The sequence below is a fragment of the Streptomyces sp. NPDC041205 genome, assembly GCF_055591765.1.
Genome location: NZ_JBVIZH010000012.1, coordinates 1 through 56,022, shown reverse-complemented (window position 1 = coordinate 56,022; position 56,022 = coordinate 1). Strand labels below are relative to the sequence as shown.

Genomic DNA, 56,022 nt, shown 5'->3' with positions numbered 1-56,022 from the left:
ATGCGCTGCCGCCCGGTCGGTGAGATTCTCGGCGAACTGCAACACCGTCACCAACGCGAGCTGGCCTGGTGACCAGCCCGGCCGTCCTCTGACTCCGAAGGCCTCGGCGAACTCGGCGTCCGCGAACAGCTCGCCCAGCTCGTCACGGACCCGCATCGCCAACGGATACGGGCCCTTTGCCGCCACTGCCCGCGCCACCTGCGCCGTCAGCTCAGGCACCTTCGGCCACGGCTTCGGCTGCATCGACATTCCACACCCCACCCGCGACCGGGAACGCCAAGACGGCCGCTGCTGTCCCGACCAACGAGCCGTCAGCCCCGCTGGGCACGGAATAAGCCAGCAGGATCGGTGACAGCGTTCTTACCGGCACCCCTTGTCGCTGCCGGGTCGCTGGGGCATCGCGCCTGGTCAAGTGCGGTTGATCCGCTTGAACATCTCCTTGCCTGCTTCGCGGGCGGCGGTCAAGTCGTCCTCGGTCTCGGTGAGTTTGCGCTTGAGGTCGTCCCGTTCGGCGCGTATCTCGTCGCGTTCCAGGGTGAGCCGTTCCACGGCCGCCAGGAGCTCGTTGACCCGTCCGGTCAGCTCCTTGGTCCCGGCCTGTTCGATCTGGGCGCCCAGCTGGCGCTGGACGGCCTTCTTGAGGCGGTCCCGCTCTTCGCGCAGGGCCTTGTTCTCTTCCTTCAGCAGAGCCAGGTCGGTGGCCAGGCTCGCCGCGGATGCGCTCGTCCCGGCCCGGGCCGTGCGGCGCTGGGCCTTGGTCTGGCCCTTCATGGCGTCTTCGATGTGCTCGCGCACGCCCTCGGCGTACACGAGCCAGTTGGAGACGTGGGCGGCGCGGGCGACCGCGGCGAAGGTGACGGTCTCTCCTCGTTCCTTCATCGCATCCAGGGCGGCCAGCACCTGGGCGCGTTTGGTCTGGCTGTCCTTCTTGCGGGACTCGCGCAGCACGTCGCCGGGGGTGCGCTGGGCCTTGGTCATGCCGTGCTCCCCTCGCTCGTCTCGCGCGGGGCGGGGAAGGAGGGCATGCCCAGGGCGACCGCGGCGCCGCCCTGGGCGGCCCGCACCTTGCGCAGGACGGTGGCAGCCTGTTCGACCTCGTCGCGCTCTTCGACGCTCATGGCCTCCATCAGCTTCCGCATCGTGGCCGCGGTCCCCTTGAAGGCCGCGATCTGTTCATCCAGGTTGCGGGCGACGAACTCGTCCACCTCCATCATGGCGGCCATCTCCTTGTTGGCCTTTAGGGAGCGGATGTGATCTTCGATGGCGGGCAGGTAGGACGGATCGGGCCGGTAGGAGGGGCAGGCGGCGCACTGGAAACGGATCGGGCATGCCTTGCCCCCGGCCTTCACGTTGGACGGCTCGGTGCAGTTGCCGAACGGCACCGCCACCGCGCGGGCCTGGTAGGCCGTGGCCGAGGCCATCGGCGCCGCCCTGCCAGTGCGGTCCACGGTGTGCAGGCGCATGACGTTGACCGCCTGCCGCTTCCGCTTCTGGCTGATCTTGTAGTACCGATGGGTGGTTTGGATGGATTTGTGGTCCATCAGTTCACGCAGCACGTCGATGGGGACCCCGGCGTCCGCGTGCCGCTGGGCGTAGGAGTGACGGAAGGCGTAGGGAAAGATCAACGAGACGTCGAAGGGCACCCGTTCGCCGTCGCGGCCGATCTCCTCGCCGACCAGGGGCGGCAGGATCCTGGTCCACTCGCGGATGACGGTCGCGATCTGTCCGGAGTCCAGGTGCCGCACCATGCCGTCGTCCCCGGCGGGCGGGAAGAGATAGGGCTCGCTGCCCACGGGCAGGTCGAGGGTGTCGCGTACGGCCAGCCAGGCGCGGATGGTGTTGACGGTGTCGGTATCGACGGGCAGGCGCCGTCCGTTGCGGCGGGCCTTGCGGTTGTCCCAGACCAGCTCCCAGTCCCCGTCAGCGTATTCGAGGCAGTCCGTGCGCAGTTCGCCGATCTCATAGGGGCGCCGGCCGGTGTCCCGCAGCAGCTCGTAGACGGCGCGGGCCATCGCCTTGACCTGCTCGGCCGTCATGCGGCCATGGGTCAGTCCCTGGCCCAGCAGGTTGGTTTGCTGGTCGAGTTGGGCGGTGACGGTCTCGGGCAGGGCCCTGCCCGGCTCGTCCTCGGCCGTCTCTTCCTGCTTGATGACGTGGGTAGAGTGGCGGGCGAAGCGGCCGGACATGCCATCCAGATGCCCGGCGGCGCGGTTGTAGTCCAGGACCTTGAAGAAGAAGGTCAGCAGGGCGCCGCGCTGCCTGCTGGACATGGGGGTGCCGTCCAGCTTGGGCAGCTGGCGGAAGGTGTCGACCACGGCGTTCATGTCGGCGAAGCCGAGTGCGGCCGGGTCCTGGCCGCCGCCGGGGCGCACGTCCAGGGCGCGGGCGGCGGCCAGGCAGGCGCGGTGGGCCCGGCGGGCCTCGGTGGTCGTCGGCTTCGTCTCGTCGATCCAGGTGACCAGGATCTGCCGCAGCCACCCCTGGCGGATCTCGGTGACATCCAGGGTGATGGGCCGGTGGGTGGGGCCGCCGCGGACGCCGCGCACGCCGAGTTCGGCCAGGTCCAGCACGTCCCGGCTGGTCGGGTCGATGCCGTTGAAGCGGTCGAAGGCCGAGCGCAGGATGCGGTGGGTCTCGCGCAGCAGGGCGTCCACGTTCGCCTGCCGCGGTCCCTGTACCCGCTCAACATCGGCCGTGGCAATGCTCTCCACCCGGTCGGCGAGGTGGGACACGGCCTGCCGCACGGCGACCGGGTCGATCTTCTGCCCGCGCTCGTCGCGCTGCTGGAGTGCGTAGAGCACTTCCAGGCGAGCCACCGGGTCCAGCGGCGCCAGCGAGAACTGGTGGACGTTCAGGTGCGGCGCCTGATGCTCCAGCCACCCGGCATCCACCACCATAGGCTGCTGCCTGCGGGAGGCGGCGGCGTGCTTCTTCCAGCGACTCTGGTGCATGGGGCACAGCCCGAAGGTGGCCCGTGCGTCGTAACGGCAGCCGGCCACCCGGCAGGCCGGGGAGGGCGGATATGGGCTCTGCCTCGCGATCCAGGCGTCCAGGTCGGAGCCAGGGTCGCGCTGCAAGTACTTGTGCCGCAGCGAGCCGTGCGCGTTGCACAGCCCCCACAGCATCGCATCGCGCGGGCAGTCCCTGACCCGGCAGGAGACTCGCTGCCCGGAGATCACCCGGTTGCGTTCGGGCACGAAAACGGCCTTGAACTCCTTCAGGGCCAGGCCACTTGAGCGATGCGCCTTCTCGCAGGTGGCGCACAGGCCCCTCGTCTTGCACAGGCCCTCGCAGGCCGCCACGGCGCACCGGAAGACCACCGTGCGGCGGTTGTCCACATCCCCGGTGAACAGCCAGGCATCCGCGTCCCACTCGCCCGCCCGCCACCCGTCTGTGAGGTGGCCGCGAAGCCAGGCGGCCCACTCGGTCAGGACCTGAGGCACCACGTCCCCCGGCGCGGGCTCGGCGGCCGGGCGTGGCCCGTGCAGCAGTACGACCTTCCCCGTCGCCGTCACGCGCCAGCTTCCCTTCTCTTGGCGGCCACCATCTTCACGGCGTCGCGTTTGTCCTGGTCGGTGGCGTGGGTGTAGGGGTCCATGGACTGCGGCGCGGCGTGCCCGGCCATGTTCTGGGCGACATCGCGGGGCACCCCGGAGCGGACCCACCGTGTGATCGCGGAGTGGCGGAACATGTGCGGACGCGCCGCGAATCCGGCTCTCTTGGCGAGCCGCTTGAACAGCTCATAAGTGCTGGGGTACTTCATCGCCTCGCCCAGCGGGGCGTGGAAGAGGTTGACGAACACCATGTCGCAGCCCGCGGCCTCGGGCACCTCGTCGCGCTCGTAGCGGTAGTCGGCGTACAGGGCGACGGTGTCGGCCTCCACCGGAATCCAGCGTGACTGCGGCGACTTGGCGAAGGCGCCGTTGCTGTTCACCCGGCGCCGCACGTGGATGTGCGGGCCCTCTATCCGGCAGCCCAGCGCCGTGGAGTCGGGGAGAAAGTGCATGTCCTCCCGGCGCAGCCCCAGGGCCTCGCCGATGCGGACCCCGGTCACCGCCAGCAGCGAGACCAAAAACCGGTCCCGGGCGTGCGTGGTGCAGTCGATGACCTTCGTGATCTGCTCGTCCGACAGCCACTCATAACCCCGCACCGCGACCCGGTACTTGATCCGCCGGGCCTGCACCGTGCGGTGCTGTCCGTCCTCACCGGGGTCGAAGCCGGGCGGGGCGAAGTGCAGGAACTTCGGCTGGACCAGCTGGCTGACCACGCTCGCCGGGACCCAGCCCTGCAGTGCGGACCAGGCCAGGAACTCGCCGATCGTCCCCATGATCTTGTTCGCGGTGTCCTTGCTGCGGAACCGCGGCTCCACATCGGGCCTGCGACCCCGAGAGGGCAGCGGCTCATCCACCAACCACCGCATGATCGCCATCAGTTGGCCCAGGCTCGGTCGCGTCCAGTCCACGCCGAACTCGGCACAGTACGACAGGTACAAGGCGATCCGGCCCGCGTACGTCCGCTCAGTGTTGTACGCGCGGTCGGCACCCCGCAGCCCGGCCAGGTAGGCGCACGCTTCCACGTGTAGTTCGAAGGACTCGTTGACGACCACCCAGTACGTGGTCTGATCAGCGGCTCTGGCGCGCTCAGGGCGGAAGTGGCGGTGCAGAACGGCAGCGGTGACCAACGTGCCTAACATCCCTCGGATATCTGTGAGGCAAGTACGAGATCACCCTACTTGCCTCACATGTCTTAAGAAACTCAGGCACCCAAGATAACGATGATCCCCATCGCGTACTCGGAAGTCACCATTCCGGAATCCCGCGCGACACCCCGCATCCGCCCCAGCAGACGCACTGGCCTCACTGACCTCCTTTGCTTCGCTGACCTCATGGGACGCATCGGCCACTCCCTCCGCATCCACCGCGCCAGCCTGGCCACGTACAGCCGAGCCCGCGCACGCACCTTTTCCCACATTTCAACCCCCATGGAATCTCTGTCGGTTGTTCACAGCTGGTCGTTCACAGCTGGCTTTGCGAAAGCTGTTCTCTCGGAGCTGGTCGTTCGGTCTGCCCCGCCGCGATGTCCTGCCACCCGTACGACATTTCGCCCAGGCGGCCCGCGGCACCCCCGTCCGCGCACCCGGCCTCAGACCCCCTCACTGCCCGCTCATCAAGCCCCCCGCCAGCCCGATCACCACCGGCACCACACCGATCGCGATGAACGCGGGCAGGAAGCACAGGCCCACCGGCGCCGTCATCTGGACCGCGGCGCGCCGGGCCCGGGCTGTCGCCATGCGTCCCTGCTCGGTTCGGCAGTCCACGGCGAACCGGGCGACGGGGCCGGCGGCGGGCGAACCGGAGTCGGTGGTGCGCTCCAGGAGGCGGGCCAGCGCGTCGGCGCCCGGTATCTCACCGACCCGCCGCCACGCGTCGACCGGCGTGCCGCCGAGCCGTGCCTGCGCCGCGCCCCAGGCGAGCCGTTCCCCGACGGGTCCTCCCATGGACTCGCCCACGGCCTGCGCCGCCATCACGGGCCCGGCTCCGGCCGCCACACAGGCCGCCAACAGATCCGCCGCCAGAGGCAGTTGGCGAGCGGCTTGAGCGGCGTCGGCCTCATCCTTCCGGTCGGCGCCCGGCCGCAACCGCCACACGCAGCACCCCGCGACCACGCCCACCACACAGCCCGTGATCCCGCCGACCAGCGCCCATCCCGCGCCGACCACCCCGGCCACCGTCAGCCATCTCCGCGCCAGCGCCCGCCGCCCGGAATCCGCATCGCCCCACCGCCGGAGCCACGCGCGCCCGCCGGCACCTTCGTCCCCTTCGCCGCGCCCTCGACCCCATGTCCCCTGCGGACGTCCGCCGACCCCCAGGACGGCCAAGGCCCGGCGTCCCGCGGCCCGTTCCTGTCGTGCCGCCGCCAGGGTCAGCAGCAGCCACACCAGGGCCGCCACCGACCACACCGCCGCCCCCAGGCTGTGGAGAACTCCGGCGCCGACGATCAGCTCGTCCGTCATCGTCCCTCCGCCTTCCGCATGATCCGCAGCGCCCACCACGCGCCCGCGCCCTCGAACACTCCGCCCACGGCCAGGCAGCCGAGGCCCGCCCCGGTGTGCAACAGCACCCGCAGTGGCTCGGCGCCGAGCGCGGCGCCGAGGAGCAGGCCCAGGACGGGGAGTCCGGCGAGCATCAGGACCGTCGACCGGGCGCCCGCCAACTGCGCGCGCAGGTCGGACCGTTGGTCCCGCTCCGCGCGCAGCGCCCCTTCCAGGCGCTCCAGTCCGGCGGCGAGGCCCGCGCCCCGGTCCACGGCGACCCGCCAGCACGCCGCGAGTCCAAGGAGCCCTTCGGCGCCCGGCTCCCGGGCGGCCTCGCGCAGCGCGCCGGGCACATCCCCGCCGAACCGTGCCGCCGCGAGCACCCCGGCCCGCGCCCCACCGAGTCCCCGGCCGACGCTCCCGCCCGCCTCCGAGCAGGCCCGCGAGCCCGTCTCCGCGGCCGTCCGCAGCGCCTGCCCTGGCTGTCGTCCCGCCCGCACCTCTCCGGCGAGAGTCCCGCACAGGGCGATGACCGCGTCGGCCCTGCGGCCCCGCGCGCGGGCGGCCTCCCGGGCCCTCCGCAGCCGGCCCGCGAGGGGCATGGCGACCGCCCCCGCGACCAAGGGCAGCACGGACTCGCCGAGGAGCCCGACGGCCGCCCCGCCCACCAGGAGCCAGACCTCGTGCCCGAGCCGCCCGCGTACCCGCGTGATCCCCCGCCGCCACCGGGGCACCGCGGCCGGACCACCGGCCGGCAGGAGGGACCGCGCCCTCCGCAGCCCTCGGGCGGCCCGCACCCGCCCGCCGAGCAGCCACACCGACCCACCCGCACACAGAGCGGCGCCGCACGCCAGCGCCGCGCTCATGTCCCCGCGCCCCGCTCCGCGAACAGTGCGCTCAGTCGCGGCCAGCCGCGCTCCCGGACGAAGCCCCGGTCGCCCCAGCGCAGCGCGGGCACCGTGGCCACCAGGCCCGAGGGGCCGCGCTCCAGGACCTGCACCTCGGCGATCCGGCGCCGGCCCGCCCGGTCCCGTACGAGATGGAGGACCACCGACAGGGCCGCCGCCAACTGGCTGTGCAGAGCCGCCCGGTCGAGCCCGGCGGCCGTGCCCAGCGCCTCCAGGCGGGCCGGGACGTCGGCGGCGGCGTTGGCGTGCACCGTGCCGCAGCCGCCCTCATGGCCGGTGTTCAGCGCGGCCAGGAGGTGCACCACCTCGGCGCCCCGCACCTCGCCCACCACCAGCCGGTCGGGGCGCATCCGCAGGGCCTGGCGCACCAGGTCGTCCAGGCCGACGCGGCCCGCGCCTTCCTGGTTGGCGGGCCGGGACTCCAGGCGCACCACGTGCGGGTGGTCGGGGCGCAACTCCGCGGAGTCCTCGGCCAGGACGATCCGCTCGCCCGGTCCGACGAGGCCGAGCAGGGTGCTCAGGAGGGTCGTCTTGCCGCTGCCCGTGCCACCGCTGATGAGGTACGAGAGGCGGGCGTCGAGGAGGCGGCGCAGCACTCGCTCCCCGCCGGGCGGCACCGTGCCGGCCGCGACCAGTTCGGCGAGGGTGAAGGCGCGGGGCCGCACGACGCGCAGCGACAGACAGGCGGAACCGACGGCGACCGGGGGCAGCACCGCGTGCAGCCGGGTGCCGTCCGGCAGGCGGGCGTCCACCCAGGGCCGGGCGTCGTCCAGGCGCCGCCCGGCCACCGCCGCGAGCCGCTGGGCGAGTCGCCGCACAGCCGCCGGGTCCCGGAAGGAGACCCGCGTGAGCTCAAGGCCGCCGCCGCGGTCCACCCAGACGCGGTCCGGCGCGGACACCAGCACGTCGGTCACCGAGGGGTCGGCGAGCAGCGGTTCCAACGGGCCCGCGCCTACCAGCTCGGAGCGCAACTGCTCGGCCGCGCCGAGCACTTCGGCGTCGCCCAGGATCCGTCCCTGCGCCCGCAGGGCCTCGGCGACCCGGGCCGGGGTGGGCTCGGTGCCGTTCGCCGCGAGCCACTGCCGGACCCCGTCCAGCATCCGGGCGCCCACGACGGCGGTCATACGCCCCCTCCGGTGTGGGCCGGAAGCTGCTCCCAGAAGGCCGCGCAGAACCGGGCCAGGGGCCCGCGCGCCGCGCCGCCGGGCGGCTGTCCACCGCCGCGCGCGGCCCCGAGGCCGTGCTCCTGGGGCAGTTCGCCGACGAGAGGCAGGCCGAGCAGCCGGGCCACCTCGTCCGCGTCGAGGCCGTCGCCGCCGGACAGGCCGGGGGTGGTGACGAGCCGCAGGTCCCGCAGCACCATGCTCACGGCCGAAGCGACCCGCCGGGCCCCGGCCACCGCGCGCAGTTCCGCCGGCACCACGAGCAGGCCGAGGTCCAGCTGCGCCAGCGCCTCCGCCATCGCTTCGTCCACGCGGCGCGGCAGGTCGACGACCACGACGCCCCCGCGCCTGCGAGCCGCGGCCAGGACGGCACGCACGGCCTCCGGCGCGATGGTCAGTGTGTCCCCGCGGTCCCAGCTGAGGACGCGCAGGTCGTGCAGGGCGGGCAGCGACTCCTCCAGGGCGCCGCCCCCGATCCGGCCCCGCGACTGCGCGAAGGCGGGCCAGCGCAGTCCTTCGGCGGTCTCCCCGCCGAGCATCACGTCGAGTCCGCCGCCCAGGGGGTCGGCGTCGACCAGCATGGTGCGCCGTCCGGCGCGCGCCGCGGTGACGGCCAGGGCGCAGGCGAGCGTGGAGGCCCCCGCGCCGCCGCGGCCGCCGATGAGGCCGACGGTCAGCGCGGGTCGTCCGACGCCCTCGGCGACGTCGGCGATGCGGTCCACCAGCCACTGCTCGCCGTCGGGCAGGACGAGCACGTCGTCGGCGCCGATCTCCACGGCCCGCCGCCACACGCCCGAGTCGTCCTGGTCGCGCCCCACGAGCACGACCCCGCGGCGGCGCGCGGCGCCGCGCACGCGGTCGGCCGCGTCGTCCCCGACGAGGACGAGCGGGGCGGACTCCCATCCGCCGCCGCGCTCGGGCACGCCGTGGTGCACCTCGGGCCGTGCTCCCGCCGCGGCGCACAGCCGCAGCAGGTCGTCCAGCAGGTCCACGTCCTCCGTGACGATCAATGGTCCACCGGCGCGCCCCTCGGACGTCGGTGGTGTGTCGTACGCAATGACTCCAGCCACGATCTTCCGGCCCCCTCTCGCTGCAAGTCCTTCGAATGCGCGTGTGTGCGCATCCGGATGCGCGTCCGCGAAGACCGGCCAATGGAATCCGGCCAAGAACTTCACGAACGGAATCAAGCGTGCGGCGATCCCGGAAAACATGTGGATCTTGGTCAATAACTGTGGAGAAGACGTTGGCTGTGAATAACTCCTTCACCCATACCGGCGACACCCCCGGCGCCTTCCGCAGCGCAGCCCTACAGCTACACACAGTGACGGATCTTGGGCGCGCGGCATCGACGTCGATTCGGCACACACGGCGCCACGACGATCGGAAAAGATCAGGAATGGGGGTCAAAAACCCACCCGGACATGCGACGACCCCCGCCGGGGGGGAGAGCGGGGGTCGTCCCCTCGGTCCGACTCGGGGGGGGAGGAGCCAGACCGGGTTAGCACGGTCGCGAACGATCCGTGACTTCCATGGTGTACCCGAGAGCCTTCTCAGGCAAACCCACGCGCCTCAGCTTACGCCGAATGGTGGGCGCCTATGCTCAACCTCGTGGAAAACCACTCGTCGCCCCGCACAGCCGCGTTCTTTGACCTGGACAAGACGGTCATTGCGAAGTCGAGCACGCTCACCTTCAGCAAGTCGTTCTACCAAGGCGGGCTGATCAACCGCAGGGCGGTACTGCGGACCGCATATGCCCAGTTCGTGTTCCTCGCCGGCGGGGCCGACCACGACCAGATGGAACGGATGCGGGCATACCTGTCCTCGCTGTGCCGCGGCTGGAACGTGGAGCAGGTCAAGGAGATCGTCGCGGAGACGCTGCACGACCTGATCGACCCGATCATCTACGACGAGGCGGCCTCCCTCATCGAGGAGCACCACACCGCGGGCCGCGACGTCGTCATCGTCTCCACCTCGGGCGCCGAGGTGGTCGAGCCGATCGGTGAACTCCTGGGCGCGGACCGGGTGGTGGCCACGCGGATGGTGGTCGGCGACGACGGCTGCTTCACGGGCGAGGTGGAGTACTACGCGTACGGCCCCACCAAGGCGGAGGCCATCCGGGAACTCGCCGAGTCCGAGGGATACGACCTGGAGCGCTGCTTCGCCTACAGCGACTCGGCCACGGACGTGCCCATGCTCGAGTCCGTCGGCCATCCCTTCGCCGTCAACCCGGACCGGGCGCTGCGCCGTGAGGCCCTCGCGCGCGGGTGGCCGATTCTGGACTTCCACCGCCCGGTGCGGCTCAAGCAGCGACTGCCCGCACCCCGCCGTCCGGCGCTCGTCGCGGCGGCCGCGGTCGGTGCCGCGGCGGCCACCGCGGGCCTCGTGTGGTTCGCCAGCCGACGGCGCGCGGCAGCGAGCTGACCTCGCACTACGGGGGCGCGCTCCACGGCGCTCGGGTGCGCCCCTGGAGGCGGCCGGAACCCTGCGCCCGATTCACCCTTGTTTGAACCTAAAAGTAAAGAAGTGCGGTCAGGGCTTCCGCTTCCTCCAGGACAGGAGTACAAAGGAGTCAACGGCCCGCGAGACCAAGGACATCCGAGAGGATTACCTTTAACCGCATTGATTGGCCCCACGGACCGAAGCATGGCCACCGAGCACCCACGCGACGTCGACCCGTCGATTACGGGCCAGCCGCACCAGGTGACGGGCAAAGTTCCCGACCTGATGGGCAAACTTTCGAGGACGCTTGGTAACCCGGTGAACATGCCAGCGGCGGTACGAATTCTCGTACCGCCGCATCCCTGTTCCCGGAGTCCCGGCTACGCCGCTCCGCGCTGCAGCGCCTCACACACCGCCGTCGACTCCCTGACGCCCAGCTCAACCGCCTTGCCGCAGTGGGCGATCCAGGCGGCCACACCCTCCGGAGTGCCGGACACGTACGCCTCCAGAGCGCCCACGTAGGCAGCGCGTCCCAGCTCCGCGTGGCCCGCCTCGGCCGGGCAGATGGACTTCGGGTCGAGGCCGCTGCCCACCAGGACGATGCGCTCGGCCGCGCGCGCCACCAGGCCGTTGCAGGAGCCGAAGGGCCGCAGGGCCGCGAGTTCGCCGTGCACCACGGCCGCCGTCACCAGGGCCGGCGCCGAGCCGCCCGCGATGATCAACTGCGCAAGGCCTTCGAGCCGCCCCGCCACCTCGTCGGCGTCCGGCAACTCCAGCTCGATCAACGGCTCATCGACCGGTTCGCCCGCGAGCCGCGGACGGCCCGCGGCCTCGTCGGCGTCGGCCGCGGCGACCAGGTGCAGCCGCGCGAGCACCCGCATCGGCGACTGCCGCCAGATGGACAGGAGCTGCCCCGCCTCGGCGGTCAGCCGCAGCGCGGCGCCCATCACGCGCGCGTCGCCCTCGCCGCTGAAGTCGGTGCGCCTGCGGACCTCCTCCAGGGCCCACTCGGCGCCGGACAGCGCCGCGGACCCGCGCGCGCCCCGCAGCGCCGCCTCGGCGGTGACCTCATTGCTGCGACGCCGCATGATCCGGTGGCCGTACACCCGGTCCACGGCCTTGCGCACGGAGTCCACGGAGTCGGCGACACCGGGCAGCGCGCCCAGGGCCGCCAGCGGATCGGCTTTCGTACTCATGAGTACGACCCTACGCACCATGGGCCCGCCCGCCACGAAGGAGTGGTCTTCTTCACGCGATCCGGCCCCTCCCGACGCGAACAGGGCCCCGCGGCAGGGCGCGCGGCTACGCTACTTGAACATGAAGATCGCTTTCGTGGGGAAGGGCGGCAGCGGCAAGACCACGCTGTCCTCGCTCTTCATCCGACACCTCGCCGCCACCGGCGCGCCGGTCATCGCGGTGGACGCCGACATCAACCAGCACCTGGGCGCCGCCCTCGGCCTCGACGAGGAGCAGGCCGCCGGGCTGCCCGCGATGGGCGGACGACTGCCGCTGATCAAGGACTATCTGCGCGGCACCAATCCGCGCATCGCGAGCGCCGAGAAAATGATCAAGACGACCCCGCCCGGCGACGGCTCGCGGCTGCTGCGGGTCTGCGAGGACAACCCGGTGTACGAGGCGTGTGCGCGGGCCGTGGAACTCGACGGCGGCGCCGTGCGTTTGATGGTCACCGGGCAGTTCACCGAAGCCGACCTCGGTGTCGCCTGCTACCACTCCAAGACGGGAGCGGTCGAACTGCTCCTGAACCACCTGGTCGACGGCCGCGACGAGTACGCGGTGGTCGACATGACCGCGGGCTCCGACTCCTTCGCCTCCGGGATGTTCACCCGCTTCGACATGACGTTCCTCGTCGCCGAGCCGACCCGGAAGGGGGTCTCCGTCTATCGCCAGTACAAGGAGTACGCACACGACTTCGGCGTCGACCTCAAGGTCGTCGGCAACAAGGTCCAGAGTCAGGACGACATCGACTTCCTGCGCGAGCAGGTCGGCGACGACCTCCTGGTGACCGTCGGGCACTCCGACTGGGTGCGCTCCATGGAGAAGGGCCGTCCGCCCCGGTTCGAACTCCTGGAGGAGAGCAACCACTTGGCCCTGAAGACGCTCCAGGAAGCGGCCGACTCCGCCTACGACCGCCGCGACTGGGAGCGCTACACCCGCCAGATGGTCCACTTCCACCTGAAGAACGCCCAGAGCTGGGGCAACGAGCGGACCGGGGTCGACCTGGCCGCCCAGGTCGACCCCGACTTCGTCCTGCGGGAGCACGCGACGGCTACCGCCTGACCCCGGACGGGGCGGCGCCGACCCCGGACGGACCGCTGCCGACCCCGGACGGGCTGCCGCAGACCCCGGACGGGGCTACCGCTTGGCCGGCTCCGCGCCCGGAACGCCCTTCGGCGCCGGGGCGGGCCGGGCGGACAGGAAGGCGGGCCAACCCTCCTTCGGGGACTTGCCGACGCCGAGCCGGGTCAGCTTGGCGAGCACCTGCGGGTCCTGCGCGTCCAGCCAGTCGGCGAGCTGCCGGAAGGACACACAGCGCACCTCGCGCTTGGTGCAGACGCGCTCGATCGTCTCCTCGATGGCGCGCATGTACGTGCCGCCGTTCCAGGACTCGAAGTGGTTGCCGATGATCAAGGGGGCGCGGTTGCCGTGGTAGGCGCGGTCGAAGCCCTTGATCAGGCCGTCCCGCATCTGGTCGCCCCAGTACTCGTGCTTGTCCGGGTCACCGTGCGAGGTCGAACCTGACTGGTTCACCATGAAGTTGTAGTCCATGGTGAGCGTCTCGAAGCCGCGCCCGGGGACCGGGACGAGCTGCATCGACAGGTCCCACAGGCCCTCCTTCTTCTTGGGCCAGAGCTGGTTGTTCACGCCGCTGGTGTCGTAGCGGAAGCCGAGTTCGCGGGCCGCGCGCATGAAGTTGGTGCGGCCTTCGAGGCAGGGAGTGCGGGCGCCGATGAGTTCGCGGTCGTAGTCGAAGGGCAGCGGCTGCGCCTTCCCCATGCCCGTGTTGGTCTTCCAGCCCTTCACAAAGGACTTGGCCTGGTTGATCTCGCTCTTCCAGTCGGCGACGGACCACTCGCCGACGCCGCGGCCGGTGCCGCAGAAGTGGCCGTTGAAGTGGGTGCCGATCTCATTGCCCTCAAGCCAGGCGCCGCGGAGCTGGTCCACGGTGTCCTTGATTCCCGCGCGGTCGTTGAAACCGATGTCCGAGCTGCCGGCGAGGTGCTGCGGCGGCTTGTAGAGCCTGCGCTTCTCCTCGGGGAGCATGTACACACCGCTGAGGAAGTACGTCATCGTGGCGTTGTTGCGCTTGGCGACCTTGCGGAAGTGGGAGAACAGCTTCTGGCCGTCCTCACCCGCGCCGTCCCAGGAGAACACCACGAACTGCGGGGGCTTCTGCCCCGGTTTCAGGCGCTCGGGTCTGGGCAGCAGCGGCTGCTGACCGGTGAACGCGGTCGAGCCGTCGCCGATCAGGCGCACCGCGGCCTTGGGCGCCGGGGCACCGGCGGGCTTCTTCGCGCCGTGCGCGGACCCGGGCGGTCCCCCCTTCGCGCCGGACGGGGCGTCGGCGCACCCGGCCAGGGCCACCGTGCAGACCATGAGCGCGGCGAGGCCCGCGGCCGTCCGCCGCACCCCCGCGCCAGTGCTTGGGTTGGCGGCCATCTCCGCCCACCTTCTTCCGTGCAAGTCGGGACAGAACGGCAGCAACTTCGCACGGGGGAATGGGTGGTGGATTCCGACAAGCCGATGAGCATTTTTATTCACTCATTAGAGTGATCACTTGCCCCATTTGCCCCGATGATCCGGCTAAGACCTTTACACTGCATTACGGTTCGTTTACCGAGAGTTGAGATATCCCGCCGCTGCAACGCCGTGACCCACGGCCGCGACCCGCCCTCCGGATTCCGCCGGAGGACCCCCTGTTCCGCGACCGCGCCGCCCCGGAGGAGACGGGAAACATGTCTGCCTGCGTCCCCACAAGCGCCGCCGACTCGGCGCACGGCCCCCGCCCCCAGCAGCCCCACGCGCCGCCACCGCGCAAGAAGTTCCGCGTCTCGGGCGCCGACGTGTCCGCATCCGTCGCCGTCTTCCTGATCGCCCTGCCGCTGTCCCTGGGAATCGCCCTCGCCACCGGCGCACCGCTCCAGGCGGGCCTCGTCGCCGCCGCCGTCGGCGGCCTCGTCGCAGGACGCTTCGGCGGCGCCCCCCTCCAGGTCAGCGGCCCCGCCGCCGGACTCACCGTCGTCACCGCCGACCTCATCCAGCGCTACGGCTGGCGGACGACCTGCGCCATCACCGTCCTCGCCGGACTCGCCCAGATCGGCCTCGGCTGCCTGCGCGTGGCCCGCACCGCGCTCGCGGTGAGCCCCGCCGTCGTACACGGCATGCTCGCCGGAATCGGCGTCACCATCGCCGCCGCCCAACTGCACATCGTGCTCGGCGGCACCCCCCAGAGCTCCGTGACCGCCAACCTCGGCGCACTGCCCGCCCAGTTGGCCGACCTGCACCCGGCCGCGCTGTCCGTGAGCGCGCTCACACTCGGCGTGCTGCTGCTGTGGCCCCGGATCCCCGGCCGCGTCGGACGCGCCGCACGGACCGTCCCCGCACCGCTCGTCGCCGTCACGGCGGCCACCGCGCTCTCCGGGCTCGCCACGCTGACCGTGGCCAAGGTCGACCTGCCCTCCTGGCGCACCCACGCCCTCGCCGGACTCCCCGAAGGCCCCGCGCTCGGCCTGGTCGCCGCCGTGCTCACGGTCACGCTGGTGTGCGGCGTCCAGTCGCTGCTCGGCGCGGTCGCCATCGACAAGCTCACCACCCGGCGCACCGGCACCCAGGAGCGGGTGGGCCGCTCCGACCTCGACCGCGAGCTGCGCGGCCAAGGCATGGCGAACGTGGTGTCCGGAGCGCTCGGCGGACTCCCCGTCGCGGGCGTCGCCGTGCGCAGCGTGGCGAATGTGCGCGCCGGTGCCGTCAGCAGGAACTCCACGATGCTGCACGGCGTTTGGCTAGTAGCGGCCGCCCTGCTGCTCGTGCCGGTCCTGGAGATGATCCCGCTCGCCTCCCTGGCCGCGCTCGTCATGGCCGTCGGCGCCCAGATGGTCAGCATCAACCACATCCGCACCGTCACCCGCCACCGCGAAGTGCTCGTCTACGCGGCCACCACCCTGGCCGTGGTGTTCCTCGGCGTCCTGGAAGGCGTGGCCATGGGCGTCGCCGTGGCGGTGGCCGTCGCCCTGCACCGCCTCGCCCGCACCCGGATCACCTGTGAGGAGGACTCGGACGGCGTTCACCACGTGCACGTGCGGGGACAGTTGACGTTCCTCGCGGTGCCCCGGCTCAGCCGCTGCCTGCACCACATCCCCCAGCGAGCCCACGCCGTCGTGGAGCTGGACGGCTCCTTCATGGACCACGCGGCGTACGAGACCCTGCACAGCTGGCTCGACGCGCACGCCGCGCAGGGCGGGGGCGCCGAGGTCACCGGCCGCGGCGGCCAGCGCATCACGGAGCCCGCCGCCACCGCCCACTGCGGCTGCCGCCCCTGGACGCCCTGGCGCAACCACCAGTGCGACACCCCGCAGGAGCCCCCGCGCACCGACCGCCCCGAACAGCACCAACTGGCCAAGGGAATCAGCGCGTTCCAGCAGAACACGGCGCCGCGTGTGCGGGGTGAGCTGGCCCGCCTCGCGCGCGAGGGACAGCGGCCCGTGCAGCTCTTCCTGACGTGCGCCGACTCCCGCGTCGTCACATCGATGATCACGTCGAGCGGCCCCGGCGACCTCTTCGTCGTCCGCAACGTCGGCAACCTGGTGCCGCTGCCCGGCGCCGAGAGCGGCGACGACTCGGTGGCCGCCGCGATCGAGTACGCGGTGGACGTGCTGAAGGTCAAGTCCATCACCGTGTGCGGGCATTCGGGCTGCGGCGCCATGCAGGCGCTGCTCAACACGCCACCGACCGGGGCGCAGACACCGCTCAAGCGCTGGCTGCGGCACGGCCTGCCGAGCCTGGAGCGGATGGCCGAGCAGACCGCGGAGGCGGCCGAGCAGGGCCTCGGGACAGCGGTCGACAAGCCCCTTGGGACGGCGACGGACCGCACCCTTGGGACCGCGACGGACCGCGCCCTCGGGACGGCTGCGGACCAAACCCTCGTGGCCGCGGCCGAGCAAGACCTCGGGGCGGCCGGACAGACCCCCGGCTCGGCGGCGGCGGGGACCCCGCGCGGCATGCCCCGTCTCGCGGGCCGCGCCCCCGCCGACGCCGTCGAGCAGCTCTGCCTCACCAACATCGTCCAGCAGTTGGAGCACCTGCGGGCTCACGAAGCGGTCGCAAGGCGGCTCGCCGAAGGGGACCTGGAACTGCACGGGATGTACTTCCACGTGGGCGAGGCACAGGCATATCTGCTGGCCGAAGGCACGGCGGGAGCGGAGGAAGGGCGGGAAGCGGGTGCGACGGCGCGCGCGGGACAGGCACCTGACGAGGTGTTCAGCCAGGTGCCCCCCCGCCCATCCGGTAGAGGTCTAAACCAATTTCCGGCAAGCCCTTGTCACCGAGGTCGAGTGTCTGATGAGCTGTGGGCTGGGACACAACGGACACCCTGGGAAAGGGAGATGTCGTGAGCAACGAAAGCCTGGCCAACCTGCTCAAGGAGGACCGCAGGTTCGCGCCACCGGCCGAGCTGGCGGCGCACGCCAACGTCAAGGCGGAGGCGTATGAACAGGCCAAGGCTGACAGGCTCGGCTTCTGGGCCGAGCAGGCCCGCCGGCTGACCTGGGCCACCGAACCGACCGAGACGCTCGACTGGTCGAACCCGCCGTTCGCGAAGTGGTTCGCCGACGGCAAGCTCAACGTCGCGTACAACTGCGTCGACCGCCACGTCGAAGCGGGCAACGGCGACCGCGTGGCCATCCACTTCGAGGGTGAGCCCGGCGACAGCCGGGCCATCACCTACGCCGAGCTGAAGGACGAGGTCAGCCGCGCGGCCAACGCCCTGACCGAGCTGGGCATCACCGCGGGCGACCGGGTCGCGGTCTATCTGCCGATGATCCCCGAGGCGGTCGTGGCGATGCTGGCGTGCGCCCGCATCGGCGCCGCGCACTCGGTGGTGTTCGGCGGCTTCTCCGCGGACGCGATCGCGGCGCGCATCAAGGACGCCGACGCCAAGCTCGTCATCACCGCCGACGGCGGCTACCGCCGGGGCAAGCCGTCCGCGCTCAAGCCCGCGGTCGACGAGGCCGTCGGCCGCGTGGAGGGCGTCGAGAAGGTGCTCGTCGTCCAGCGCACCAAGCAGGACGTGGCGTGGACCGAGGGCCGCGACCTGTGGTGGCACGACGTCGTCGGCAAGCAGTCGCCGGAGCACACGCCCGAGGCGTTCGAGGCCGAGCAGCCGCTGTTCATCCTCTACACCTCCGGGACGACGGGGAAGCCCAAGGGCATCCTGCACACGTCCGGCGGCTATCTGACGCAGGCGTCGTACACCCACCACGCCGTCTTCGACCTCAAGCCGGAGACCGACGTCTACTGGTGCACGGCCGACATCGGCTGGGTCACCGGACACTCGTACATCACCTACGGCCCGCTCTCGAACGGCGCGACCCAGGTGATCTACGAGGGCACGCCGGACACCCCGCACCAGGGCCGGTTCTGGGAGATCGTGCAGAAGTACGGGGTCACGATCCTGTACACGGCGCCGACGGCGATCCGTACGTTCATGAAGTGGGGCGACGACATCCCCGCCAAGTTCGACCTGAGCAGCCTGCGGGTGCTCGGGTCGGTGGGCGAGCCGATCAACCCCGAGGCGTGGATCTGGTACCGCAAGCACATCGGCGCCGACAGCTGCCCGATCGTGGACACGTGGTGGCAGACCGAGACCGGCGCCATGATGATCTCCCCGCTGCCCGGCGTGACCGAGACCAAGCCGGGCTCCGCGCAGCGTGCGCTGCCCGGGATCGCGGCGACCGTCGTGGACGACGAGGCGAACGAGGTGCCGAACGGCGGCGGTGGCTATCTGGTGCTCACCGAGCCGTGGCCGTCGATGCTGCGCACCATCTGGGGTGACGACCAGCGGTTCATCGACACGTACTGGTCGCGCTTCGAGGGCAAGTACTTCGCCGGGGACGGCGCGAAGAAGGACGACGACGGGGACATCTGGCTGCTCGGCCGGGTGGACGACGTGATGCTCGTCTCCGGGCACAACATCTCCACCACCGAGGTCGAGTCGGCGCTCGTGTCGCACCCGTCCGTCGCGGAGGCCGCCGTCGTCGGTGCCGCCGACGAGACGACGGGCCAGGCCATCGTCGCCTTCGTGATCCTGCGGGGCACGGCGGACGCGGACGACGCGGAGCTGGTGGGCCGGCTGCGCAACCACGTGGGGACGACGCTCGGCCCCATCGCCAAGCCCAAGCGGATCCTGCCCGTGGCCGAGCTGCCGAAGACGCGGTCCGGGAAGATCATGCGGCGCCTCCTTCGGGACGTCGCGGAGAACCGTCAGCTCGGTGACGTGACCACGCTCACGGACTCGTCCGTGATGGACCTGATCCAGTCCAAGCTGCCGGCTGCGCCGAGCGAGGACTGAGTCCAGGGGCGCGCTCCCCCGAGCCGCCGCCGATCGGCCTTCGGCCTCGTCCGCAACCGCCGGACGGGCTGAAAGTCCCCCGCGCGGCCCCCTGAAAGGCACCCGGCGCCACCCGCGCCGGGTGCCTCTTTTGTGCTTAAAGTGATTTTCGCCGGATGAGTCCTGGCGCACGGTTAGGTAAGCTAAGGATCAACGTCAACAACGCGACAAGAAACGCCTAGGTGCGCCGGGAAGTCTGGTCGGCATGTGCTCAGCCCTGCCTACCGACCGGAGGTCGACTCCCGTGGCCGCGCCCACCAGCAGCAACCGCAAAGTACTCGGACGCCTCTCCCTGCCCGAGCGGAACTTCGTCGCGGAGGCGCTGCGCACCGAGACCGTCGGTGGTGTACTCCTGCTCATCGCCGCCATCGCGGCCCTGATCTGGGCGAACACCCCGATCAAGGAGAGCTACGAGAGCGTCAGGGACTTCCACCTCGGACCCGCTTCGCTCGGCCTCGACCTGTCGATACAGCACTGGGCGGCCGACGGGCTGCTCGCCGTCTTCTTCTTCGTCGCCGGGATCGAGCTCAAGCGTGAGCTGGTCGCCGGCGACCTGCGGGAGCCCAAGGCCGCCGCCCTGCCCGTGATCGCCGCGATCTGCGGCATGGCCGTGCCCGCCCTGGTCTACACGCTGGTGAACGTCATCGGCGGCGGCGCCACGGACGGCTGGGCCGTGCCGACCGCGACCGACATCGCCTTCGCGCTCGCCGTCCTCGCGGTCATCGGCACCTCGCTGCCGTCGGCACTGCGGGCCTTCCTGCTGACCCTCGCCGTCGTCGACGACCTCTTCGCGATCATGATCATCGCGATCTTCTTCACCAGCGACCTGAACTTCGCCGCGCTCGGCGGCGCGCTCCTCGGCCTCGCCGTCTTCTGGCTGCTGCTCCGCAAGGGCGTGCGCGGCTGGTACATCTACGTTCCGCTGGCCCTGGTCGTCTGGGGCCTGATGTACAACAGCGGCGTCCACGCCACCATCGCCGGTGTCGCCATGGGCCTGATGCTGCGCTGCCACAAGGAGGAGGGCGAGCGGCACTCCCCCGGTGAGCACATCGAGCATCTGGTGCGCCCCCTCTCGGCGGGGCTCGCCGTGCCGCTGTTCGCGCTGTTCAGCGCCGGTGTCGCCGTCTCCGGCGGGGCGCTCGGCGATGTCTTCACCAAGCCGGAGACCCTCGGTGTGGTGCTCGGCCTCGTCGTCGGCAAGGCCGTCGGCATCTTCGGCGGCACCTGGCTCGCGGCCCGCTTCACCAAGGCCGAACTGAACGAGGACCTGGCCTGGCCGGATGTGTTCGCGGTGGCCTCGCTCGCCGGGATCGGCTTCACTGTCTCGCTGCTCATCGGGGAACTCGCCTTCAGCGAGGACCCGTTGCTCACCGACGAGATCAAGGCCGCCGTACTGATCGGCTCCCTGATAGCGGCCGTGGTCTCCGGAGTCCTGCTGAAGGTCCGCAACCGCAAGTACCGCAAGCTGTGGGAGGACGAGGAGCGCGACGACGACCTCGACGGCATCCCCGACATCTACGAACAGGACAATCCGGACTACCACCTGCGGATGGCGGAGATCTACGACAAGAAGGCCGCCGAGCACCGCAGACTTGCTCAACTGTCAGCCGGATCGAGCGACAGCAGCGATGGTCCGGCATGATCTGATCTGACCAGAACTTACGCGCGGACAGCCGCGAGGGCCGTCCGCCCGGACCTGTCCGCGCGGACCGACCGCCCAGGCCGACCCCGCGGACAGGTCCGCAGGCAGAGAAGAAGTCAGAGAAATGAGGAGCAAGCGATGAGCGCACCCGACGGTCCCGTCGGCACCGAACGCAGCCTCGGCCAGCTCGTCTCCGCGGCGAGCAAAGAGATGTCGGAGCTGGTGCACGATGAGATCGCGCTGGTCAAGGCCCAGCTGACGCAGGACGTCAAGCGCGGTGCGATCGGCAGTGCCGCGTTCATCGCGGCCACCGCCGTCCTCATCTTCTCGCTGCCGATGCTGAGCTTCGCCCTGGCCTACGGCATCCGCACCTGGAGCGGCTGGAACATGGCCATCTGCTTCGTGCTTTCGTTCGCGGCGAATGTCCTGGTGGCCGGACTTCTCGCGTGGATCGGCGTGATCTACGCGAAGAAGGCCGCGAAGGGCAAGGGCCCCCAGAAGGCCGCTGCCGCCGCCAAGGAGACCGCCGCCGTCCTGAGCAACGTCAAGCCGCATCCGCGCGCCGTGGCCCCTGCGGGCGCCCTTGAGCTGGAGGCCGGTGAGCGGGCCGACGCTGTGGCACGCTCGACTACATGACGGACCAAGGCCCACCCTCGGACAGGACCACCGCCGCGCCCCCCTCGACCGTACGGATCGAGGGCCCCTGGACGCACCGGGACGTCGCCGCGAACGGCGCCCGCTTCCACATCGCGGAGGCCGGTGAGGGCCCGCTGGTGCTGCTCCTGCACGGCTTCCCGCAGTTCTGGTGGGCCTGGCGGCACCAGCTCGTCGCACTCGCCGACGCGGGCTTCCGCGCGGTGGCGATGGACCTGCGCGGGGTCGGCGGCAGCGACCGCACCCCGCGCGGCTACGACCCCGCGAACCTCGCCCTGGACATCACGGGTGTCGTACGGTCCCTCGGCGAGCCCGACGCCGCGCTCGTCGGGCACGACCTGGGCGGCTACCTCGCGTGGACGGCTGCCGTGATGCGGCCCAAGCTGGTGCGCCGCCTCGCCGTCTCCTCGATGCCGCACCCGCGGCGCTGGCGCGCGGCGATGCTGCGGGACCACAAGCAGACGGCGGCCGGGTCGTACGTGTGGGGCTTCCAGCGGCCGTGGCTGCCGGAGCGTCAGCTGGTCGCGGACGACGGGGCCCTGGTGGGGCGCCTGGTGCGGGACTGGTCGGGGCCGAGCCTGCCGGACGACGAGGCCGTGGAGACGTACCGCCGTGCCATGTGCATCCCCTCGACGGCGCACTGCTCGATCGAGCCGTACCGCTGGATGGTGCGCTCCCTCGCCCGGCCCGACGGGATCCAGTTCAACCGGCGCATGAAGCGGCCGGTGCGGGTGCCGACGCTGCATCTGCACGGCTCCCTCGACCCGGTGATGCGCACCCGCAGCGCGGCGGGATCCGGCGAGTACGTCGAAGCGCCCTACCGCTGGCGGCTGTTCGACGGCCTCGGGCACTTCCCGCACGAGGAGGACCCGGTGGCGTTCTCCAACGAGTTGGTGTCCTGGCTCAAGGATCCCGAGCCTGACCGGTAGGACGAGCGTCACGGCCGGACCGGTGGAGCGGTCGTCACCGCCGGACGAGTAGAACGTTCGTCACGGTTCGTCACCCCCGCAGGGAACTACTGTCCTACGAACGCCAATTGCCCGCCGCATAGGCCAATTGAGGCCCTTGGGCGCGGTTACCGACCTTGAGGCAGGGGCACACGTCCGGGTATGGGCTGGACGCACGACTACAGTGACGTAGCACGCAAGCGCCGGACGGCCACCGTGGTGAACGGCCACGAGAGGGGCGGCCCGCACGATCCGGGACACTCCGGAGACGCGGCTGACGCGGCTTCCGCCGAGGCCATCGGCATCCCCCGCATTCTGCGCCGCCGGGCCCGCTGGATGTCCGCGCGGCTGCGGCACACCCGCGACTGACCCGCACCCGCACCCACCCCCGCGCGGCGGCTCCCCCCAGGGGCGCGCCTAGAGCGCGCACCCTTGACTGTCGACCTCCTGGTTGGCGGTGCGGCCGCGCTCGATGTCCTCGCGCACCTCGTCCACGGTCAGGGCGTATCCGGTGTCCGGGTCGTCGAGCGACTTGGCGAACACCACGCCGTAGACCTTGCCGTCCGGGGTGAGCAGCGGGCCGCCGGAGTTGCCCTGGCGGACCGTGGCGTACAGCGAGTACACATCGCGGCGGACCGTGCCCCGGTGGTAGATGTCGGGGCCCTTGGCCGTGATGCGGCCGCGCACGCGCGCGGAGCGGACGTCGTAGGGGCCGTCCTCGGGGAAGCCCGCCACGATCGCGCTGTCGCCGCTCTGGGCGTCGCGCGAGGTGAACTGCAGCGGCGGGGCTGGCAGGGTCGGCACGTCGAGGACGGCGATGTCGCGCTCCCAGTCGTAGAGCACGACCTTGGCGTCGTACTTCTCGGCCTCGCCCCCTATCTGCACCTTGGGCTCGTCGACGCCGCCGACCACGTGGGCGTTCGTCATCACGCGGCGCGGGGCGAACACGAAGCCGGTGCCTTCGAGGGCCTTGCCGCAGCTGTGCGCGTCACCGCTGATCTTCACGATGGAGCGCTTGGCGTCGGCTGCGACCTTGCTGCCCACCAGCTTGGGGTCCGGAGGCTGGACGTCCTTGATGGGCTCGTTCGAGAACGGGCTGAAGACCTGCGGGAAGCCGTTCTGCGCGAGGACGGAGGAGAAGTCCGCGAACCAGGTGTCGGCCTGGTTGGGCAGCGTGCGGGAGACGCCGTGCAGCACCGTGGAGTTGCGCACCTCCTTGCCGAGCGTCGGCAGCGTGGTGCCCGCGAGGGCGGAGCCGATCAGCCAGGCGACGAGCAGCATCGCGACGACGTTGACCAGCGCGCCGCCGGTGGCGTCCAGGGCTCTGGCGGGCTGCCAGGTGATGTACCGGCGCAGCTTGTTGCCCAAATGCGTGGTGAAGGCCTGACCGACGGAGGCGCAGACGATGACGACGACCACGGCGACGACGGCCGCGGTCGTGCTGACCCTCGCCCCCTCGTCGGTGAAGGCGTCCCAGATGACCGGCAGCAGATACACCGCGATGAGACCGCCGCCGAGGAAGCCGATCACCGAGAGGATGCCGACGACGAAACCCTGGCGGTAGCCGACGATCGCGAACCACACGGCGGCGAGCAGCAGCAGGATGTCCAGCACGTTCACGGAATTCAGTCCTCGCCTCGCATCATTCCCCGCCTCGCCTCGCGGTCTTCGCGCGTCACTGTCCTCGCGCCCGCCCCGTGGGCGGTACGCACGGCTCCGGTCGGCCCGGTCCCCGCAACCTTGTCATGAGCCCCAGTCGAGCGGGACTTGACGGTCCCTGTCCCAGGGGCGCTCCCAGCCCGCGTAGTGCAGCAGTCTGTCGATGAGACCGGCCGTGAAACCCCAGACCAGGGCGGACTCGACGAGGAACGCCGGGCCGCTGTGGCCGCTCGGGTGGACCGTCGTCGCGCGGTTCGCCGGGTCCGTGAGATCGGACACGGGGACCGTGAACACCCGGGCCGTCTCGGCCGGGTCCACGACGCCGACGGGGCTCGGCGCGCGCCACCAGCCGAGCACCGGCGTCACGACGAAGTCACTCACCGGGATGAACAGGCTCGGCAGCACACCGAAGAGCTGCACGCCGCCCGGGTCGAGGCCGGTCTCCTCCTCGGCCTCGCGCAGCGCGGCCCGCAGCGGGCCCGCCACGTGCGGGTCGCCGTCCTCCGGGTCGAGGGCGCCGCCGGGGAACGACGGCTGGCCCGCGTGCGAGCGCAACGAGCTGGCCCGCTCCATGAGCAGCAGCTCCGGGCCCTGCTCGCCCTCGCCGAAGAGGATGAGGACGGCGGACTGGCGGCCCGCGCCGTTCGCCGGCGGCAGGAAGCGGCTGAGCTGGTCGGGGCGGACGCTCTCGACGGCGCGCAGCACGGGGGTCAGCCACTCGGGCAGGCCGTCGGCGGAGAGCAGGCCCTGGGCGGTGAGGGCGTGGTGGTCGCCCCGGCGCGCGGGGTCGGTCGCGGGGGCCGGGGCGTCGCGGCGCGCGGGGTCGGTCGCGGAGCCTTGGGGGTGCGCCGGGTCCTGGTCCTGGCCGTCGCTCATGTCCGTCTCGCCTGTGTGCGTATCGCTCGCGTGCGTCATCGGCACCCCCGTCCGTCTCTGCACAACGCCTGTCGTCCCGCTGATGGTTCCTCGTCCCGGAGGCCGCCCGGGTCCGCTCCCGGCCCCCGGGTCACCCGGCGGCGCCCAGGGGCGGGGCCGCCTTGCCCGGATAACCCGGCGGGGGGTTGAGCCGCTGGCCGGGCATGCCCCCCATCTCGTACTTCAGGAGCTTTCTGGCCTTGTCGGGGTCCGTCTCGCCCTCTCCGTACGACGGGCAGAGGGGGGCGATCGGGCAGGCGCCGCAGGCGGGCTTGCGGGCGTGGCAGATGCGGCGGCCGTGGAAGATCACGCGGTGCGAGAGCATCGTCCAGTCGCTCTTCGGGAACAGCCCGCCGACGACGGCCTCGACCTTGTCCGGGTCGGTCTCCTCGGTCCACTTCCAGCGGCGCACCAGGCGGCCGAAGTGCGTGTCCACGGTGATGCCAGGGACACCGAAGGCGTTGCCGAGCACGACGAAGGCGGTCTTGCGGCCCACGCCCGGCAGCTTGACCAGGTCGTCGAGGCGACCGGGGACCTCGCCGCCGAAGTCGTCGCGCAGCGCCGCCGACAGGCCCATGATCGACCGCGTCTTGGCGCGGAAGAAGCCGGTCGGGCGGATCAGCTCCTCGACCTCCTCGGGGTTGGCCGCGGCCAGGTCCTCGGGTGTCGGATAGCGGGCGAAGAGGGCGGGGGTCGTCTGGTTCACCCGCAGGTCCGTCGTCTGGGCCGACAGGACGGTGGCGACCAGGAGCTGGAAGGGGTTCTCGAAGTCCAGCTCCGGGTGGGCGTACGGATACACGTCGGCCAGCTCGCGGTTGATCCGCCGGGCCTGCCGCACGAGGGCGGTGTGGGATTGCGGGGGTTTGGGCTTTTTGAGGGGGGTGGTGGCCTTCGCGGTCTTGGCGGGAGCCGCCTTCTTGGCGGGAGCCGTGCCCTTGGTGGGAGCCGCCTTCTTGGCCGAGGCCGCCGTCTTCGCCCTCTTCGGCGCCGCGCCCGCCGCAGCCCTGGTCGTCCCCTCCGGCACCGCCCCGCCTCCGTCCCTGGAGCCTTCTGACACACCTCGTTTCGCCATGGCGCCAGCGTACGGGCCGTCACTGACACGGACGGGGGAGATGCGCAGTTGTCACGCGCCGGAGATCGTCCGGCGAGCCGGAACGCACCGCCACGGGCGCCCCGACCGGCGCCACACCCCCGCCCCACCACGCCCCATTGGCGGAAAGTCGACGCACACGGCCGAGCGCACCGAGGAGCACGCTCCGGCACGCACTCCGACACCACACCCGGCGCGCCCCCCGATCCACCCCCGATCCACCCCCGGCGCACCCTCGCCCCACCCCCCGACACACCTCGGCCCACCCCTCGCCCCACCCCTCGGCTCCCCCACCCCGACCTCCACCCCGCCCCCCCCAACACGCCGAAAAGACCTCACCCACACCCCACCCAACGCCCGATTTGTCCGGTTCCTCGGGGTAACGTAAGCGTGTTCGCCCACAGCAGAATCACCGGAGGTGCCCGTGACCGCTGCCGCCGTGGCCTGTGCTCTCACGGGCCAGGGAGCAGGTGTCCGACCCACGTCCGGACGTCCGTATCCGTCGCCGGTCCCCCGGATCGGCCCCCAATTGGCCCCCTTCCGCATTGCCCCCGTCACAAGTGCGGCAGACTTGAGTGACTGATCACACTGTTTGAACCGTCCGGCAAACTGGGGGCACCGTCCCCTGATGCAGGTCGACAAGGAGAGAACTCGTGGACGACGTTCTGCGGCGCGCCCCGCTCTTCGCGGCGCTCGATGACGAGCAGGCCGCGGAGCTCCGCGCCTCCATGAGTGAGGTGACGCTCGCGCGCGGGGACGCGCTTTTCCATGAGGGCGACCCCGGAGACCGCCTGTACGTGGTCACCGAGGGCAAGGTGAAGCTCCACCGCACCTCCCCGGACGGCCGCGAGAACATGCTCGCGGTGCTCGGCCCCGGCGAGCTGATCGGTGAGCTGTCGCTCTTCGACCCGGGCCCGCGCACGGCCACGGCCTCCGCCCTCACCGAGGTCAAGCTGCTCGGCCTCGGCCACGGCGACCTCCAGCCCTGGCTGAACGCCCGCCCGGAGGTGGCCGCCGCCCTGCTGCGCGCCGTCGCCCGGCGCCTGCGCAAGACCAACGACCAGATGTCGGACCTGGTGTTCTCCGACGTCCCCGGCCGCGTGGCCCGCGCCCTGCTCGACCTGTCCCGCCGCTTCGGCGTGCAGTCCGAGGAAGGCATCCACGTGGTGCACGACCTCACGCAGGAAGAGCTGGCCCAGCTGGTCGGCGCCTCCCGCGAGACGGTCAACAAGGCCCTCGCGGACTTCGCGGGCCGCGGCTGGCTGCGCCTGGAGGCCCGCGCGGTGATCCTGCTCGACGTGGAGCGCCTGGCCAAGCGGTCCCGCTGACGCCGGCCTTCCGCGCCCTTCGTACCTTCCGGGCCTCCCGCGCTTCCCGCGCGGAGCCCGGTGCTTCGTACGCGATCGGGGCCGTCCCTGGAGTCAGGGGCGGCCCCGCCGTCGTATGCCCGCGGAGCCGACCCGGCCCCCGCGGAGACGTCCCGGCGCCCCTCGATCACACGTGTGCCCCGCGCCACCAGTCGACTTCAGGGCGGAATTTGCGTGCTCCGGGGCGCGGCACGCTGCACAGTGGGCCCATGGGCACCGTCGGTCGGGGACTGGACAGTCAGGGCTACATCGAGCGTGAGGGCTCGCTGGGGCGGGTGGGCGACGCCTTCCGGCCCGTCGTCGCCGCCGCGCGCGACCGCGTCGCGGAGACCTTCGGCAAGCGCCTCGACAGCGCCTACCTGTACGGCTCCGTGCCCCGCGGCGCCGCCCGCGCGGGCCGCTCCGACCTCGACCTGCTGCTCGTCCTGCGCGAGGAGCCGGCCCCGGACGACCGCGCCGACGCGGACGCCGTCGCCACCGCCGTGGACAAGGAGTTCGCCGAGGTCGACGGCGTGGGCATCCTGCTCTCGAGCCGCGCGGCCGTCCTGAGCGAGCTGGAGACGTACGACCTCGGCTGGTTCGTGGCCTGCCTCTGCACGCCCCTGCTCGGCGAGGACCTGGCCGAATTCCTGCCCCGCTACCGGCCCGACAGCCTCCTCGCCCGCGAGACCAACGGCGACCTCGCCCTGTTCCTGCCCCGCTGGCGCGCCCAGGCCGCCGCCGCCGACCCTGACGAACTGCGCGCCCTGGTCCGCCGCGCCTCCCGCCACCTCGTCCGCACCGGCTTCACGCTCGTCATGCCGCGCTGGGGCGGCTGGACCAGCGACCTCACGGAGATGGCGGCGGCGTTCGCGCGCCACTACCCCCAGTGGGCCGACCCGATGCGGGCGGCGGCCGCCATGGCACTCGAACCGACCGCCGACGCCGCCGCGCTGCGGGAGTACACCGACGTGATCGGGCCGTGGCTGGCCGCGGAGTACACGGCGGTGCACGGAGTGAAGACCCCGCGCCCGGATCAGGGCGAGCCCGGGGCGCACTAGAGAGTCCTCCGGCGCTCCCGTCGGGTCCGCGCGCAGGACCTGAACCCATGCGACCCCGCGCCGAACCGCTGGACACCCCCTGTCCGATGGGAGTCCGCGCCGCCCCGCCGACCAGGCCTTGGATGCACCCAGGCCCTAGATGAGCCCGTGCTCCCGCAAGTAGTCCAGCTGCGCCCGCACCGACAGCTCCGCCGCGGGCCACAGCGAGCGGTCCACGTCCGCGTACACGTGCGCCACGACGTCGCCCGGCGCCACGTACCCGCTCTCGACCGCCGTCTCCACCTGGGCCAGGCGGTGCGCCCGGTGCGCCAGATAGAACTCGACCGCGCCCTGGGCGTCCTCAAGGACCGGGCCGTGGCCCGGAAGGACCGTGTGCACGCCGTCGTCGACCGTGAGGGAGCGCAGCCGCCGCAGCGAGTCCAGGTAGTCGCCGAGGCGGCCGTCGGGGTGGGCGACGACCGTGGTGCCGCGGCCGAGGACCGTGTCGCCCGTCAGGACCGCCTGGTCGGCGGGCAGATGGAAGCAGAGGGAGTCGGCCGTGTGTCCGGGCGTCGGTACGACGCGCAGTTCGAGGCCGCCCGTCGTGATCACGTCGCCCGCCGCGAGGCCCTCGTCGCCGAGGCGCAGCGCCGGGTCCAGGGCGCGGACCTTGGTGCCGGTCAGCTCCGCGAAGCGCGCGGCGCCCTCGGCGTGGTCGGGGTGGCCGTGCGTGAGCAGGGTGAGCCCGACCCGCGTGCCCTGCTTCTCGGCCGTCGCGATCACGTGGGCGAGGTGTGCCTCGTCGAGCGGGCCCGGGTCGATGACGACCGCGAGGCCGGAGCCCGGCTCCGCGACGATCCAGGTGTTGGTGCCGTCCAGGGTCATCGCGGACGGGTTGGGCGCGAGGACGTTGACGGCGCGGTCGGTGGCGGGGCCGCTGAGTACGCCGCCGCGGGGCTGGCCGGGGAGGGCGGCTGCTTCGGTCATGCGGGGGTGACTCCCGTCGGGTCCGGGTGGGTGCGGTGCCGTGCGGCGGCGGCCGGTCGCCTCATGCCGCGCCACCCGCCGGGATGTGCTTGGTGAACTCGTCGTGGCCCGGCCAGGACAGGATCAGCTCGCCGTCCTCCAGGCGGGCCCGGGCCAGGACCGGGGTCAGGTCGCGGGAATCGGCGGAGGCCAGGGCGTCGGCGGCCGTGGCGGAGCCGTCGAGCTGGCGCAGCGTGGAGATGGTCGGCGGCATCATCAGGAGTTCGCCGCGGTCGTAGCGCTCGGCGGCCTGCCGAGGGCGGATCCAGACGGTGCGGTCCGCCTCCGTGGAGACGTCGCGGGTGCGCTGACCCGCCGGGAGGACGGCGACGAAGAAGAACGTGTCGTAGCGGCGCGGTTCGAACTCCGGGGTGATCCAGCGGGCCCACGCGCCGAGCAGATCGCTGCGCAGGACCAGGCCGCGGCGGTCCAGGAACTCGGCGAAGGACAGCTCACGGGCGACCAGGGCGACGCGGTCCGCCTCCCAGTCGTCGCCGGTGGTGTCGTCGATGACGCTGTCCGGGGTCGGCCCGGCGAGCAGGACGCCCGCCTCCTCGTACGTCTCGCGGACGGCCGCGCACACGATGGCCTGGGCCGCCGCCTCGTCCACGCCCAGGCGGGCCGCCCACGCGGCGCGCGGCGGGCCCGCCCAGCGGACGTGGTGGTCGTCGTCGCGGGGGTCGACGCCGCCGCCGGGGTAGGCGTAGGCGCCGCCCGCGAAGGCCATCGAGGCGCTTCTGCGCAGCATGTGCACTTCGGGGCCCGCGTCGGCGGCCCCGGGTTCCGCGGTGTCCCGCAGGAGCATGACCGTGGCCGCCTGGCGGGGTGGGGCGGGGGTCAGTTCGCCTGCCGCGAGGGCGCGGACGCGGTCGGGCCACTCCGGTGGGTACCACTGCCCATTTGCCATGGGCGGAGGCTATCCGGTGTGGTGCGGATGTTCGAGGGGCCTCTTGTACGCCGAGGGGACGCGGCCGTTGTACGGGGGCGTGGTGGGCCCTTGGACGGAACGGCACCGTGGGACGGGGCTGTGCCCGATCCGGCACGGGGGGGGGAGCCGGGCAGCCGTGCGAAGCCGGGCCGCCCGTCCCCCGCGACCCCTACTGCGGCAGCAGCTCCACCTGGATCTCGACCTCGACCGGCGCGTCCAGCGGAAGCACCGCCACGCCCACCGCGCTGCGGGCGTGGACGCCCTTGTCGCCGAGGACCTCGCCGAGGAGTTCGCTGGCGCCGTTGAGGACGGTGGGCTGGCCGGTGAAGTCGGGGGCCGAGGCGACGAAGCCGGTGACCTTCACGACGCGCGCGACGCGGTCCAGCTCGCCCGCGACCGACTTGACCGCGGCCAGCGCGTTCAGGGCGCAGGTGCGGGCCAGATCCTTGGCCTCCTCCGGCGTGACCTCCGCGCCGACCTTGCCGGTGACCGGCAGCTTGCCGTCCACCATCGGCAGCTGGCCGGCCGTGTACACGTACACGCCCGACTGGATCGCGGGCCGGTACGCCGCGAGCGGCGGGACGACGCCGGGCAGGGTCAGACCCAGCTCGGCGATCCGGGCCTCGACCACGCCGCTCATGCCTGCTTCTCCCGCTTCAGGTAGGCCACCAGCTGCTCGGGGTTGTTCGGCCCGGGCACGACCTGGACGAGCTCCCAGCCGTCCTCGCCCCAGGTGTCCAGAATCTGCTTCGTGGCATGGACGAGCAGCGGCACGGTTGCGTATTCCCACTTGGTCATACGGCGACTGTAATGCCTGGCACCGGGGGCCTCACGAACACCTGACGTCCCGGGCCTCATGCGTAGCCCGCCGGGCGACTGGTTAGGCTCGAATACGTGAGCAGGCTCCAGGTCGTCAGCGGCAAGGGCGGTACCGGCAAGACCACGGTGGCCGCGGCCCTCGCGCTCGCCCTCGCGACGGAGGGCAAACGCACCCTCCTCGTGGAGGTCGAGGGCAGACAGGGCATCGCGCAGCTCTTCGAGACAGAGGCGCTGCCCTACGAGGAGCGGAAGATCGCCGTCGCTCCGGGGGGCGGGGAGGTGTACGCCCTCGCCATCGACCCCGAACTGGCCCTTCTGGACTACCTCCAGATGTTCTACAAACTGGGCAGCGCGGGCCGCGCCCTGAAGAAGCTCGGCGCCGTCGACTTCGCGACCACCATCGCGCCCGGTCTGCGCGACGTCCTGCTGACCGGCAAGGCCTGCGAGGCGGTCCGCCGCAAGGACAAGCGGGGCCGGTACGCGTACGACTGCGTGATCATGGACGCCCCGCCGACCGGCCGCATCACCCGCTTCCTCAATGTGAACGACGAGGTGGCGGGGCTCGCGAAGATCGGGCCGATACACAATCAGGCGCAGGCCGTCATGCGGGTCCTCAAGTCGCCCGAGACGAACGTGCACTTGGTGACGCTCCTGGAGGAGATGCCCGTCCAGGAGACCGTGGACGGCATCGCCGAGCTGCGCGCCGCCGGGCTGCCGGTGGGCCGCGTCCTCGTGAACATGGTGCGTCCGGCCCTCCTCGACGAGGCGGAGCTCGAGCTCGGCCTGGAGCGCACGCCCCGTACGGCCATCGCCAAGACCCTGGCGGCCGCGGGGCTCGGCGGGGCCCGCGGCGCCGCGGGACGGCTGGTGGACCCGCTCCTCGCCCAGGCCGCCGAGTACGCCGAGCGGTACGCCCTGGAGGGCGCCCAGCGGGCCGTGCTCGGCGAGCACGGCCTGCCCCTGCACGAACTGCCCCTGCTGGCCGACGGGTTGGACCTCGCGGGCCTGTACGAGCTGGCCGGGGAGCTGCGCGACCAGGGCATCTCGTGAGCGCGCCGGGGACACCCGGCGCGGCCCGGCGACGCCCGTCGGCACCACACCACCCACCACGCGAAGACCAGGAATCTCATGAGCCTCGACCCGGCATGTGACCCGCTCGACGTCGACGCCCTGCTCGACGACCCGAAGACCCGCATCGTGGTGTGCTGCGGCTCCGGCGGCGTCGGCAAGACGACCACCGCGGCCGCCCTCGGCCTACGCGCCGCCGAGCGGGGCCGCACGGTGGTGGTCCTGACGATCGACCCGGCGCGCAGGCTGGCGCAGTCCATGGGGATCGACTCGCTGGACAACGTGCCGCGGCGGGTGAAGGACGTCCAGGCACCAGAAGGTGCGTCGCGCGGCGATTCGGGCAAGGACGGTGGGGGGAGACGGGCGGGCGAACTGCACGCCATGATGCTCGACATGAAGCGCACCTTCGACGAGATCGTCGAGGCGCACGCGGACGCGGACCGGGCGAGGGCGATCCTCTCCAACCCCTTCTACCAGTCGCTCTCGGCGGGCTTCGCGGGCACGCAGGAGTACATGGCGATGGAGAAGCTGGGTCAGCTGCGCTCCCGCGACGAGTGGGACCTGATCGTGGTGGACACCCCGCCGTCACGCAGCGCCCTCGACTTCCTCGACGCCCCGAAGCGGCTGGGTTCGTTCCTCGACGGGAAGCTGATCCGGCTCCTGATGGCCCCGGCGAAGGTGGGCGGCCGGGCCGGGATGAAGTTCCTGAACGTCGGGATGTCGATGATGACGGGAGCCCTCGGCAAGCTGCTCGGGGGGCAGCTCCTGCGGGACGTGCAGACCTTCGTGGCCGCGATGGACACCATGTTCGGCGGCTTCCGCAAGCGGGCCGACGCGACGTACCGGCTGCTCCAGGCGCCGGGGACCGCGTTCCTCGTGGTGGCGTCGCCGGAACGGGACGCGCTGCGGGAGGCCGCGTACTTCGTGGAGCGGCTCGCGGCGGACGACATGCCGCTGGCGGGTCTGGTCCTGAACCGGGTGCACGGCAGCGGCGCCGCGGAGCTGTCGGCGGAGCGGGCGCTGGCCGCGGCGGAGAGCCTCGAGGAAGAGGCTGAAGAGGCCGCGGAGGGCTCCGGGGAGGGGGCCGGGGCCGCCGCCGAGGAAAATCTTGCGGCGGGCGGCATTGTGGATCAGGAGGACGGGAATGTTGGACTGCGTAACTCCTCAGAGTCCGAGGCTCCCAACTCCCCTGAGGCGAACAGCACTTCCCCTTCAACCAAGGACGACGACTCCGGCGCGTCCGTCGAGCAGCTGACCGCGGGCCTGCTGCGGCTGCACGCCGAGCGCATGCGGCTGCTCGCCCGCGAGCGGCACACCCGGGACCGCTTCACGGCGCTGCACCCGGAGGTGGCCGTGGCGGAGGTGGCCGCGCTGCCGGGCGATGTGCACGACCTCGACGGCCTGCGCGCGATCGGCGAGCGGCTCGCGTCGGCGGGCGCTGCCGCGGGCGACCCGGAGTGACGGCTCCGGGCGACGGGCCGCCAAGTTTCGCCGGGGCGGCCGGTGACCGGGCGTGACCGCCCGTCCAGACGTGCGCGCACAGCCGTCGTACCTCTGCCGCACAGGACTCCGTCCGTCCTGACGCGCCCTGACGAATCACCTGGCGTACAGCCCATACGTCAGGTGTCGCTCAGCCTTCGCGTCAGGCTGCCCGGCGGCCCCGGTGCCGCCTGTGAGCGGCGGCACTCCTGGGGGCCGGTGGTGGGCGGGTGCTGCGACGGGTGGTGCGGTGGTGCCTCGTGACGTGGTGCCACGTGACGGGGGCTCAGCCCACGGCCGCGTAGCTCTCGTAGGTCTCCTCGTCGTCCAAGTCCACGGGCAGCAGGCCCGTGCCACGCTCGTACTCGGAGCGTGCGGTCTCAAGGAGCCTGCGCCACGAGGTGACCGTGGGACGCCTGCGCAGCAGTGCGCGGCGCTCCCGCTCTGTCATGCCACCCCACACGCCGAACTCGACGCGATTGTCCAGCGCGTCGGCCAGGCACTCCGTGCGCACCGGGCAGCCGGTGCACACCGCCTTGGCCCTGTTCTGCGCTGCTCCTTGTACGAACAGTTCATCCGGATCGGTAGTGCGGCAGGCGGCCTGCGCACTCCAGTCGGTTACCCAGCCCATACCGGCGCCGTCCTCTCCCGAATCGAGGCTCCCCCACGGCGGCAGCGGCATATTCACCGCCGCCAGTTGAGGACGTTACGGAAGGTGGGCACAGCGCAACACCCCCTGCGGGCCCAATCTTGAATGGCCCGAACGGACTATGCGTAAGCGGCAGATCACCCGACGGAGTGAGCTGGCGACATGCGTGACCTACCCGGCAAATGCGGGCAGTTCAGCTGGGTCACAGCGGACGCGAGGAGACGGACGAGGCGGATTCGGACATCGATTCCGGCACCGGATCCCGAGGCCCACTGAAGATCCGCGTCCGGAGGCCCGCTGAAGATCCGCCGAGGATCCGCGACGACCGGCCGGATTCGGGAACGGCTCGGGGCTTGTTGCGCGACCACACTGCTGTGACAGTTGAGAGCAGCTTAGGCCAAGGCATATACGCGTGTCCGGCGAATCAGAACGTAGGCTGCCCCCATGGCAAACAAGCGATCGGGCGGTGGTCTCTCCCCCGCGCAGCAGGCCGCCAAGTTCCTGGGCGTGAGCGTGCTCGCGGGCGCGGTGCTCGCCGGGATCGCGCTGCCCGCGGCGGGCGTGATCGGCCTGGCGGCCAAGGGGTCGGTCGAGGGGTTCGACGAGATTCCGGCCAACTTGAAGCAGCCGCCGCTGAGCCAGCGCACCACGATCCTGGACTCGGCGGGCGGGGCCATCGCCACGGTGTACTCGCGCGACCGCACGGTGGTGCCGCTGAAGCGCATCTCGCCGTACATGCAGAAGGCGATCGTCGCGATCGAGGACTCCCGCTTCTACGAGCACGGCGCGGTGGACCTCAAGGGCATCCTGCGCGCGGTGAACCAGAACGCGCAGAGCGGCGGCGTCGCGCAGGGCGCCTCGACGCTCACGCAGCAGTACGTGAAGAACGTCTTCGTGGAGGAGGCCGGTGACGACCCGGACAAGGTCGCCGAGGCCACCCAGCAGACCCTCGGCCGCAAGATCCGCGAGCTGAAGTACGCGATCCAGGTCGAGGAGGAGCTCGGCAAGAAGCGGATCCTCAAGAACTACCTGAACATCACGTACTTCGGTCAGCAGGCGTACGGCGTCGAGGCCGCGTCCCAGCGGTACTTCTCCAAGCCCGCCAAGGACCTCAAGCTCCAGGAGGCGGCCCTCCTCGCCGGCATCGTGCAGTCGCCGAGCCGCTACGACCCGGTGAACGACGCGGCCGAGGCCAAGCAGCGCCGCAACGTCGTGCTCCAGCGCATGGCCGAGACGCACGACATCTCGCAGCGCGAGGCCGACGAGGCGAAGAAGACCAAGCTCGGCCTGGACGTCAGCCGCCCCAAGAACGGCTGCATCACGGCCGTGAAGGGCGCCGGGTTCTTCTGCAAGTACGTCGAGAAGACCTTCCTGAACGACCCGGTCTTCGGCAAGACCAAGGAGGCCCGCGCCAAACTGTGGAACCGCGGCGGCCTGCGCATCAGGACGACGCTCGACCCGCAGACCCAGACCTCGGTGCAGGCCTCGATAAAGAATCGCGTCTACCAGACCGACGACGTGGCGACCGCCGCCAGCATCGTCGAGCCCGGCACCGGCAAGATCCTCGGCATGGGCCAGTCCCGCCCGTACGGCTACCGCAAGAACGAGACGGAGATCAACCTCTCCGTGGACAACTCGATGGGCGGCGGCGCGGGCTACCAGCCCGGTTCGACGTTCAAGCCGATCGTGGCCGCGGCGGCCCTGGAGCGCGGCATGTCTCCGGGCAAGCGGTACGACTCGCCGTACGAGATGCCCTACCCCGAGCGGGTCTCCGCCTGCGACGGCAAGACCTGGCGGAACTTCGGCAACCAGAAGCTCACCAACGAGAACGAGTCCGAGGTCGGCCCCTACCGCATGCGGGAGGCGACCGCGAAGTCGGTCAACACCTACTTCGTGGAGATGATCGGCGACATCGGCATCTGCCCGGTGACGAAGATGGCCGCCAAGATGGGCGTCCAGCGCGCCAACGGCAAGCCGATGGACCAGGCGCCGTCGATCGCGCTCGGCACCCAGGAGGTGTCGCCGCTGACGATGGCCAGCGCTTACGCGACCTTCGCCGCGCGCGGCAAGTACTGCACCCCGATCGCCATCGAGTCGATCCGCACCCTCGGCGGGAAGTCACTGCCGGTGCCGAAGTCGACGTGCTCGCAGGCCATGTCGGAGCGGACCGCCGACACGATCAACACCCTCCTCAAGGGCGTGGTCGAGGACGGCACGGGCAAGCAGGCCGGCCTCGGCTCCCGCGACAGCGCGGGCAAGACCGGTACGACGGACTTCCGCTACGCCGCCTGGTTCGCGGGCTACACCCCGAACATGTCCGGCGCCGTCTGGGTCGGCGACCCGGCCCACGACCGCCGCATGGTCAACATCACCATCGGCGGCCGCCCCTACGGCAAGGTCTTCGGCGGCGAGGTCCCCGGCCCGATCTGGCGCGACGCCATGAGCGGCGCCCTGGAGGGCAAGCCCGACCCCGACTTCGAGACGGTGCGCCTGCCCGGCGACAAGGACCGCGACCGGGACCGGGACCACGGAGACGGTGACGGCGACGACGGGAAGCCGGGCAATGGCGGGGGAAACGGTGGCCACAACGGTGGCGGCGGGGGCGACGACGACGATGACGACAGCCCGTGGCCGGACCTGCCCGGGGTCATCGGTGGTGGGGACGGGGGGCCCGGGGGCTGGCGGGACTAGGTCCGGCCGGTCCGGCCGGGGGCCCCGGGGCTTCTGAGTACGGTGCCCACGGGCGTCTGCATACGTTGATGGGGTGCCGCCCAAGTCGAACTTCCCGACTTGGGCGGCACCCCATCAACGTACAAAGCGGCACCCCATCAACGGACACACGGGGCTGAGGCTCAGCCGCCGGCCAGGAGCTTCTTGACCGCGGCGGCGACGCGGCCGCCCTCCGCGCGCCCGGCGACCTTCGGGTTCACGATCTTCATGACCTGGCCCATGGCACGCGGCCCCTCGGCGCCCGCGCCCTTCGCCTCGGCGACGGCCGCGGCGACGATCTGCTCCAGCTCGTCGTCGGAGAGCTGCTGGGGCAGGTACGCGGCGAGCACCTCGCCCTCCGCCTTCTCGCGCTCGGCCTGCTCGGTGCGGCCGCCCTGCGCGAAGGCCTCGGCGGCCTCGCGGCGCTTCTTCGCCTCGCGGGTGATCACCTTCTGCACCTCGTCGTCGGACAGCTCACGGGCGGACGTGCCCGCGACCTCCTCCTTGGAGATGGCGGTGAGCGTCAGCCGGAGCGTCGAGGAGCGCAGCTCATCGCGCTCCCTGATCGCCGCGGTGAGGTCTTCCTTCAGCTTCGCCTTCAGCGTGGTCATGGGGGCAATTGTGGCAGGTGGGCGAGGGGCGACGCCCCGCGTTTTCCGGGCGCGGGGGCCTGGTCGGGACTTGGCTGGGGTCGGGGCGGCCCCCCTCTTCCCCATCCGGGGGCTCCCCCTCCGCCCGATGTGGCGCGTCTGACACGATGGTCGTATGCGCGCGCGATACGCAGTACCTCTGGGAATCACGGCGACGGCCGCGGCCGGAATCGCCTACTCCGTGGGCATCGAGGCCCGCTTCTTCCGGCTGAGGCGGGTGACGGTCCCGGTGCTCCCCACCGGAATGCGCCCCTTGCGCGTGCTACAGGTCTCCGACATCCACATGGTGTCCGGTCAGCGCAAGAAGCAGCGTTGGCTGCGCTCGCTCGCGGGCCTGCGCCCGGACTTCGTGATCAACACGGGCGACAACCTGTCGGACCCGGAGGGCGTGCCGGAGGTCCTGGACTCGCTGGGCCCGCTGATGTCCTTCCCCGGGGCGTACGTCTTCGGCTCGAACGACTACTACGGCCCGACGCTGCGCAACCCCGCGCGCTACTTGCTCGAGAAGGCGCAGGGCCGCCACGGCCTGAACGGCAACAAGCCCGTGGTGGGGGCGGTCCACAACCCGTGGGAGGACCTGCGCGACGGCTTCGACGCGGCGGGCTGGGTGAACCTCACGAACACCCGCGGCGCGCTGAAGATCGACGGTTACGAGATCGCGCTGACGGGTCTGGACGACCCGCACATCAAGAGGGACCGGTACGCGCACGTGGCGGGCGGCCCGGTGGCCGACGCGGACTTCTCCATGGGCATCGTGCACGCCCCGTACCTGCGCGCCCTCGACGCCTTCACGGCCGACGGCTACCCCCTGGTCCTCGCGGGCCACACCCACGGCGGCCAGCTCTGCATCCCCTTCTACGGGGCGCTGGTCACCAACTGCGACCTGGACACGGACCGGGTGAAGGGCCTGTCGACGCACGAGGCCGAGGGTCACACCTCCTACCTGCACGTCTCCGCGGGCTGCGGCACCAGCCGCTACACCCCCCTCCGCTTCGCGTGCCCCCCGGAGGCCACCCTCCTGACTCTCACGGAACGCTCCCCCCACGCCTGAGCCCCACCCGCGCCCCACCCCGCAAAACCGGATTTCGTCTCCGGCCGCCGGTCCGCTAAAGTAATCGATGTCGCCGCGACCTGCCCAGCAGGACCGCAGGAACAACGACATCGGGGTGTGGCGCAGCTTGGCAGCGCGCTTCGTTCGGGACGAAGAGGTCGTGGGTTCAAATCCCGCCACCCCGACAGCTGAAACACCAGGTGGACCAGACCGTAACGTTACGGTCTGGTCCACCTGTTTTCTTTGCGTGTCTATCTGCGTGACTATCGCTCCGGAGCGCGCTTGAAGATGCCGTCCATGACCACGGCGCCGGTCTGGATCACGGGCCGGATCTGCTTGCGGTAGACCTCCTCGGTCACGGCAGTCCCAGAATGGCCAACGAGCCGGGAGATCTCTTCCAGGGGTACGCCACTGTCGGAGAGCAGCGAGACGAAGCTGTGCCGGAGCTCCCGAGGCGTCCACTCGGCGGCGTCAATCCCCTCAGCGTCCTTGAGGGCCACCCGGAAGGCACGGCGGACGTTGGTCGCATCCAGCGGCTTACCGATAGCCGAGGAGAAGACGAGCCCGTTCTCCTCCCAGTCGTCACCGGCAGCGAGGCGCTCCCATCCCTGATCTTCGAACTGCGCCCACAGCACTTCCACGCAGCGCGCAGGCAGGGCGAGCGTGCGCCGGGACTTCCGTGTCTTGGTGTCCCCGCCGCGTCGAACCGACCGCCACACAGCGATATGCGGAGGCTGCGGCGGATTGGCGTCCGGCCTGCCCTTAAGGAACACGTGGTCCCAGGTAAGCGCCCGCAGCTCCTCGGTACGGGCCCCTGTCAGCAGGGCGACGACGATGTACGCGTACATCGAGGTCCCCTCGGCGGCCTTGAGCACGGCCTCCGCCTGGGCCAGGGTGAGCGCCTCGGACGGGCGCCCCGGTCGGCCGGCCGGAACGGCACACAGCTCGACGACGTTGCGCTTCACCTTGTCCCGCGCCATGGCCCGCTTGACCGAGCGGTTGAGGCAGGAGTGCAGGCCTTGCAGGGTGCGCGTGCTGAGCGTGCGAGCCTTCACCGCCAGCCAGCGGTCAACGTCCTCCGCGCTGAGATCACGAAGCTTTCGCGCTCCCAGGCTCGGGATCACATGGGTCCGGCTCAGTCCGGTGACGGTCTCGACCGTGCCCTCGTCCCGTCCCGCCAGGCCGTACGTGAGCCAGTCATTCACCGCGTCCGCCACGGTGTAGTTGGTCGGCGCGATGGCGAGCCCATCTTCGTGATCGCGCAGGACTTCCTTGAGCTTGTTCTTCGCCTCGGTCTTGGTCCTGCCACTCCCCCGCTTGACGATCCTCTTGCCGCTCGGATCGAAACCGAGGTTGGCGGTGGCGATCCAACGCTGCCGCTTCTCATCCCAGTGCAGACCACCGTCGCCACGGCTACGGCGTAGGGACATCAGGCAGCCTCCGCCATCTGCTCACGTATGAAGTGCTGCACAGCCTCAGCCGGGATTCGGCGGGCACGGCCGATGGTGAACGACGGCAGCCGGTGAGTACGGATGAGGTCGTAGACCTTGGAGCGGCCGAGCTTGAGCCGCTCCATGACTTCCGGCACGGTCAGCAGGTCGGCGGGAGTGGGGGCGGGAGTCATGCTGCGGCTCCTTCCAGGGCGAGTAGGTCTTGCCGGGCTTCACGGGCGGTCTCGCGGCTGAGCTGGAGATCTCGGGCGATCGTCGCGGCGAGGGTGGCCTCCCCGGGTGTATGGCCGTGGCCCGCGTACTGGAAGTCGGAGAGGACGAGGACCGTGTCCGGCTCGCGGTCGTCCAGGCCGAGGGCATCGCGTTCCTGGGCGGCGCGGAAGTCGGCACGAGCCTGGCGGAGTTCGCCGAGGGTGGTGGAGTAGTGGCGGGACTTGGAGGAGAAGTGGCCGCGGAAGCCGAGCATGTGAGCCCAGGCCCAGAGGCGGCGGTCCGGGTAGAGCGGATCGAGGAGCTTGCAGGCTTCGATCAGGCGGCGGGTGTGGGCGGGGACGTGGTGGTGGTCGAGGTCGGCGAGTGCGCCGATCCGGCGGTCGAGGGTGCCGGTGTTCTCTGCCGCCTTGGTCGCGTACTTGGCGACGTACGAGGCCACGGCTTGTTCGGTGATGTCGGAGCCGTCGCCGAAGGCCTTGACCGGGCGCACGTCGAGTTGGGTGCCCCAGCGGAATGTACGGGCTGGTTGGTCGTCGGCGGCCGGGACTGAAGCCGAGGTGTACGGGTGCGTGGCGGCGGCGTGGATGGCGTCGGTCAGGAGGTCGACGCTCGCCCAGGACGGGGGCGGGGTGTCGGGGCCGTCCGGTCCGTCGAGGCGGATGATGGCGTGGAAGTGCAGGGCGCCGCGCTTCTGGAATTCGGCAACCTTGCCGTACGAGAGGTGGGCGGATGCCTTGAGCGCGCGTTGGGTGAGTCCGGCGCGGGCGGCGATCTCTCGGCGTAGGCGGGTCGTGAATCTCATCCACAGGTCGCCTGCGTGGTTGTTGAAGAGGACGGCGGCGGCGTAGTCGTACGTGGTCGGGTCGAGGGCCGTGCCGAGTGCCGGATCGTCGGTGGGGTGGCGGGTGCCGCAGCGGCAGGTGCCGCGGTCGGGTCGGTTGTGGACCGGGCCGAAGGACGGGGCGGTGAGCGTGGCGAAGACGCGCGGGTGGTCGCGGACCGTGGAGGGGACGTCGCGGCGGTCGTCTCCCGCCAGGCCTGCGCGGATCAGGTGGTAGGTGTCCCCGGCGTACGTCCAGGCGCAGGAGGGGCAGCGGGAGGCGCGGCGGTTGCCGCAGGCGAGGCGGAGGCGTCCGCCGGGCTCGTGCTGGGTGGAGTAGTGGTGGAGGGTCTCGCCGGTCGTCTTGTCCTTGGTGAGGGACCAGCCGGTGAGGTGGATCGGGTCGGAGCAGCCACCAGTACGGCGTACCTGGTCCTGCCAGCGGTCGAAGTCGGAGGCCGAGGCCACCCGCAGCAGGTCACCGAGGGTGGCCGGGTCGAGATGCGTGTCAGACACGGGCGCCCTCCCGCGTGAGCGAGCGGCGGGCGGTGGCGATGCCGTGGCAGTCCAAGCAGTGGGCGGTGAAGATGCGGAGGTTGCCGTTCCGGTCGCGGCCACCGAGGGTAACGGCGACAGAGGCGAAGCCGTCGCAAGACGGGCAGATACGGGACGGCGGGCGGATGCGCTCGGTCATGATGGAGCTTCCTTCCGGATCTCTGGTTCGGAGAGGGGCACGGCTCCCGGGCGGCGGAGACTTGGCGGTTGAGGCCGCCCGGGGGCCGGTCAGCGCCGCTTGTGCTCAGCGGTGACGAGGGAGCGGATCACCAGGGCGCAGATGGCGAGCGAGGCGCCGGTGATGGCGACCGCGAGGAGCATGGAGACCAGGACGGCGCCGACGACCAGGACGACGGCGGTCCCGCTGCCGACGAGGGCGACGACCGTGCCGGGCGTGAGCTGGACCGTGGGGCGGGCGGGAGCAGCCGGGGTGACGGGTGCCGGTGTGTGGGGCTGCTGGACGACGGTGGCCGGGACAGTGGCGAGCGGGGTGACGATGCCGGTCGGGGCCGGGTTGGTCGGGACCTTGGGGCGGAACATGGTGGATCTCCCTTCGCGGGCGGTTACTTGACGGTGGAGTCGATGGCGGGGGCGAGCAGGCTGTCTGCGAGGAGGTAGCCGCAGAGCAGGAGCACGATCACCAGCCACCAGGGCGGGTGGATGAGCTTGAGGCCGAGGTAGCCGACGACGATCAGGGCGAGCCAGAGCGGGACATCCATGGCGGTGATCTCCTCAGCGGGTCAGCGGACCTTGCAGCGGTGGGTGCGGGCGGCGAGCTGGGCGGCCGACTGGCTGGCGTAGTCGGAGGACCAGCCGCAGCGGTCGGCGGTGCACACGGCGGCGTGCTTGGTCCGGCCGTGGCGGTCGCGGTGGGTGCCGATCTGGACGGGGCCGATCTGCATCACGGAGTGGAAGTGGTCGCGTGAGGGCATGTCGATCAGTCCTTCCGAGTGGGGGCCGGTAACTGGGCTCGGATGCTGCGTGCGGTTGCCGGGTCGGGGCGCGCTGCGCGGCTTCCTCGGCGAGGAGGTGGGCCAGGTAGAGGCGTCCGGCCGCGTGCATCTCCCGTGCGCCATCGAGGTAGTCGGCGCTCGTCAGGTCGGCCGGGTTGCTGGTCATCCGAGGACTCCTTCCGGTTCTGCTCAGGGGAGTTGGGCGGCGATGGCTTCGGCGAGCTGGGGTGGGACGCCGAGGCGGGCCCGGAGGGTGTCGGTGTCGATGCAGCAGCCGGTGCGGGCCTGGTGGTCGTCCGCGACCTTGCGGGCGTGGTCGACGAGGGCCGCCGGGACCGGGGGTGCTGGTTCGGAGGTGGGAAGCGCGGGGGTTTTCTCGGCCGCGGGGACTTGCGCAGGTTCCGGCTCCGAGACGGCCGAGGGTGCGGAAGCGGGGGCTGCGGGTGCCGGCCGGTCCGGCTCCGGCGTGGTCTCGGGTGCATGGGCGGTGTGGGCCAGGAGCGTGCCGCCGAGGAAGGCGAGGGCGGGCCACCCAGCGACGCCGAACCGAAGCCAGGCCGGGGGGTGTTGCAGGTCGAGAAACCCGGCGGTGGCGACGTTGGCACCGAGAGAGGCCACCAGCGCGATCAGGAACCAGCACCAGGCGAGCCGGGACGGTCCGTCGCTGCGAAGCCGCCGCCAGGCCGCGACGAGAAGCAGGTCGACGCTGATCGGGTAGGCCCACGCTTTCCAGCCGTCTTGCCCGGCAGCGGCAGCGAGGTCGTGCAGGTGGGCGAAGGAGAGGGCGCCAGCGATGAAGGCCTGCACGAGGACGGCGTCCGGTCGGATCGCGGGCCGGGCCACTACGAGCCCTCGCCGGGGCAGTCCGGGTAATCCGGCCCGTCGGTCGGGTCGTACTCGGGCGGCAGCGGCGGGACGACACGACGGGGCAGCGAAGCAACGACAGCCGCGCCTGTGACGGCCACGAACTCCTCGTCTGCGTCGGGCAGGTCGGCGTACAGGGCCAGGGCGCCGAGCAGCTGGACCGTGCGGTTGAAGTCCTCGTAGGCGTCCACTGGTTCACCTCCGGATTTGGGCATGGGCGGGGTAGGGACGTGGCGCGGATGCGGTCGCGCCGACCGTGGTGCGGGAGTGGTCAGGCCGTGGCGGTGGCGGCCTTGGAGAGCGGCGCGTGGGCCGAGGGCAGCGGGCCAGCGACAGGCCGGAAGGGTGCCAGTTCGGGCAGGTCCGGGGTGCGGTCGGCGTGCCGGTTGCAGATGTTCACGGCTTCGCGCAGCGAGGTGTGCGGGGCACGGATGCGGGCCCAGCCGCCGGTCGAGTCGCCGGTGACGGCGATGCCGGGTGTCTCGGTGGGGATCTGGATGGCGGCGAGGACGGCGTCCGGGGCGATGTCGCCGAAGGCCATGTTGGCGCTGGATTCGTCGTTCACGCGGTGGGCGGTACGGCCGGTGAGCTGGGCACGGAGCATCGTGATGCCCTTGCCGAGCTCGGAGCCGAAGCGCTGGCCGCAGATCTCCAGGTAGATCCCGGCGGCGCGGCCGAGCTGAGCGAGACGCACCAGGTCGGTGATGATCCGGTCGCGCCGCTTCTCCTCGTCCTTGCTCGCGTAGAGGGCGAGTTCAGCGACCTCGTCGACCAGGACAACGACGGGTACGGGCCGCAGGTCTTCGCGCAGGTCCCAGATGTCGGCGGCGATCTCCGCATCGGGTACACCGACGCTGATGCGCTGCTCGGCAGGTATGAGCTCGTAGACGGTCTCCATGTGGGAGACGAGCGCGTCGAGGAGTTCGAGGGCGGTGTCCGGGTTGTCGGCGAGGGCGGAGAAGCGCCGGGCGAGCGGGAAGAGTTCGACGCCTTGCTTGCAGTCGATGCCGACGAGGGCGACGTCCTGCGCGGCCAGCCCGGCAACGAGGTTGCGCTGATAGACGGACTTGCCCGACTCGGTGGCGCCGAGTGTGAGCCCGTGCGGCACGGCCCGGTAGTCGCGGTAGTGCACGGCGCCGTCCTCGCGCAGGGCGACGGGAATGCGCATCGGGCGACTGCCGGTCTTGGCAGGCATCTGCACCCGCTGGAGTACGTCGTAGCCGGTCATCCGCAACTCGACAATGCTGGAGCGCAGTTCGCGGGAGGTGACGCCGTACATCCCGAAGGAGTGGCGAAGCCCGTCGGTGGCGGCCGAGACGTCGAACGCGTCCTGCCCCGGGCGGAGCTTGAGGCGCAGGACAAGACCGGTGCGGGTGGGCCGCAGCCGCAGAATGCGCGGAGCTCGCGGCTCAGGCACCGGGCGGTTGGCCATCCGGGCGAGGGAGAGGCGCCAGCGCGACGGCGGGACGGTGAGCCCGCAGGCCTCCATGACCGAGGCGTATCGGACCAGGACCCGTAACGCGGCGAACGTGACGCCGAAGCTCACCCAGTACCAGGCGGGGCGCCGCCACCGCAGGATCACTGCGGAGGCGACGACCAGCAGAAGCAGCGTGACCATGAGGCCGGTCATGATCAGGCCGCCTTGGGCTTCGTGGCACCACCGGCGAGCGAGGTGACCGCGACGGCGCGGAAGGCGATGCCGTGCCGCTTCTGTCCGTTGAACTCGCTCTCCCACGGGCGGGCGATCAAGCCGGTGAGCGCGACCGGGGTGCCCATGGCCAGCTCGTCGGAGATACCGGGCTGAGGGACGGTGACGGACAGGATCTCGACCGCGTCGTTGGCCGCGAACATCACGTCCACGGTCATCAACTGGGCTCCGGTCTCCAGGTCTTGAGCAAGCTCACCGGTACGACGGTCCTTGACCTTGGGCTGCGGGGCCTTGGCGACCATCACGGTGGCGGTGGAGGTGTCGACGGGGATCTGACGCACAACGGATCACTCCTCTAGACATGCTGGACTCCATCACTCATGTATAGGAGTGACATGAAGAAGAGTGCATCACTCCTGTACATGAGTCAACCCGCCGCGAAAAAGAAGTCACGGCGGGCTGTGGGGAGTTGAGGGCGCGTCAGTCGGCGGCGGGGATCCGGTACTCGAATACGAACTGGTCAGCGGCCATGAGGGTGTCGCAGACCTCGACCACACGGCCCTCGGTCGTCCGGGCCTCACGGATGAGATGGACCACCGGAGCTCCGGGGCTGAGGGCAAGCTCGGTTGCCTCCGCCTTGGAGGCCGGGCGGGCTTGCAGCGTCTCGACGAACTCGGCGAACTCGTGTCCGTGGTCTTCGAGTCGGGCGTAGATGCCACCGCGGCCGGGGTTCTCGGCGAACAGCTCGGGGATGTCCTTCACGACGTCCCACGGCAGATACGAGGACGCGGTCTCGACAGGAGTGCCGTTACGGAAGTAGAGGCGACGCCGGGCAAGAACCTGAGTGCCGGCCTCGACGCCCAACCGCTCGGCGGAATCCGCAGGGGCCTCCATGGGCCCGATGTACAGAACGCTGACCTTGGCGGTGGCGCCGGACTGCTCAGACTCCGCGAGGTAGGCGGCCTTGCCGCCCTCCTGCCGAAGCGAACGCCGGAAGCGATCCGAGGACCGATGCCGTACCGGCGGCCGATCCTTCACGATCGAGCCCTTGCCGTGCCGAGTCTCGACGAGCCCACTGGCCCGGACCTCGACCATGGCCTTGCGAATCGTCCCGCCGGCCACGCCGTAGCGCTCCACGAGCTCCGACTCACTCGGCACCATGTCACCAGGCTTGAGGACTCCCGCCCGGATCTGCCGAACGATGTCGTCAGCAATCTGTACGTACCGAGGCCCGGCCCGCTCCTCTCCTACCGCAGTTCCCATAGTCCTTCTCTTCCTCCTATGCTCCTGTACATGAGTAACAGCGCCCAGGAAGGCCAGTCAACGCCACTGCACTCCGTGTCGGTAGCCGGGGTAGTGGTCCGCGATGACGGCCGACTTCTGGCAATCCGCCGCGCGGACAACGGCACTTGGGAACTCCCTGGCGGTGTGCTCGAACTCGACGAGACCCCCGAAGAGGGTGTGCGGCGCGAAGTCCTGGAAGAGACGGGCATCCACATCGAGGTGGACGAGCTCACCGGGGTCTACAAGAACACGACCCGGGGCATCGTGGCGCTGGTCTTCCGCTGCAAGCCGGTCGGCGGCACCGAGCGCACGTCCAGCGAATCCACCGCGGTCGACTGGCTCACGCCGGAAGAGGTCGCCGAGTGGATGTCCGAGGTCTACGCGATCCGGCTCCTGGACGCCCTCGACGGGGCAGGCCCTCACGTACGAAGCCACGACGGCAAGCGCCTGACGCCGACGCGATAGAACTTTCCCTACTTCATCAAGGCCCGCGCACAGCGCGGGCGCGCGCCGCCTCGACGGCGCGGCCTGCCTCCTGTCTCCGCCCCGGCTGGCCGCGCCAGGCGGCGCGCTCGCGAGCTGCGGGCATGAAGTGGGAGACACCCTCTGTGGCTGGGGCGGTCGGCTCCACGGCTTTAGGCAGCCACTTTGGGGCGAGCCTCTAAGATCATGGCCCCAACGTCGTGCTTTAACGGGCAGGTCCACAGACTGCCCGACTCGCGATGAGCTTACGGGGCCATGATCACTCCCCCCAAAGCAGCTCCAGCCCAAAGCCGCTCCGCCGACCTAAGTCAGCAGGCGATCTGCAATATTCAAGATTGAATAGTCGTAGCCATCCAACCAATCTTCAATTACTCCGGGTTGTTCACTCAGTGTCAGGATGATCTGCGTATTCTGCCCACTGACAGTGAGCTCTGAGCAGGAACGCAAGAAATCCCTCATCGCCCGAGGCTCGACGTCGTATACACGGGGGCCGTCCAGCAGCAGGAGGCCAGGATGACAGCCACCCATGCTCATACTGACCTGCACCAGGCTCAGCAAATAGGCCCAACGCAATTTCAGTCCATCACTAGCTGACCCCTGAAAACCGAGATCGCTTTCTCCGTGCGCTGGCCGCATTCCCTGTGGATCAATCGTGATCTCATTCGGAGCGAATACTACGAACCCGAATTCTGACAGGAACTCTCTTAGGTAGCGCTGCCAGCCGTCCAGCTTACTGGCGTCCCCATCCGAGAATACCTCCTCCCCAAGAGCATCGAGTTCCTCCTTCACCCGACGGGACCTGCCCTGCACATCCAGGAGATCACTTATGAATACTTGCGCGTTATCCCGGAGGCGGATTAGCTCACGGTATCTGGACTCTGCAGAAATCTTTTCCTGAAGTCTTGCGATCGATACATCCGGTGACTCAGCCTCCAGATCCGCGTGGACCGCTCGAATGCGTGCCCGGAGCTCGCTAGCTTCCTGCTCGAGAGCGCCACGTGCTGACTCATTTGCCCGCGAGCTACGCTGAGCGTCATCGATCACATTGGAGATGGTCTGCAACTGCTGATCAACGAGAGCTGCACTCTCACCTGTTGTAAGTACTGGAGCACCGCTCAGGCTCTCAGTACCGTCGAGAGATTGCTGGCATGTCGGGCAGTCATGGTGGGCGATGGCGTGTGCAGAGAAGTCAGCCCCCAGGCTTTCCAATGCCCGAATATCTTTGTACCGCCTCTGTTCCTGCTCGAGCAATCGGCGTCTCTTTTCTAGAATACCCTGCTGCATGTCCATCATGTTCGCGGAATCATCAAATGCCTGCAACTCTAGCGTGATGAGACGCAGCTTTTCTCGGGCATCCATTAGAGCAGAATTTAGAGATGCCGCTTCTGGCTCACTGAACCGGGTCCGCTGGGTAACATCCAATTCCCGGATAACGGACTGCAGATTCTCAAGAACTTGCTCGAGACTCACCCAATAGTCCTGATGGAAAATCGTCAGAACCGTACCGGCATCTACCTCTCCATCCGTAGCACCGAAAAGAGCGTTCCTGTAGAAAGTCGCAGAACCAAACTCGCTCGTACCTACTACCCGCGCATTCGATACGTGTGCCGCCGCATCCAAGGCCCCACGAAGCGCCGCATACTCAGCCCGTAGGGCAGAAAGTCCCTGCTGTAGCTCAGCACGACGCCGAGCCCGTTCCATTACGTCGAGATGCAGGTAGAACTCGATAGACCGCCTCAACGGTTCTCTAATCTGGTATTGCGTGGGCATCTTGGGAACGATTCCAGCCCATCCTTGCTTCTGTTCCACGAAGAATAGAGCAGCCAGCACTTGAAGATACAGCGGCACATCTTTTCCACCGTAAGTGGGGACTACTGGTAGCTCCCACCCGAGGAAACGAGCCAAGAAATTGTGGAATCCCCTTTCATTTTGAGCCGTCCCACCTCTACCCACGTAGTAGTACTTAGACTGGATTTCCTCAGTATCGGACCCAGTTAGTAGCGCGCCATCCCAAACGGTAATGAGATCTGACTTGATTCCTTCTGGCGGAACCGGGTAGCGACGCACGGTGATAGTGTGATGCCCATTGGAGATTTCAAGATCGATCCAAGATTGCTGCACCGGCCGCTCAGCGCCATCAACACGAACACTTCGGGTAAGAGCAGTAGTCAGGATTCCTTGCTTACCGGGTTTGAGTGTTCCCTCAAGCCCCAGCGCATACATCATCGAATTTAGCAGCAGGGTCTTACCTGAACTATTCTTGGCACGGATTACCGTCAGGCCATCATTGAAGCGGGCCTTGAAACGAACAGTCCCACCTGGCGTCACTGAATTGATCGAAACAGCCGAGATGCGCAGCAAGGCTGCCCCCTTAACGAATTAGTGCCAAAGCGCGCTTAAGCTTGGCCGTCGAGATAGGCAACAGGCGAGCCAGAAATGACTTCTCTTCCGAGAAAATAGCCGGATTCCTCTCCAACGCCTCGGCGAATCTTTTTCCCTCTCCCAGTAGTGCTACGCGCCCTTTCTGGGAAATCGAAACCAGCCCTTCGGCTCGCGCCAAGCGAACTGTCAGATCAAGCGACGGTTCCAGGTTGAAGGATCCGACCCCTGCAACAAATTCCCCACCCCACCAAGCCAAAAATCGTGCTCTAGTTGTGGGAGTCCTAAGAGCATGGGTTACTACGCTGAGGTCATCAACATCGGCAGTTGCACCACGGAATTGGCTCAGTACTAGCACTAGAGCACTCAATCGCCACGTCGTATCACTCGTCGGCGGAACAGGCCGTGGCCTGTTCCTGAAAATGACGGGTTGCCCGTTGATTTCTTCATTCACTGCTCCTGAAGCAGAAGGCATTTTCAACCCGCCTCTTCAAAGTCTAGAGGGCATTGCTGCAGCCAGTCAGTAACTGCCATCAATGCAATGCTTTCGGCGTTACTCTTCGCGATACCGGGAACTACCTGTTCTACGCGGGACCGGACGTCATCGACTACCGCTCCCAGAACTTTGTGTGGCTGATCTCCTGGCCCAGAGGCAAGAAGCAATCCTCTTTCGACGCTCGCAATACAGTCAACAATCTGTTGGTGCACTTCGGGAATCGATTCCAAATACCGGTCGAGTAGTCCTTCGCCAGCTAGATGACTACCCAAAAGACTAGCCCGATAAGTAGCACGCTTCTCAGCGTTGCACAATTGCGGGATGCGCGACAGCTTTTCATCCATAGTGGAAATAAGTGGGCTCTGAATCTGTCGAAAGTCGATTCCGTCGGGCGTTATCTTTGGGACTGTGGCAGGAACTCTCACCGGAGCCGGGAGAACGGGGCCGCGGTTGAAAATCTCCGCTGCCTCCCGGTAGTCCGCAAGTTCGTGCACATCTACCATGAAGTCATCTGTTGCGTACGGCAAATTGGCTTGCCGTACTAGCGCCGCCTTTTCACTGCAGTGCTGCACGGTTTTGTGCGACTCGTGTCGTGGCGTAAAAAGAATCCATGACCTGATTTTTACACTGTCGAAAAGTCTCGCGAGCTCAGTCTCGTTCTTGATGAACTTCTTAATATCTGCAGTAATCTTGTCGCGGTGATTATTGTATAGTGCACGCGGATTAAGATCCGGGTTCTCTGGGCAATAGCACTGATATACGATGCCACTTCTCGTGAAGCACTCGATTCCAAGATCTCCACGATCTTGGTCCGGTACCTTGATCACGTTATCTGCGCCATGCTGCTGCCGGAGCAGCCGAATAGCCCACTCTTGCCATGAGTCTGGATCCCAGATCCAACCGGATGCCCCTGTCACACACCAGATCATAAGGATCTGCGGCGCACTGCGTAATGCCTTCGCTACGTTGTGGTGCTTCAGGGATCGATGTGGCCAGGTCAGGCGCAGGCAAAGACTCAGCTGAGTGCGAGGCCCTGGCGCCGGTCGGCGGCGCACGGCAGCCGAAACGAACAGCGGTGCGGTCAGCTCTTCTCCGGGAGGGTGCCCAGCTGACGGCTCTGTGGGCTGGTCGAACGAGGCCCTCTGACGAAGCTCGACGGAGAACTCAGCTCGGGCCCTTTGGGCACTTAGCGCCACGGTTGACCCACAAGGCACTACGCACCTCCGCTCGCGTTTTCGGCTGGAACTGCACGGTACGGCCTAGGCCGTGGACACGTTTGAGCCTGTGGATAACTCGGGCGTGTCAGCACCAGAGGTGCAGTTAGTCCGGCGGCCCTTGAAGCGCGACCCGTTGCTGGCCGGGCATAGCGAAGGGGTGCCGTTGCGTCGAAGGAGTAGTGCCAGTCGCCACACTGCACGGGTCACTACGAGGAGGAGGGCTCTCCGACGCGATGGATGTGCCACACGGTCATGCCCCTCGTAGTGGTGTCGCGGTCACCGTCAAAAGGTGACCGCGGCTGACCGCTACGCGAAGCGCCCACCTCAAGGCTTCCGTCAGGTCCGTCGCCAGATGGCGCAGCGCCTCTAGCTCCACATCCTCGTCACCTAGTACTTCCATGGCCTGCTCTAGGAGCTCGGCAGCCATCCCGAGCTGTACCGCCTCGATGTTGTCCGCCAAGCGGGACATGTGGCCATCGCTGTCGTCGGTGCTGAGATAGCAAGGGTTGCCCTCCGGCCCCGTCCACGGGAGGAGCCGCAGCTCGTTTCGGGTTGTCATCGTTCCGTCCATCCCTCGTGAGTCACGTGGTTGGTGGTGAAGACCGCGTCGGCGCGGTCCCCAGGGAGCACCAGGAGCGCGGCCTCGACCACGCGGCCGGTGGTCTCGGCTGTCACGCGTGTGATCGCGAGAACCGCCAGGGCGGAGCTGATTCGAAGGGTCGAGGCTTCGTCTGGTGTCGGGAGGCGGGCGCTGACTGTCTCTCGGACGTCAGCCGATGTCGGGCGCAGTGCTGCGAATCTCGCCGCTGCACTCTCGTATGGGCACGGCTCGTTGAGCACAGCGGCCGGCGCCAGGTCGCGCGGGACGTAGATGCGGGCCAGGCTGTGCGGCGACTTAGCCTCGTAGCTGACGCAGTGGAATTCCGTCAGGGGGCTACCGGTCGACACCTGCAATAGAGCTGTCAGATGACCCTGTGCCCGGATCTTTGTGGTGCGGACCGTGATGCGCAGAGTTGTGTCAGGGGTGGTCCGCGGGGCCTGAGTGCCCCAGCCGCCGACGTAGGTGATTCTGCGGAGGGAGCGACGGACGAAGTTCCCCTTGCCGTGGATCTTCTCGACTAGGCCCTCTCCTTGGAGCACTGCCAGCGCGCCCCGCAACGTTGCTGTGCTGACCTCGTATTGGGCAGCTAGTTGGGTCTCGGAGGGGAGGCGTTCGCCGGGTTTGAGTCGACCGGTCGTGATCTGCTTGCGGAGGTCGTTGGCGATGCCGTGACGACGAGAAGGCATGGGCTTGATCACCGCCTTCTCGTCAGCCGAAGCGCGACGAGTCGGGTTCGCGGGTGCATGGTCAGCAGCTCGCCCGACTCGAATACGAGTTGCTTGCAGCCCTGGGGCAATTGGAGAAGGTCTGTCACTCGGCAGGGCTGGCCGCCGACTTGGATGATGTCGCCGCGCTGGACGCTGGCTGCGGTGATCTCGACCGGGGAGACCAGAGCTCCGCCGGGGGCCCATCCCCTCATCGCAGTGCCTCCACGGGTGTCGGCTGGTTGGCCATCGCGTGGCAGGGGCGACCGCAGGTCTCGTAGACCACGGGAACGTCAACGGGTGCTGTGGCGGGGGAGGACTCCGCGCATGCCTCGTGCGTACCGATCCGGCACGCTCTCGACCGGTAGGAAACGGCCTCCGTCTGCGTGATGCGGGGGTGCTGGCTGGGTGGCATCAGCAGGCACCTGCCGGGGTGCGCCAGGGGCGAAGTACGGCAGTCGGGTGCTGCCGTGCACGCTCCCCACAGACAGGTGAGAGGGCACGTTCGATGCGGATGGACACGCTGCTCAGCTCCTATCGCTGATGGCTCGGTCCGCCGACATCGCCCGTCGTTGGGACCGTCTTGCGTACGACCGCCCAGAGGGTGCGGTCGTTCAAGCTGGTGGCGAGAAGTCCGAATCGGTCGGCCTCCGCCACCGCTTCCAGTGCCTCCCGCCATGACTCGGCGGAGAGGGGCTCCGGTACCTCCGCTTCGATTGACGTGTCTCGGGCGTGCTCCTCCACGCGTGTGGTGAGCCCGAGGGCCGATAACCGAGCTGCGATGGCCTCCGCGCTCACTTCTGAAGCAGGCACAGGGCAGCCTCCGTCACCGGCGATCACTTTGAGTTAAGCTAGTTAACCAGATTAGAGCTAGTGGACTAGATTTTCCATATGCCTGAGCAGCCGCCTTATCTCCGCATCGCCGACGTACTGCGGCGGCGGGTCGCGGAGCACGAGTGGACGCCCGGAGACCGGCTCCCGTCCCGAGCCCAGATCGCCCAGGAGTGCGGCGTGGGCGAGAACGTGGTGCGTCGGGCCCAGGAGCTTCTGATCTCTCAGGGCGTGTTGGAGGGACGTGCCGGTTCTGGCACCTACGTCGCTGAAGCGCGGAAGCGTGTGCGCGTTGTCCGTTCGGCGGCGCGTGAGCAGCCCCAAAGCTCCCCGTTCCGCGCGGACATGAAGGCCGTGGGCAGGCAAGGGGATTGGGAGAGCCGTACTGACGCCAAAGTCCCGGCGCCGGCCGAGGTCGCCGCGCGACTCGGGATTGCCGAGGGTGAGCTGTGCGTCCGTACCGCCTACGAGTTCCTCGCCGACGGCAAGCCGGTTCAGTTGTCGACGAGTTGGGAGCCGTACGAACTCACCGGCGGCACACTCGTCGTCCTCCCTGAGGGAGGCCCGCACGCCGGGGCGGGAGTCGTGAACCGCATGACCGAGATCGGCATCACCGTCAGCCACGCCGTGGAGCAGCCAGAGCCGCGGCAGGCAACCGCCGAGGAGGCGTCGCTCCTGGGCATCCAGAAGGCGGCACTGGTCACTCACATCCGCCGGACGTACTACAGCGACGAGGGGCAGCCCGTGGAAACGGCGGACATCGTGGTGCCCGCTGCTCTCTGCGAGATCGTCTACGAGATTCCGATCAGCAGCCGCTAGCACCAGACGCGCCCCATCGCGTCCAGGCGTTCGTACAGTGGCGCGCTCCACCTGGACGCTACGAACCCCGCCCGCTCCACAGACGGGGTCGACGGCGCACGGGATGGGAGCTGGGGTAGGTGATGGGCTGAGGTAGTTGCGCTCAAGACGAAGCTCAAACTGTCCTCAAATTCACATAGTTCCCCGCGCCGCTCCATGATAATTGCGCTCCCAATCATGGAGCTCTCGGGAAGGGCCAATGGTATTGCTGCACGAATTATTTGCGTCCATTGAGGCCGATGTGACGCAACCTTGGTTTGCCGTTCCTCTGAAGGTCGCTGTCGTTGCCGTCATACTGCTCGGCGTGCTCACAGTTGCCCGGCTCCTGGCCATCAAATTCTGGGTGGAAGTGAGCGTGCGCGCCGAGCGGCGTATTTGGTATTCAGACGTCCTGAAATTTGCCAGCAAGATCGGTGTTCGCGTAGGGGATCCTGGCTGGCGAAGTAAGCTGCCGCGCTCGTGGGCCAATCTGGAGCGAAGAAACCCAATGTGGCTCCTTCGCTATTCGATGGCGCGCCGCCTTGTCAGGCAGATATCTGCAAAGAAGCTCGAAAGGATGACAAAGAGGAGGAACACTGTAGAGCAGTTGTCGCAAATACCGAGGAGGGTCGTCAAGTTCGCCTCGCGGCGATCTTTGGTTGTCCTCACGTCGGGCGCAGTGGTGTATCAGCATGAGCGCCCGGGGATGACGAGGGCAGATCTTCATACAATTGCAGGTAAAATCCCCCTGATCGCAGACCAGAGGACATGGGTGCCGATCCTGGTTCTGGCTGTCGGAGTATTTGCATTCACTCGAAGCGGAAATCTGATCGACAGGATCAGAGCAAGGGACGAGGCGGCAAAGGATGTGAACCGCTTGCTTGCCGAGCTCCTTGCCAAGCTCTCCGAATTGGACTTCGCACTGCAGCAGGTACACGAGAACATCCATTCTTATCGTTCTGCGTACCTTGACGTCGCCTCCGGAACGGCGGAGCCGGCGCGCGCGTGGTCTCCAGGATTCGGGTTTGAAAGGGATCGCTACGGGCTCGGGGTAAGCCTCTACGGCAGGAAATCATTGGAAATCCTCCTTAAGGCGCCAGAATTCCAGAGACTGCAGTGCGCCCTGGACGCAGTCGCTGAACATTTGACAGAGATACGGGATAAAGGGATATCTTCGGTAGCTCTCAGAATCCTTTCTCCCGTCTGGGAGGAGCTTTACGGCTGCAGGCTCCAGTCACACCTATACCACTCCACAAGTCACCACACCGTAGGCATCAAAAATTCGATGCTCGGATTGGGGTGGATGCAGGGACGCCTCGAAACGAAGGAACGCCAATTTGGACGCCTCGCGAAGGATGAGCGCGATGACGGTGAGCTTGATTCGAGGCTCGTCGAGGAGTCGTACCACCTGGATGAGCTGATTCTGCAGAGCAGGTTGGCCCACTGTCAGTTGCAGAAGATCGAAAAATTCCTGCTCAAGCGTCTGCACGGCACATCGCTAACGAAACTGGTCAGTGCTGTTGGGCATAAGTAACTCAAAGGCCCGGTGCTCATTCGTCGGTAGGGCCATCGATGAGCTCACGCGCGACGTCGACGTGACGCGTCAGTCCACTTCCTCGAAGGTCAGGCGCCCAACTCCCCCTAGATCACCTGAGCGTCCCAAGGTCAGGGCCAGCGCCCCTCAGTAAGGAAGAACCAGCCCGCGAAGGCCACTTGCAGGAGTCAGATGTACAAGTAGGGCAGGGAGCGCTACTACTGAGCCTGAACTCGTGGTGTCGTAGCTGCTGACAAGTCTTGATCGTCGCGGTATGCCGTTGTCATGAGGTACGCGCAGGGCGGCGGTCTGA

54 protein-coding genes and 1 tRNA gene (1 of these 55 only partly in view) are annotated in these 56,022 nt (G+C 69.4%); 18 read left to right on the top strand and 37 right to left on the bottom strand.

Annotated features, from left to right (window positions below; genetic code table 11):
- From ACZ6BG_RS34845 to ssd, 8 genes are all read right to left on the bottom strand, one after another.
- Positions 1-243, bottom strand: partial view of an IS1182 family transposase gene (locus tag ACZ6BG_RS34845; RefSeq protein ID WP_469009142.1) — the 5' end (the start) only. 1,482 nt of this gene lie to the left of the window's left edge; only the first 243 of its 1,725 coding nucleotides appear in the window; the start codon lies at positions 241-243; the stop codon falls past the left edge of the window.
- A 165-nt stretch (positions 244-408) separates the two neighbouring features.
- A complete protein-coding gene (locus ACZ6BG_RS34840; RefSeq protein ID WP_469009139.1) occupies positions 409-978 on the bottom strand; it encodes a DUF6262 family protein in 570 nt (189 codons plus the stop codon).
- Positions 975-3,515, bottom strand: a complete 2,541-nt coding sequence (locus tag ACZ6BG_RS34835; RefSeq protein ID WP_469009136.1) for a tyrosine-type recombinase/integrase — start codon at positions 3,513-3,515, stop codon at positions 975-977. The genes ACZ6BG_RS34840 and ACZ6BG_RS34835 overlap by 4 nt, the downstream gene beginning before the upstream one ends.
- On the bottom strand, positions 3,512-4,693 hold the full coding sequence (locus ACZ6BG_RS34830; RefSeq protein WP_469009133.1) for a tyrosine-type recombinase/integrase: 1,182 nt from the start codon (positions 4,691-4,693) through the stop codon (positions 3,512-3,514). Before ACZ6BG_RS34830 ends, ACZ6BG_RS34835 begins: the two co-directional genes overlap by 4 nt.
- 459 nt (positions 4,694-5,152) lie before the next feature.
- Complete coding sequence (locus tag ACZ6BG_RS34825; RefSeq protein ID WP_469009131.1) at positions 5,153-6,013, bottom strand: type II secretion system F family protein; 861 nt, start codon at positions 6,011-6,013, stop codon at positions 5,153-5,155.
- Positions 6,010-6,900, bottom strand: coding sequence for a type II secretion system F family protein (locus ACZ6BG_RS34820; RefSeq protein WP_469009129.1), 891 nt, complete (start codon positions 6,898-6,900; stop codon positions 6,010-6,012). The genes ACZ6BG_RS34825 and ACZ6BG_RS34820 overlap by 4 nt, the downstream gene beginning before the upstream one ends.
- Positions 6,897-8,066: a TadA family conjugal transfer-associated ATPase gene (locus ACZ6BG_RS34815; protein WP_469009128.1), complete on the bottom strand. Its 1,170-nt coding sequence runs from the start codon at positions 8,064-8,066 to the stop codon at positions 6,897-6,899. Before ACZ6BG_RS34815 ends, ACZ6BG_RS34820 begins: the two co-directional genes overlap by 4 nt.
- Positions 8,063-9,175, bottom strand: a complete 1,113-nt coding sequence (ssd, locus tag ACZ6BG_RS34810) for a septum site-determining protein Ssd (RefSeq protein ID WP_469009126.1) — start codon at positions 9,173-9,175, stop codon at positions 8,063-8,065. Before ssd ends, ACZ6BG_RS34815 begins: the two co-directional genes overlap by 4 nt.
- A 526-nt stretch (positions 9,176-9,701) precedes the next feature.
- Here ssd and ACZ6BG_RS34805 point away from each other — a divergent pair.
- On the top strand, positions 9,702-10,526 hold the full coding sequence (locus tag ACZ6BG_RS34805) for an HAD family hydrolase (RefSeq protein ID WP_469009124.1): 825 nt from the start codon (positions 9,702-9,704) through the stop codon (positions 10,524-10,526).
- A 398-nt stretch (positions 10,527-10,924) separates the two neighbouring features.
- On the opposite strand, the gene ACZ6BG_RS34800 is transcribed toward ACZ6BG_RS34805, so the two are convergent.
- Complete coding sequence (locus tag ACZ6BG_RS34800; protein ID WP_469009122.1) at positions 10,925-11,740, bottom strand: Fic family protein; 816 nt, start codon at positions 11,738-11,740, stop codon at positions 10,925-10,927.
- A 121-nt stretch (positions 11,741-11,861) separates the two neighbouring features.
- Here ACZ6BG_RS34800 and ACZ6BG_RS34795 point away from each other — a divergent pair, with 121 nt between their 5' ends.
- Complete coding sequence (locus tag ACZ6BG_RS34795; protein WP_469009120.1) at positions 11,862-12,842, top strand: ATP-binding protein; 981 nt, start codon at positions 11,862-11,864, stop codon at positions 12,840-12,842.
- Positions 12,843-12,917: 75 nt separating this feature from the next.
- Here the strand turns inward: ACZ6BG_RS34795 and ACZ6BG_RS34790 are convergent, their stop codons facing one another.
- Positions 12,918-14,222: a polysaccharide deacetylase family protein gene (locus tag ACZ6BG_RS34790; RefSeq protein WP_469009118.1), complete on the bottom strand. Its 1,305-nt coding sequence runs from the start codon at positions 14,220-14,222 to the stop codon at positions 12,918-12,920.
- A 296-nt stretch (positions 14,223-14,518) separates the two neighbouring features.
- Here ACZ6BG_RS34790 and ACZ6BG_RS34785 point away from each other — a divergent pair, with 296 nt between their 5' ends.
- From ACZ6BG_RS34785 to ACZ6BG_RS34760, 6 genes are all read left to right on the top strand, one after another.
- Complete coding sequence (locus ACZ6BG_RS34785; protein ID WP_469009116.1) at positions 14,519-17,173, top strand: bifunctional SulP family inorganic anion transporter/carbonic anhydrase; 2,655 nt, start codon at positions 14,519-14,521, stop codon at positions 17,171-17,173.
- Positions 17,128-19,128: an acetate--CoA ligase gene (acs, locus tag ACZ6BG_RS34780; protein WP_469009114.1), complete on the top strand. Its 2,001-nt coding sequence runs from the start codon at positions 17,128-17,130 to the stop codon at positions 19,126-19,128. The genes ACZ6BG_RS34785 and acs overlap by 46 nt, the downstream gene beginning before the upstream one ends.
- Positions 19,129-19,411: 283 nt before the next feature.
- Positions 19,412-20,809, top strand: coding sequence for a Na+/H+ antiporter NhaA (gene nhaA, locus ACZ6BG_RS34775; RefSeq protein WP_469009111.1), 1,398 nt, complete (start codon positions 19,412-19,414; stop codon positions 20,807-20,809).
- A gap of 138 nt (positions 20,810-20,947) precedes the next feature.
- Positions 20,948-21,445, top strand: coding sequence for a phage holin family protein (locus tag ACZ6BG_RS34770; protein ID WP_468460251.1), 498 nt, complete (start codon positions 20,948-20,950; stop codon positions 21,443-21,445).
- Entirely contained in the window at positions 21,442-22,392 is a 951-nt protein-coding gene (locus tag ACZ6BG_RS34765) for an alpha/beta fold hydrolase (RefSeq protein ID WP_469009109.1), read from the top strand. Before ACZ6BG_RS34770 ends, ACZ6BG_RS34765 begins: the two co-directional genes overlap by 4 nt.
- A 180-nt stretch (positions 22,393-22,572) precedes the next feature.
- A complete protein-coding gene (locus ACZ6BG_RS34760) occupies positions 22,573-22,779 on the top strand; it encodes a hypothetical protein (RefSeq protein ID WP_468460255.1) in 207 nt (68 codons plus the stop codon).
- A gap of 48 nt (positions 22,780-22,827) precedes the next feature.
- Here ACZ6BG_RS34760 and ACZ6BG_RS34755 read toward each other — a convergent pair whose 3' ends face one another.
- From ACZ6BG_RS34755 to nth, 3 genes are all read right to left on the bottom strand, one after another.
- Positions 22,828-24,030, bottom strand: coding sequence for a MarP family serine protease (locus ACZ6BG_RS34755; RefSeq protein ID WP_468460257.1), 1,203 nt, complete (start codon positions 24,028-24,030; stop codon positions 22,828-22,830).
- A gap of 123 nt (positions 24,031-24,153) precedes the next feature.
- Complete coding sequence (locus tag ACZ6BG_RS34750; protein WP_469009103.1) at positions 24,154-24,945, bottom strand: NUDIX hydrolase; 792 nt, start codon at positions 24,943-24,945, stop codon at positions 24,154-24,156.
- Between the two features lie 130 nt (positions 24,946-25,075).
- Positions 25,076-26,056 carry an endonuclease III gene (nth, locus tag ACZ6BG_RS34745; protein ID WP_469009101.1) on the bottom strand — a complete coding sequence of 327 codons (981 nt, stop codon included), beginning with the start codon at positions 26,054-26,056 and terminating at the stop codon, positions 25,076-25,078.
- A 671-nt stretch (positions 26,057-26,727) separates the two neighbouring features.
- Between nth and ACZ6BG_RS34740 the strand changes: the two genes are divergently transcribed.
- Positions 26,728-27,402, top strand: coding sequence for a Crp/Fnr family transcriptional regulator (locus ACZ6BG_RS34740; protein ID WP_016642758.1), 675 nt, complete (start codon positions 26,728-26,730; stop codon positions 27,400-27,402).
- Between the two features lie 248 nt (positions 27,403-27,650).
- Complete coding sequence (locus ACZ6BG_RS34735; protein ID WP_469009099.1) at positions 27,651-28,481, top strand: nucleotidyltransferase domain-containing protein; 831 nt, start codon at positions 27,651-27,653, stop codon at positions 28,479-28,481.
- 135 nt (positions 28,482-28,616) lie between these two features.
- Here ACZ6BG_RS34735 and ACZ6BG_RS34730 read toward each other — a convergent pair whose 3' ends face one another.
- The 4 genes from ACZ6BG_RS34730 to ACZ6BG_RS34715 form a co-directional block, all read right to left on the bottom strand.
- Positions 28,617-29,447: an MBL fold metallo-hydrolase gene (locus tag ACZ6BG_RS34730; protein ID WP_469009095.1), complete on the bottom strand. Its 831-nt coding sequence runs from the start codon at positions 29,445-29,447 to the stop codon at positions 28,617-28,619.
- 61 nt (positions 29,448-29,508) lie between these two features.
- Positions 29,509-30,393: an NUDIX hydrolase gene (locus tag ACZ6BG_RS34725; protein ID WP_469009093.1), complete on the bottom strand. Its 885-nt coding sequence runs from the start codon at positions 30,391-30,393 to the stop codon at positions 29,509-29,511.
- Between the two features lie 190 nt (positions 30,394-30,583).
- Complete coding sequence (locus ACZ6BG_RS34720; RefSeq protein WP_469009092.1) at positions 30,584-31,054, bottom strand: RidA family protein; 471 nt, start codon at positions 31,052-31,054, stop codon at positions 30,584-30,586.
- Positions 31,051-31,212 (bottom strand): DUF4177 domain-containing protein, encoded by a 162-nt coding sequence (locus ACZ6BG_RS34715; RefSeq protein ID WP_003975360.1) that lies wholly within the window; start codon positions 31,210-31,212, stop codon positions 31,051-31,053. Before ACZ6BG_RS34715 ends, ACZ6BG_RS34720 begins: the two co-directional genes overlap by 4 nt.
- Positions 31,213-31,308: 96 nt before the next feature.
- Between ACZ6BG_RS34715 and bagA the strand changes: the two genes are divergently transcribed.
- Together bagA and bagB are read left to right on the top strand one after the other, a co-directional pair.
- Positions 31,309-32,283, top strand: a complete 975-nt coding sequence (gene bagA / locus ACZ6BG_RS34710) for an ATPase BagA (protein WP_469009090.1) — start codon at positions 31,309-31,311, stop codon at positions 32,281-32,283.
- Positions 32,284-32,361: 78 nt separating this feature from the next.
- Positions 32,362-33,762 carry an ATPase BagB gene (gene bagB / locus ACZ6BG_RS34705; RefSeq protein WP_469009088.1) on the top strand — a complete coding sequence of 467 codons (1,401 nt, stop codon included), beginning with the start codon at positions 32,362-32,364 and terminating at the stop codon, positions 33,760-33,762.
- Between the two features lie 304 nt (positions 33,763-34,066).
- On the opposite strand, the gene ACZ6BG_RS34700 is transcribed toward bagB, so the two are convergent.
- Positions 34,067-34,411: a WhiB family transcriptional regulator gene (locus tag ACZ6BG_RS34700; RefSeq protein ID WP_170316297.1), complete on the bottom strand. Its 345-nt coding sequence runs from the start codon at positions 34,409-34,411 to the stop codon at positions 34,067-34,069.
- 462 nt (positions 34,412-34,873) lie between these two features.
- Here ACZ6BG_RS34700 and ACZ6BG_RS34695 point away from each other — a divergent pair, with 462 nt between their 5' ends.
- On the top strand, positions 34,874-37,120 hold the full coding sequence (locus ACZ6BG_RS34695) for a transglycosylase domain-containing protein (RefSeq protein WP_469009084.1): 2,247 nt from the start codon (positions 34,874-34,876) through the stop codon (positions 37,118-37,120).
- Positions 37,121-37,281: 161 nt separating this feature from the next.
- On the opposite strand, the gene ACZ6BG_RS34690 is transcribed toward ACZ6BG_RS34695, so the two are convergent.
- Positions 37,282-37,749, bottom strand: a complete 468-nt coding sequence (locus ACZ6BG_RS34690; RefSeq protein ID WP_469009081.1) for a GatB/YqeY domain-containing protein — start codon at positions 37,747-37,749, stop codon at positions 37,282-37,284.
- Between the two features lie 154 nt (positions 37,750-37,903).
- Between ACZ6BG_RS34690 and ACZ6BG_RS34685 the strand changes: the two genes are divergently transcribed.
- The gene (locus tag ACZ6BG_RS34685) at positions 37,904-38,839 is read left to right on the top strand and encodes a metallophosphoesterase (RefSeq protein ID WP_469009077.1); all 936 of its coding nucleotides are present in this window, start codon (positions 37,904-37,906) and stop codon (positions 38,837-38,839) included.
- Between the two features lie 111 nt (positions 38,840-38,950).
- Positions 38,951-39,024: transfer RNA gene (locus ACZ6BG_RS34680), tRNA-Pro, on the top strand.
- A 78-nt stretch (positions 39,025-39,102) separates the two neighbouring features.
- On the opposite strand, the gene ACZ6BG_RS34675 is transcribed toward ACZ6BG_RS34680, so the two are convergent.
- The 12 genes from ACZ6BG_RS34675 to ACZ6BG_RS34620 form a co-directional block, all read right to left on the bottom strand.
- Entirely contained in the window at positions 39,103-40,269 is a 1,167-nt protein-coding gene (locus tag ACZ6BG_RS34675; protein WP_469009074.1) for a site-specific integrase, read from the bottom strand.
- On the bottom strand, positions 40,269-40,463 hold the full coding sequence (locus ACZ6BG_RS34670) for a helix-turn-helix domain-containing protein (protein ID WP_469009070.1): 195 nt from the start codon (positions 40,461-40,463) through the stop codon (positions 40,269-40,271). The genes ACZ6BG_RS34675 and ACZ6BG_RS34670 overlap by 1 nt, the downstream gene beginning before the upstream one ends.
- Positions 40,460-41,839: a replication initiator protein RepSA gene (gene repSA / locus ACZ6BG_RS34665; RefSeq protein ID WP_469009067.1), complete on the bottom strand. Its 1,380-nt coding sequence runs from the start codon at positions 41,837-41,839 to the stop codon at positions 40,460-40,462. The genes ACZ6BG_RS34670 and repSA overlap by 4 nt, the downstream gene beginning before the upstream one ends.
- Entirely contained in the window at positions 41,832-42,017 is a 186-nt protein-coding gene (locus ACZ6BG_RS34660) for a hypothetical protein (RefSeq protein ID WP_469009065.1), read from the bottom strand. The genes repSA and ACZ6BG_RS34660 overlap by 8 nt, the downstream gene beginning before the upstream one ends.
- Positions 42,018-42,106: 89 nt before the next feature.
- Positions 42,107-42,418: a SpdD-like protein gene (locus tag ACZ6BG_RS34655; RefSeq protein ID WP_469009062.1), complete on the bottom strand. Its 312-nt coding sequence runs from the start codon at positions 42,416-42,418 to the stop codon at positions 42,107-42,109.
- A gap of 23 nt (positions 42,419-42,441) precedes the next feature.
- Entirely contained in the window at positions 42,442-42,597 is a 156-nt protein-coding gene (locus ACZ6BG_RS34650) for a hypothetical protein (protein ID WP_135332310.1), read from the bottom strand.
- A gap of 21 nt (positions 42,598-42,618) precedes the next feature.
- A complete protein-coding gene (locus ACZ6BG_RS34645) occupies positions 42,619-42,810 on the bottom strand; it encodes a mobile element transfer protein (RefSeq protein ID WP_469009056.1) in 192 nt (63 codons plus the stop codon).
- Positions 42,811-43,020: 210 nt separating this feature from the next.
- On the bottom strand, positions 43,021-43,674 hold the full coding sequence (locus ACZ6BG_RS34640) for a DUF2637 domain-containing protein (protein WP_469009052.1): 654 nt from the start codon (positions 43,672-43,674) through the stop codon (positions 43,021-43,023).
- A complete protein-coding gene (locus tag ACZ6BG_RS34635) occupies positions 43,674-43,886 on the bottom strand; it encodes a hypothetical protein (RefSeq protein ID WP_469009050.1) in 213 nt (70 codons plus the stop codon). Before ACZ6BG_RS34635 ends, ACZ6BG_RS34640 begins: the two co-directional genes overlap by 1 nt.
- An 80-nt stretch (positions 43,887-43,966) precedes the next feature.
- Positions 43,967-45,325: an FtsK/SpoIIIE domain-containing protein gene (locus ACZ6BG_RS34630; RefSeq protein ID WP_469009048.1), complete on the bottom strand. Its 1,359-nt coding sequence runs from the start codon at positions 45,323-45,325 to the stop codon at positions 43,967-43,969.
- A 2-nt stretch (positions 45,326-45,327) separates the two neighbouring features.
- Positions 45,328-45,684, bottom strand: coding sequence for an SCO3933 family regulatory protein (locus ACZ6BG_RS34625; protein ID WP_469009045.1), 357 nt, complete (start codon positions 45,682-45,684; stop codon positions 45,328-45,330).
- Between the two features lie 139 nt (positions 45,685-45,823).
- The gene (locus tag ACZ6BG_RS34620; RefSeq protein ID WP_469009042.1) at positions 45,824-46,606 is read right to left on the bottom strand and encodes a GntR family transcriptional regulator; all 783 of its coding nucleotides are present in this window, start codon (positions 46,604-46,606) and stop codon (positions 45,824-45,826) included.
- Positions 46,607-46,624: 18 nt separating this feature from the next.
- Between ACZ6BG_RS34620 and ACZ6BG_RS34615 the strand changes: the two genes are divergently transcribed.
- Positions 46,625-47,092: an NUDIX hydrolase gene (locus ACZ6BG_RS34615; RefSeq protein ID WP_469009038.1), complete on the top strand. Its 468-nt coding sequence runs from the start codon at positions 46,625-46,627 to the stop codon at positions 47,090-47,092.
- Between the two features lie 321 nt (positions 47,093-47,413).
- On the opposite strand, the gene ACZ6BG_RS34610 is transcribed toward ACZ6BG_RS34615, so the two are convergent.
- The 6 genes from ACZ6BG_RS34610 to ACZ6BG_RS34585 form a co-directional block, all read right to left on the bottom strand.
- On the bottom strand, positions 47,414-49,471 hold the full coding sequence (locus tag ACZ6BG_RS34610) for an ATP-binding protein (protein WP_469009036.1): 2,058 nt from the start codon (positions 49,469-49,471) through the stop codon (positions 47,414-47,416).
- A 495-nt stretch (positions 49,472-49,966) separates the two neighbouring features.
- Positions 49,967-50,902 (bottom strand): hypothetical protein, encoded by a 936-nt coding sequence (locus ACZ6BG_RS34605; RefSeq protein WP_469009034.1) that lies wholly within the window; start codon positions 50,900-50,902, stop codon positions 49,967-49,969.
- A 550-nt stretch (positions 50,903-51,452) separates the two neighbouring features.
- Positions 51,453-51,761: a hypothetical protein gene (locus ACZ6BG_RS34600; protein WP_469009032.1), complete on the bottom strand. Its 309-nt coding sequence runs from the start codon at positions 51,759-51,761 to the stop codon at positions 51,453-51,455.
- Positions 51,758-52,489 (bottom strand): GntR family transcriptional regulator, encoded by a 732-nt coding sequence (locus ACZ6BG_RS34595; protein ID WP_469009521.1) that lies wholly within the window; start codon positions 52,487-52,489, stop codon positions 51,758-51,760. The genes ACZ6BG_RS34600 and ACZ6BG_RS34595 overlap by 4 nt, the downstream gene beginning before the upstream one ends.
- 8 nt (positions 52,490-52,497) lie before the next feature.
- On the bottom strand, positions 52,498-52,722 hold the full coding sequence (locus tag ACZ6BG_RS34590; protein WP_469009030.1) for a hypothetical protein: 225 nt from the start codon (positions 52,720-52,722) through the stop codon (positions 52,498-52,500).
- 319 nt (positions 52,723-53,041) lie between these two features.
- A complete protein-coding gene (locus tag ACZ6BG_RS34585; RefSeq protein WP_469009519.1) occupies positions 53,042-53,320 on the bottom strand; it encodes a hypothetical protein in 279 nt (92 codons plus the stop codon).
- Positions 53,321-53,398: 78 nt separating this feature from the next.
- Between ACZ6BG_RS34585 and ACZ6BG_RS34580 the strand changes: the two genes are divergently transcribed.
- Positions 53,399-54,157, top strand: a complete 759-nt coding sequence (locus ACZ6BG_RS34580; RefSeq protein WP_469009028.1) for a GntR family transcriptional regulator — start codon at positions 53,399-53,401, stop codon at positions 54,155-54,157.
- Between the two features lie 238 nt (positions 54,158-54,395).
- The gene (locus ACZ6BG_RS34575; RefSeq protein ID WP_469009025.1) at positions 54,396-55,709 is read left to right on the top strand and encodes a hypothetical protein; all 1,314 of its coding nucleotides are present in this window, start codon (positions 54,396-54,398) and stop codon (positions 55,707-55,709) included.
- The last annotated feature ends 313 nt before the right edge of the window (positions 55,710-56,022 follow it).

Excerpts from the sequence above, each read along its gene's own strand:
- ACZ6BG_RS34600 (WP_469009032.1), bottom strand. The coding sequence starts at position 51,761 with ATGACAACCCGAAACGAGCTGCGGCTCCTCCCGTGGACGGGGCCGGAG.
- ACZ6BG_RS34630 (WP_469009048.1), bottom strand. The coding sequence starts at position 45,325 with ATGACCGGCCTCATGGTCACGCTGCTTCTGCTGGTCGTCGCCTCCGCA.
- ACZ6BG_RS34645 (WP_469009056.1), bottom strand. The coding sequence starts at position 42,810 with ATGCCCTCACGCGACCACTTCCACTCCGTGATGCAGATCGGCCCCGTC.
- ACZ6BG_RS34725 (WP_469009093.1), bottom strand. The coding sequence starts at position 30,393 with ATGGCAAATGGGCAGTGGTACCCACCGGAGTGGCCCGACCGCGTCCGC.
- ACZ6BG_RS34730 (WP_469009095.1), bottom strand. The coding sequence starts at position 29,447 with ATGACCGAAGCAGCCGCCCTCCCCGGCCAGCCCCGCGGCGGCGTACTC.
- ACZ6BG_RS34580 (WP_469009028.1), top strand. The coding sequence starts at position 53,399 with ATGCCTGAGCAGCCGCCTTATCTCCGCATCGCCGACGTACTGCGGCGG.
- ACZ6BG_RS34595 (WP_469009521.1), bottom strand. The coding sequence starts at position 52,489 with ATGCCTTCTCGTCGTCACGGCATCGCCAACGACCTCCGCAAGCAGATC.
- ACZ6BG_RS34620 (WP_469009042.1), bottom strand. The coding sequence starts at position 46,606 with ATGGGAACTGCGGTAGGAGAGGAGCGGGCCGGGCCTCGGTACGTACAG.
- ACZ6BG_RS34765 (WP_469009109.1), top strand. The coding sequence starts at position 21,442 with ATGACGGACCAAGGCCCACCCTCGGACAGGACCACCGCCGCGCCCCCC.
- ACZ6BG_RS34800 (WP_469009122.1), bottom strand. The coding sequence starts at position 11,740 with ATGAGTACGAAAGCCGATCCGCTGGCGGCCCTGGGCGCGCTGCCCGGT.
- ACZ6BG_RS34660 (WP_469009065.1), bottom strand. The coding sequence starts at position 42,017 with ATGACCGAGCGCATCCGCCCGCCGTCCCGTATCTGCCCGTCTTGCGAC.
- ACZ6BG_RS34590 (WP_469009030.1), bottom strand. The coding sequence starts at position 52,722 with ATGAGGGGATGGGCCCCCGGCGGAGCTCTGGTCTCCCCGGTCGAGATC.
- ACZ6BG_RS34790 (WP_469009118.1), bottom strand. The coding sequence starts at position 14,222 with ATGGCCGCCAACCCAAGCACTGGCGCGGGGGTGCGGCGGACGGCCGCG.
- ACZ6BG_RS34720 (WP_469009092.1), bottom strand. The coding sequence starts at position 31,054 with ATGAGCGGCGTGGTCGAGGCCCGGATCGCCGAGCTGGGTCTGACCCTG.
- ACZ6BG_RS34820 (WP_469009129.1), bottom strand. The coding sequence starts at position 6,900 with ATGAGCGCGGCGCTGGCGTGCGGCGCCGCTCTGTGTGCGGGTGGGTCG.
- ACZ6BG_RS34685 (WP_469009077.1), top strand. The coding sequence starts at position 37,904 with ATGCGCGCGCGATACGCAGTACCTCTGGGAATCACGGCGACGGCCGCG.
- ACZ6BG_RS34615 (WP_469009038.1), top strand. The coding sequence starts at position 46,625 with ATGCTCCTGTACATGAGTAACAGCGCCCAGGAAGGCCAGTCAACGCCA.
- ACZ6BG_RS34840 (WP_469009139.1), bottom strand. The coding sequence starts at position 978 with ATGACCAAGGCCCAGCGCACCCCCGGCGACGTGCTGCGCGAGTCCCGC.
- ACZ6BG_RS34700 (WP_170316297.1), bottom strand. The coding sequence starts at position 34,411 with ATGGGCTGGGTAACCGACTGGAGTGCGCAGGCCGCCTGCCGCACTACC.
- ACZ6BG_RS34795 (WP_469009120.1), top strand. The coding sequence starts at position 11,862 with ATGAAGATCGCTTTCGTGGGGAAGGGCGGCAGCGGCAAGACCACGCTG.
- ACZ6BG_RS34815 (WP_469009128.1), bottom strand. The coding sequence starts at position 8,066 with ATGACCGCCGTCGTGGGCGCCCGGATGCTGGACGGGGTCCGGCAGTGG.
- ACZ6BG_RS34760 (WP_468460255.1), top strand. The coding sequence starts at position 22,573 with ATGGGCTGGACGCACGACTACAGTGACGTAGCACGCAAGCGCCGGACG.
- ACZ6BG_RS34825 (WP_469009131.1), bottom strand. The coding sequence starts at position 6,013 with ATGACGGACGAGCTGATCGTCGGCGCCGGAGTTCTCCACAGCCTGGGG.
- ACZ6BG_RS34785 (WP_469009116.1), top strand. The coding sequence starts at position 14,519 with ATGTCTGCCTGCGTCCCCACAAGCGCCGCCGACTCGGCGCACGGCCCC.
- ACZ6BG_RS34655 (WP_469009062.1), bottom strand. The coding sequence starts at position 42,418 with ATGTTCCGCCCCAAGGTCCCGACCAACCCGGCCCCGACCGGCATCGTC.
- ACZ6BG_RS34690 (WP_469009081.1), bottom strand. The coding sequence starts at position 37,749 with ATGACCACGCTGAAGGCGAAGCTGAAGGAAGACCTCACCGCGGCGATC.
- ACZ6BG_RS34715 (WP_003975360.1), bottom strand. The coding sequence starts at position 31,212 with ATGACCAAGTGGGAATACGCAACCGTGCCGCTGCTCGTCCATGCCACG.
- ACZ6BG_RS34695 (WP_469009084.1), top strand. The coding sequence starts at position 34,874 with ATGGCAAACAAGCGATCGGGCGGTGGTCTCTCCCCCGCGCAGCAGGCC.
- ACZ6BG_RS34675 (WP_469009074.1), bottom strand. The coding sequence starts at position 40,269 with ATGTCCCTACGCCGTAGCCGTGGCGACGGTGGTCTGCACTGGGATGAG.
- ACZ6BG_RS34770 (WP_468460251.1), top strand. The coding sequence starts at position 20,948 with ATGAGCGCACCCGACGGTCCCGTCGGCACCGAACGCAGCCTCGGCCAG.
- ACZ6BG_RS34750 (WP_469009103.1), bottom strand. The coding sequence starts at position 24,945 with ATGAGCGACGGCCAGGACCAGGACCCGGCGCACCCCCAAGGCTCCGCG.
- ACZ6BG_RS34575 (WP_469009025.1), top strand. The coding sequence starts at position 54,396 with ATGGTATTGCTGCACGAATTATTTGCGTCCATTGAGGCCGATGTGACG.
- ACZ6BG_RS34650 (WP_135332310.1), bottom strand. The coding sequence starts at position 42,597 with ATGGATGTCCCGCTCTGGCTCGCCCTGATCGTCGTCGGCTACCTCGGC.
- ACZ6BG_RS34805 (WP_469009124.1), top strand. The coding sequence starts at position 9,702 with ATGCTCAACCTCGTGGAAAACCACTCGTCGCCCCGCACAGCCGCGTTC.
- ACZ6BG_RS34735 (WP_469009099.1), top strand. The coding sequence starts at position 27,651 with ATGGGCACCGTCGGTCGGGGACTGGACAGTCAGGGCTACATCGAGCGT.
- nth (WP_469009101.1), bottom strand. The coding sequence starts at position 26,056 with ATGGCGAAACGAGGTGTGTCAGAAGGCTCCAGGGACGGAGGCGGGGCG.
- ACZ6BG_RS34670 (WP_469009070.1), bottom strand. The coding sequence starts at position 40,463 with ATGACTCCCGCCCCCACTCCCGCCGACCTGCTGACCGTGCCGGAAGTC.
- ACZ6BG_RS34830 (WP_469009133.1), bottom strand. The coding sequence starts at position 4,693 with ATGTTAGGCACGTTGGTCACCGCTGCCGTTCTGCACCGCCACTTCCGC.
- bagB (WP_469009088.1), top strand. The coding sequence starts at position 32,362 with ATGAGCCTCGACCCGGCATGTGACCCGCTCGACGTCGACGCCCTGCTC.